Raw genomic sequence first — 56,332 nt, forward strand, 5'->3', positions numbered from 1 at the left:
GTTTTGTGGGTCGACATGGCTGCTATCGTGGATCATCCCGAGATTGGAGCATCGTGTTCGACGACGACCAGGCCGCACGAGTGCCGGTGCCCCCGCTCGTGTCGACGGACGAGCGTGAACGCCAGGTCGGCGAGCAGGTCCGTCGCCTGAGGCTCGACAGGGGACTCGACCAGCTCGAACTCGCCCGACGGGCCGACCTGTCCCCCAGCACGGTGCAGTCCCTCGAGGCCGGCCGCGGCAGCACGTTGCGCACGCTCGTCCGCGTCCTGCGGGCCCTCGGTGCCGACGACGTCCTCGGGGGCATCGCCCCGGCGAGCGCCGTCAGCCCGCTCGACGTGCTGCGGTCGGCGGGCGACGAGCCGCGACGTCGGGTGTATCGCCCGCGGGGCGGACGATCGCCGGGCGGCGACTCGTGAGCTGGGTCCCGGTCCGGGCGGTCGAGGTGACGGCGTGGGGTCTCCGGGTGGGGGCCGTGGCGCTCGACCCGGGGATCGGGGCGTACGTCTTCGAGTACTACCCGGACTGGGTGGCGCGCGGCATCGAGTTGGCACCACTGACGATGCCGGTGCGTACGCGGCGGCACGTCTTCCCGCAGTTGCCCGAGGCGACGTTCCATCGCCTGCCCGCCGTGCTGGCGGACGCGATGCCGGACGACTTCGGCAATGCGGTGATCGACGCCTGGTTGGTGCGCCAGGGGGTGTCACGGCAGCAGGTGAGCCCGCTCGACCGGTTGGCGTACATGGCGGACCGGGCCATGGGGGCGTTGGAGTTCCGGCCGGCGCGGGGACCGCGTCAGCGGACGACGAGCGCGGTCGAACTGAGTGCGCTCGTCGAGGGGGCACGCAGCGTGCTGGACGCCAGCTTCGGCGACGACCGCGAGGCGGAGTCGGCGATCAGGTCGTTGATCCAGGTGGGGACGTCGGCGGGTGGGGCGCGGGCGAAGGCGGTGGTCGCGTGGAACCGTGGCACGGGCGAGATCCGGTCGGGCCAGGTGGCGGCGCCGGACGGGTTCGAGCACTGGTTGATCAAGCTGGACGGGGTGGGCCCGGACTCCGAGCTGGGGTCGGGAGGTCTCGCCGGACGGGTCGAGTACGCGTATTCGCTGATGGCGGGGGCGGCGGGGATCGACATGGCCGAGTGCCGGTTGCTCGACGAGAACGGGCGGTCGCACTTCATGACGCGTCGATTCGACCGCCGGGCCGAGGGCAAGGCCCACGTCCTCACGCTGTGCGGGGCGGCCCATCTCGACTTCCGGCAGCGACAGGCCCACGACTACGGGCAGCTGTTCGACGCCGTCCGTCGGATGGGGTCGGGCGACGAGGCGATGGCGCAGGCGTTCCGCCGGATGGTCTTCAACGTGCTGGCGGCCAACAACGACGACCACACGAAGAACTCGTCGTTCCTGTTGGCGGGGCCCGAGGCGTCGTGGGGGCTGTCGCCCGCGTACGACGTGACGTTCGCGCACAACCCGACCGGGCGGTGGACGTACCAGCACCTCATGGGGGTGGACGGCGTCTTCCGCGATGTCTCGAGGGCCGACGTGATGCGCCTGGCGGACCGTTTCCTGGTGCGGGACGCGTCGGGCATCGTCGACGAGGTGCGTGACGCGGTGGGGCGGTGGCGGTCGTTCGCCGACGAGGCCGGTCTGCCCCGCGAGGCGGTCGTCCACGTCGAGGAGGCGCTGCCCGGCTGGTGAGGACGCCGGCGCCTCGGCGCCCGGGCCTCGGCCCCGCACCGGGGGTGGCCGATGTCGGTGGGGGTTCGTAGACTCCGTTCGAACACACATTCGAACGAGAGGTCGGCAGATGAGGGTGGACGAGAAGGTCCCGGTCGAGACGACCGCCGACGGGGCGCCCCTGCGCTTCGAGTGGCGGGGGGTCGTGTACGGCGTCGTCAGTTCGCCCGAACTCTGGGTCACTCGGACCGACTGGTGGCGATCGGCGACCCGGGCACCACGCGGGGCGAGCGCGCACCTGCTCGAGATGACGGTCTGGCGGGTCGACGCCGTGCCGCTCACGGACGGTGCCCACCGGGTCGACGGCACCTTCGACCTGGCGCTCGACGGCCGAGGCGACTCGTGGTTGCTGCTCGGGGTGTTCGACGACCGGGTCGAGCAGCAGCTGTTCGCCTGAACCCGGGGCGTCCGTCGGACGACGGTGGCCGGTGAGCCGTGCGACGTCGGGAATTCCCCCCGTGCCACACTCGTTGACGCACCAGGCGCCCTGCGCCCCGGGGACGCCGTGGTCCCGCACCACCCGCCTCCCCGACCGAAGAGAGCCTCCCGATGAATCCGTTGCTGTGGTTGTTCGACGCGCAGGTGCACATCGGCGACCAGACGATCCTCTGGCGCGAGGTGGTGGGCAACGTCTTCGGCCTGCTCAGCGCCCTCGGCGGCATGAGGCGCAAGGTCTGGGCCTGGCCGATCGGCATCGTGGGCAACGCGCTGCTGTTCACCGTCTTCCTCGGCGCGGTGTTCGACACCCCCAACCCGGTGAACCTGCTCGGGCAGGCCGCACGCCAGGTGATGTTCATCGTGGTGTCGATCTACGGCTGGTACCGCTGGAAGCACGCCGACGACGCCGGCGGCGCGGCCGTCGAGCCCCGCTGGGCGGGGTGGAAGAACCGGGTGCTGATCGTCGTCGTCCTCGTCGGCGGCACCGCCGCGTTGACCCCCTTGTTCCGCCTGCTGGGGTCGTACGAACCCGTGTGGGCCGACGCCTGGATCTTCACCGGGTCGCTCCTCGCCACCTACGGCATGGCCAAGGGCTGGGTCGAGTTCTGGTTGATCTGGGTCGCGGTCGACCTCGTCGGCACTCCCCTGTTGTTCAGCGCCGGCTACTACGCGTCGGCGTTCATGTACGTCTTCTACGGCGCCTTCACGCTCGCGGGGTTCGTCGTCTGGGCTCGCACCCGGCGGCAGAAGCCCAAGGTCGAGACGCTCTGGCCCGATCCGACGCTGCAACGCTGATCCCGGCCCCGGCGCGCGCTGGTTTGATGAGCGCATGCCCCTGCCCATCGAGAACTACGCACTGATCGGCGACCTGCACACCGGAGGCCTCGTCGGCTCCGACGGCAGCATCGACTGGCTCTGCCTCCCCCGCTTCGACTCCGCGTCGACCTTCGGTGCCCTGCTCGGCGACCACGACGCCGGACGCTGGCTCGTGGCCCCCTCCGACGCCGCCGCCACCTCGACCCGGCGATACGTCGACGACACCTTCGTGCTCGTCACCCGCTGGACGACGCCCACCGGAGTGGTCGAGGTCACCGACCTCATGCCCTACGGCGACCGGCGGGCCGACGTCGTCCGCCGGGTGACCGGGGTCTCGGGCACCGTCTCGATGCACGTGGACCTCGCGATCCGGTTCGGCTACGGGACGGCCCTCCCCTGGGTGCGGCAGATCCCCGAGGGCGACGAGACGGCCCTCGTCGCCACGGCCGGGCCCGACGCCGTCGTGGTCCGCGGCCCGCGGCTGACGGCCACCGACCACACGCACGAGGCGACGTTCGACGTCTCCCCCGGCGAGACGGTCGACCTCAGCCTCACCTGGTACCCGTCCCATCGCGAACCGCCGGCGCCCCTCGACGTGCCGGCCGGCATCGACGAGACCGTCGCCTGGTGGCAGGCATGGGCCTCACGCTGCTCGGCCCCCGAGGCCTACGCCCCCGAGGTGCACCGGTCGCTCCTGATCCTCCGAGCCCTCACCAACGAGGACACCGGAGGCATCGTCGCCGCGGCGACCACTAGCCTGCCCGAACGGTTCGGCGGCTCGCGCAACTGGGACTACCGCTACGTCTGGCTGCGTGACGCGTCGATGACGCTGCAGGCCCTCATCCTGCACGGATACGCCGAGGAGGCCGACCGGTGGCGCGGCTGGCTGCTGCGTGCCATCGCCGGGGACCCCGCCGACGTGCAGATCATGTACGGCCTGGCCGGCGAGCGGTACCTGCACGAGAGCGAACTCGGGCATCTGCCCGGCTACGACGGGGCCTCACCGGTGCGCATCGGGAACGCCGCGTACGAGCAGTACCAGGGCGACATCTTCGGCGAGGTGATGGTGGCCCTGCACGAAGCCCGCCTGCTCGGCGTCGAGGAGAGCGAGTACTCGTGGCCCCTGCAGCGTGCCCTCATGCAGTACGTCGAGGACAACTGGACCCGGCCCGACAACGGCATCTGGGAGATCCGCGGCGAGTTGCAGCACTTCACCCACTCGAGGGTGATGATCTGGGCCGCTCTGGACCGGGCCATCAAGGGCATCGAGCAGTTCGGCCTCGACGGCCCGGTCGACCGGTGGCGCCGGCTGCGTGACGAGGTGCGCACCGAGATCGAGACCCGCGGCTGGAACGCCGACCGCGCCTCCTTCACCCAGCACTACGGCACGACCGAGGTCGACGCGTCCCTGCTGCAGCTGCCGCAGGTCGGCTTCGTCGCCGCCGACGACCCCCGGATGCTCGGCACCGTCGCCGCCATCGAGCACGATCTGCTGCAGGACGGCCTGCTCCTGCGTTACCGCACCGAGAGCGGCATCGACGGCCTGGACGGGGCGGAGAACCCGTTCTTGACCTGCTCGTTCTGGCTGGCCGAGCAGTACGCCGCCTCGGGGCGCGTCGACGACGCCGTCGCCCTGATGGACCGGCTGGTCGGCTACTGCAACGACGTCGGGATGCTCTCGGAGGAGATCGAGGTCGCGACGGGGCGCCACGTCGGCAACACCCCGCAGGCGTTGTCGCACCTGGCGCTGGTGCGCGCGGCCGACGCGATCGGGAAGGCGCACGACCGCGGGTGACCCGACCCGCGCCTCCTCGGCTGCCGGACGCGACGACGGCCGCCCTGCTCGGGAGAGCGGGGCGGCCGTCGAGGTCTGCCGGTCAGGAGTGCGCGACCAGGATCAGGCGGGCCAGTCCGACGGACCGGTCGACCCGGCGGCGTAGGTGTCGAGGGGCACCTGGTCGGCCTTCCAGGCCTCGATCACGGGAGCGACGATCGCCCAGCAGCGCTCGGCCACGTCGCCGCGGATCGAGAGCGTCGGGTCGTCGTGGAAGATGCCGCTGAGCACCTCGCCGTAGGGCGTGAGCTCGGGCTTGCCCAGGGTGACCGACATCGTCGACTTCTCGAGGTCGAAGGGGTTGCCCGAGCCGTTCGTGGTGACGCCGAGCTCCATCGTCTCGGGGCTGATCTCGATGCGGAGCGTGTCGGGCGTCGACGAGCCGTTGAGGCCCTCGGGAAGCGCGGGGACCGGCTTGAAGGTGATGAGCACCTCTTTGCGGATCTTGGTCATGCCCTTGCCCGAACGCAGGATGAACGGCACGCCCGCCCAGCGACGGGTCTTGACCTCGAACTCGACCTCGGCGAGGGTCTCGGTCTGGCGCTCGTTGTCGACGCCGTCCTCGTCGGCGTAGGCGGGGACGTCCTTGCCGTCGATCGTGCCGGCCGCGTACTGGGCGCGACGGCTCGAGGCGACCGGGTCGGCGTCCTTGACCCAGGTGGCGCGCAGGACGCGGGCGATCTCGCTGCGCAGCTCGACCGAGTCGATGCTCGACGGGGCGTCCATCGCGATGACGGCGAGCACCTGCAGCAGGTGGCTCTGGATCATGTCGATCAGTGCGCCGGCCTTGTCGTAGTACTGGGCGCGACCCTCGAGGCCGAGGACCTCGTCGTAGAAGATCTCGACCTTCTCGATGTTCTCGCTGTTCCAGACCGGCTCGAAGAGGCGGTTGGCGAAGCGCAGGCCGATCATGTTGAGGACCGTCGCGCGACCGAGGAAGTGGTCGGTGCGGTGGATGCGCTCCTCGGGGACGATCTTGAGGAGTTCGGCGTTGAGCTCGCGAGCGCTCTCTTCGTCCGAGCCGAACGGCTTCTCGAGGGCGAGGCGCAGGCCGTCGGGCAGGTCGATCTCGGCGAGCGCCTGGATCACCTTGGTGCTGATGGCGGGCGGCAGGGCGAAGTACATGACCGGCGTGCCCTCGCTGGCCTCGAACAGGGCCTTCAGGTGCTCGACCGTGGTCGGGTCGCCCTGGATGTACCGGCTCGACGCCAGCGTCTTCTTGGCGAGGTCGCTGCCGGCGTCGCCGTTGAAGGCGGTCTTCACGACGTCGTCCCACTCTTCGGGGCTGCGCTCGCTGCGGCCGGTGCCGATGAGCTGGACGTCGACGCCGCGGTCGCTCTTGAGCAGGCTCGCGAGGCCGGGGAGCAGCAGACGCTCGGTGAGGTCTCCGCTGGCTCCGAGGATGATGAGGGTGGTGGTGTCTGTCACAGTGCAGCTTTCGTGGGAGGGCGACGATCGTGTCGTCGCTGGTCGATCAGGCGGCGGGGGTTCTCGGGGCCACGGGTGTCAACGCACAGGGGGGACGGACATTCCCGTCGACCGCCCCGGCCGCGGAGGGCACGGGTCGCGTCTCGGCGCCGGTGCCCGGTCAACCGTACTGCTCCCGGAGGGTGAGCGCCGTATCGGGGTCAGCGACCGGCGTCGGCCTCGCCGTCCTGCACGGTGTCGTGCGGGGCGGTGTCGCGGGGTGCGCTGTCGTCGTCGACCGGCCCCGTGCTGTCGGTGCCGCCCACCCGGCCGCCGGTGTCGTCGTCGTCGGCCGCGCGCCCCTCCTCGGCGGCGTCGTCCTCGGGGCGGGGCGCGGTGGTGTCGTCGGGGTCGAGCGCGGCGATGATGCGTCCGAGCGAGACGGCGATCGAGACGCCGCCGCTCGTGTCCGTGGTCGGGCGGTCCCGGTGGCGGTCGACGGCGTCCCAGAGGTCCGCGACGCGTCGCCGGGCGTCGGTGAACGCGTCGACGTCGTCGGCCCCGTGGCGTCGGATGACGGTGGCGACGCCGTGCACGGCGTGGGCGACGTCGGGCGCGAGGTCGTCGGGCATGCCGATCTGCCGGCCGATCCGGCGACCGAGGATGCCCGAGACCTCGGCGACGTCCTGCAGGTGGAACGAGACGCGCTCGTACGTGGCGAGATCCGCGTACTCCTGGCCGAGGTCGCGGCGGCGGAGCAACCACCGCGGGTTCATGCGACGGGACTCGTCCGCGTACGCGACGGTCTCGCGGACGCGGCGGAGGGTGCTCGGCAGGACGCCCACGCGACGCTCCCATTCGTCGTCCTCGAGGGGCCAGGGGGTCTCGAACACGCCGGCGACCTCGTCGGCCCGGTCGGCCAGCGAGTCCTTCACCCGGAGGAGGCGATCCTCGGCGCGCGAGGCGTAGAGCGGCGGCACGAGCACCAGGTTGACGATGACGCCGACGACGACGCCGACCCCGATCTGCACGATGTAGCCCAGCGAGTAGGCCTCGGCGTTCGCGCCGCCGAGCAGCAGCACGAACAGCCCGGCCGTGAGCACCCAGTCGCGACCGGCGCCGAGCCAGCGGATGCCGGCCACGAGCACGCCGACCCCGACGACGAGCGCCACCGCCAACACGCCGGGCTGACCGTCCTGCAGCGAGAAGACCGCCGTGGCGAGGGCGATGCCGACGACCACGCCGACCAGCACCTGGAACCCCTGTCGCAGCGAGCTCTTGATGGTCGGGTACATCGCGATCACGGCGCCGAGCGGCGCGTAGTACGGGTAGTCGGCGGCGACGCCGGGCACCTGCGGCGCGATCCAGTAGGCGAGGGCGGCGGCGAGCGCCGTCTTCACGGCGAGCAGGAGGCGCGGTTGGGCCAGCAGGACGCGGGTCCAGTGGGTCGCGGTGCGGGCGTCGCGACGCAGGGCGGACCGTCGATCGGGCGAGGTGGAGCCTCGATCGGTCGGGGTGGGGCGTCGATCGGACATGCCCCGATGATGGCAGGCCGTGGGACCCGAGGGACGGGCCACGGGGTGCGACGGCCGATCGGAGCGACGTACACTGGTCGAACACCTGTTCGAACGACCCGGCCGGGGGTTCAGCAGCCCGAGGTACCGACCATGAGCTTCACCCACCTGCGCGTCGCGTCGGCGTTCAGCGCCCACCACGGCACGGCGCACCCGAAGGCGCTCGTCGACGCCGCCGTCGCGGCGGGTGCCGACGCGGCGGCGATCACCGACCGGGACGGGCTGTACGGGGCGATCCGGCACGTCGGGGCCTGCCGGACGGCGGGCGTCGACCCGATCGTCGGAGTCGAGCTGGGGTGCCGGGACGACCGCGAGGGGTTCGTGGACGGTGGTGCCGACGGCGGCGGGGCCGTCGGCGGGGTCGACCGCATCGTGGTGCTGGCGCACGGGGCGCGGGGCGGCGGGCCGGCGAAGGCGGGGTGGGCGGCGCTGTGCCGGCTGATCAGCGCGTCCCACGGTCGGGCCACCCGCCGCGCCAGCGGCAGCGCCAACAGCGTGGCGACCATCGCCCGGTCCCGGGTGAGGGGCTTCGTCCAGGGCGAGACCGAGCCGGCGGCGACCGTGCTGCTGGGGCCCGACTCCGACGTGGGCCGACTGGTCCAGGCGGGGCGTCACAGCGAGGCCGCGGCGTCGCTCGCCGACTGGGCGGCGACGCTGCCGGGCGGCGTGGTGGTCGAGGTGGTCTGCCACCTGACCGAGCCGGGCGAGAGCCGCAGCATCCGGCACGCCGCCCGCATGCTCGAGTTGGCCGACCACGTCGGGGTGCCGGCCGTGCTCACGAACGCCGTGCGGTACCTCGATCCCGACGAGGCCGTCACGGCCGACGTGCTCGACTCGGCGGGGCACCTGGCCGCCCTCGGCTCGTTCCGGCCCCAACCGAACGCCCAGGCCTACCTCAAACGCCCCGCCGACATGCGCCGACTGGCCCGTCTGGTGAGCGACGCCTCGTCGTTGCCCCGCAGCGTCGGCGACGAGATGCTCGCAGCCACCGAACGCCTGGCCGACCGGTGCCGACTCGACCCCGTCGCCGACCTCGGCTGGGGCCGCCCGAAGGTGCCGGAGCTCAGCGCGATCGGCGTCGACGGCGACCCCGACCAGGCGCTGTTCCGGCAGGCCCAGGCCGGCGTCACCGAACGCTTCGGCGACGCCGACCGTGCCCTGCGCGACAAGGTCGAGGACCGCATGCGCTACGAACTCGGCATCATCACCGGGTTCGGCTTCGCCGGGTACTTCCTCACCGTGGCCGACGTCTCCGCACTGATGCGCGACCTGCGGGTGCGCAACGCGGCGCGGGGATCGGGGGCGGGCAGCCTCGTCACCTACCTGCTGCGCATCTCGAACGTCGACCCGATCGAGCACGACCTGCTGTTCGAACGGTTCCTCGGCAACAAGCGCGAGACCCTGCCCGACATCGACATCGACGTCGAGGCGGCGCGGCGGCACGAGGTCTACCGGGCGATCTTCGACCGGTACGGCAGCAACCGGGTCACGCTCATGTCGATGCAGTCCACCTACCGCGGACGCGGGGCGGTGCGCGACGCCGGTCTCGCGCTGGGCCTCGACGACGAGCAGATCGACCTCGTGGCCAAGAACGTCTGGCGGTCGAACGCCCGAGACCTGCGCACGGCGATGGCCGAGAAACCCGAGCTGCGCGAGATCGCCGAACTCGCCCGGAGCAACGACCAGATCGACCTGCTCGTCGACCTCAGCGAACGGCTCGACCGTCTGCCCCGGCACATCTCGATGCACCCGTGCGGGGTCATCCTCGGCGACTCCGACCTGCTCAGCACGACCCCCGTCCAGCCCAGCGGCATCGGCCTGCCGATGAGCCAGTTCGACAAGTACGACATGAACGACGCCGGCCTGCTCAAGCTGGACGTCCTCGGCGTCCGCATGCAGAGCTCGCTCGCTTACGCCCTCGACGAGATCGAACGCGTCAACGGCCCCCGTGCCGCCCTCGCCGGAGCCCTGCCCGTCGACGTGCCCTACGTGAACCGCCAGGGTCGGATCGAGCTCGACGAGATCCCGCACGACGACGAGCCCACCTTCGAGGCGATCCGCACCACCCACACGCTCGGCATGTTCCAGATCGAGAGCCCCGGTCAGCGCGAGCTGATCGGCAAGATGCAGCCCGACCGCTACGAAGACCTCATCGCCGACATCTCGCTGTTCCGGCCCGGCCCGATGAAGGGCAACATGATCGCGCCGTTCCTCGACACCAAGCACGGATTCCAACAGCCCGACTACCTGCACCCGAGCTTCGCGTCGTTCCTCGACGACAGCTACGGGGTGGTCATCTACCACGAGCACGTGCTGCGCATCCTCGAGGCGACCATGCAGGTGTCGCTCGCCGAGGCCGACGAGATCCGACGGCACATGGGCAAGGGCGACGACGACGCGCTCGAGGCCACCTTCCGCAAGCGCACCCGCGGCAACCTCGACCCCGCGACCGGGAGGCGACGCTTCGACGACGCCGCGGTCGACCGGATCTGGGCCGCGCTCAAGGGGTTCGGGTCGTTCGGCTTCTGCAAGGCCCACGGGGCCGCGTTCGCCCTGCCGACCTACCAGAGCGCGTGGTTGAAGACCCACTACCCGGCCGAGTTCCTGGCGGGCGTCCTCACCCACGACCCGGGCATGTACCCGAAGCGGTTGCTGCTGACCGAGGCGCGACGCATGGGCGTCCCCGTGCTGCCGCTCGACGTCAACGCCTCGACCGACGTCTACCGGGTCGAGCGCCTCCGGCCGCCCGCGACCCCGATCGCGCCGACCCGGGTCGGCGACCTCGGTCTGCGGCTGTCGCTGGCCGACGTGCACGGCATCAGCGACGCCGAGTTGGCCCGGGTGGTCGTGAACCGTCCCTACGACTCGATCACCGACTTCTGGCAGCGGGCGACGCCGTCTCGATCCCTCTTCGAGCGCCTGGCGCAGGTCGGGGCGCTCGACTCGGTCGCCGGGCCCGGCCGCACCCGCGGCGACGTCCTGGCGCGGGTGCGGGCGCTCACCGGCCGGTCGTCGCGCCCGAAGGCCACCGACGTCGAGAACCAGCTCGACTTCTCGATCGACGACTCCGACACGGTGCCGACCGGCACGCCCGACGTCGACGCCCGGCAGCGGGTCGCCGACGAGCTCGACATCCTCTCGATGGAGGTCAGCGAACACGTGATCGAGAGCTACCGGCCCATGCTCGACGACCTGGGCGTGGTGCGCGCCGCCGACCTGCGCGACCACTGGAACGGCACGACCGTGCTCGTGGCGGGCATCCGCATCGCGACCCAGACCCCGCCGATGCGCAGCGGCAAACGCGTGGTCTTCATCAGCCTCGACGACGGCAGCGGCTGCTCCGACTCCACGTTCTTCGAGGAGGCCCAGGCCCGCGCCGGCTCGCTGCTGTTCGGCACACAGCTGATGGTGATCCAGGGACGCACGCGTCGCACCGGCGAGCGCGGCATCTCGCTCGAGGCCGAGAACGCGTGGGACCTCAAGGCGATGTGGCGCGACTGGAACGCGGCCCGCGCCTCCTCGTCCCTGGCCGTCGGCAACTCCTGACCCGTGTCGCCACCACGGCGGCCGGGGCCGCCGCTCGTCCCTGCACGTCGCAGCAGCCAGGAATTGCCGACACCCCGTGCGTAGGGTGGCGACATGAGCGATCAGCAGGTCAAGGGCAGCTACGTCGAACCGGGTCAGGAGTACACCCGCGACACCAACTACATCGAGGACCGCATCACGCGCGATGCCGTCGACGGGTGGCCGGTCGAGGCCGGTCGCTACCGCCTGGTCGCCGCCCGGGCCTGCCCCTGGGCGAACCGCAGCGTCATCTCGCGACGCCTGCTCGGGCTGGAGGACGCGATCTCGCTCGGCTTGCCCGGCCCCACGCACGACGCCCGCAGCTGGACCTTCGACCTCGACCCCGACGGTCGTGACCCCGTCCTCGGCATCGAACGCCTCCAAGAGGCGTTCTTCGCCCGCACGCCCGACTACCCGCGCGGCATCACCGTGCCGGCGATCGTCGACGTGCCGAGCGGCAAGGTCGTCACGAACGACTTCCCCCAGATCACCCTCGACTTCGCGACCGAGTGGACCGCCCACCACCGTGAGGGCGCCCCCGACCTCTACCCCGAGGCCCTCCGCGGCGAGATCGACGAGGTGAACGCCGTGGTCTTCCACGACGTCAACAACGGGGTCTACCGCGCCGGTTTCGCCGGGTCGCAGAAGAGCTACGAGCGGGCCTACCGCACCCTCTTCGAGCGGCTCGACTGGTTGTCCGAGCGACTGGCCGGTCAGCGCTACCTCGTGGGCGACACCATCACCGAGGCCGACATCCGGCTGTTCACCACGCTCGCCCGGTTCGACGCCGTCTACCACGGGCACTTCAAGTGCAACCGGAACAAGCTCAGCGAGATGCCGGTGCTCTGGGCCTACGCCCGCGACCTGTTCCAGACCCCCGGGTTCGGCGACACGATCGACTTCGACCAGATCAAGGCGCACTACTACGTCGTGCACTCCGACATCAACCCCACGGGCATCGTCCCGGTCGGTCCGGACGCCTCGGGATGGCTCACCGACCACGGGCGCGAGCAGCTCGGTGGCCGCCCCTTCGGCGACGGCACTCCCCCGGCACCGCCCCGCGCCGGCGAAGAGGTGCCGACGCTCGTCGGGGCCTGAGGCACCGCCTCGTGCTCGATCCCTCGGACCGGTTGCGCACCACACGCGACGAGGCCCTGGCGCTGGCCGCGCGACTGCTCGGGGACATGGAGGCGGTGGCCGCGGCCCGCGAGGGAGCCAACGTCGACGACGAGCACGACCCCGAGGGGTCCACGATCGCCTACGAACGGTCGCAGCTCGACGCCGTCCGGCGATCGGCCCTCGAACGCGCCGCCGACGCCGAGGCCGCCCTGGCCCGGCTCGCCGACGGCACCTTCGGGCGCTGCGAGCGATGTGCGGCCCGGATCGGCGACGCTCGGCTCGAGGCGCGACCCACCGCCCGACTCTGCATCGACTGCGCGAGCTGACCCGCGCCTCCTGCAGGCGCCTCGTCCCGCGCCCACAGCGGGGGCGTCAGCGGGGCGTCAGCCCCAGATGCGAGCGATCTGCTCGTCGAGGAACGACTCGAACCAGGCGTCGCGGTCGGTGACGACGTCGGTGAGGTGACCGAAGAGCTCGAAGCTGAGATGCCCGTAGAGGGCCGTCCAGGCGGTGATGCCCGCGGCCAGCACACCGGGGGCGACCGACGCCCCGAGGCCCTGGGCGAGCTGCGTGAACTCGTCGGCCAGGCCGGCTCGCACGGGCATCGCCCGCAACGTGGCTCCGCTCGCCGCCGCGTCGTCGACCGCCCCGAGCAGGAGCAGCCCCACCGCAATCGCCGGTTCGACGGTGTCGACGGGGGCCGCGTACCCGGGGACCGGTGAGCCGTAGAGCAGGGCGTAGCGGTGCGGGTCGGCGATCGCCCAGCGACGGGTCGCACGGGCCGTCTCGCGGAAGCGCTCCTGGTGGTCGGCCCGGTCGACGGCCTGCTCGGCCCGACGGGCGGCCTCGGCGAGGTCGACGTAGGCGTCGGTGATCAGGCAGGTCAGCAGGGCGTCGCGGCTCGGGAAGTACCGGTAGATCGCCGACGACGCCATGCCCAGGTCGCGCGCGACGGCGCGCACCGACAGGGCGGCCGCTCCCACCTCGGCCAGTTGCCGGTGGGCCGAGGCGAGGGCGCGCTCGACGATCTCGGTCCGTGCGCGCTCGCGGACGCCCCCCACGGCCCGGTCGCGTCCGTCGTCCCCTGCGTTCGTGGTCATGCCCCGATCCTGTCGTCCGAGAGCACGCGACACAAACGAGAGCACCGCTCTTGCGTGTCGGGCCGCCCTACCCTAGGGTCAGATCCGAGAGCACCGCTCTCGCTCATTGCCCCAGGAGGACCCCATGCCCACCCATCTCGTCGTCGGAGCCGGAGCCATCGGCACCCCCCTCGTCCGCCGCCTCGCCGAGCGGGGCGACACCGTGCGCGTCGCCACCCGCCGCGGCACCGCGATCACCGGGGCCGCCCCGTTCACGCTCGACGCCAAGGACGCCGCCGCCCTGACGAACGCGGCCCACGGCGTCGACACGATCGTGGTCTGTTCGAACCCGCCCTACCCCGCCTGGGGCGTCGAGTGGCCGGCCATCACCACGGCCCTGATCGAGACGGCCTCCACCACGGGGGCGGGCATCGTGCTGATGGGCAACCTCTACGGCCACGGGCCGGTGTCCGAGCCGATGACCGAGCACACGCCCCTCGCCTCCGCCGGGGGAAGGGCAGGGTGCGTGCCGACAGCTGGCAGCGGCTCCTGGCCGCGGCCGACCGGGGCGTCCGGGCCGTCGAGGTGCGCGCGAGCGACTACTTCGGGCCCGGTGCCGGGCGCAACGCCCACCTCGGCAGCGACTTCTTCGGGCCGCTCGTCGCGGGCCGCACCGCCCACGCGGTCGGCGACGTGACCCAGCCGCACGCCTGGGCGTACCTGCCCGACGTCGTCTCGACCCTCGTGGCCGCCATCGACCGCGACGAGTGGGGACGCGCCTGGCTGACGCCGCACGCCACCCACGCCTCACGGGTCGCGATCGCCGAGGAGGCGCGGCGCCGCTACGGCCTGACCGGTCGCGTCCGCCCGTGGAACCCGCTGCTGTGGGCCGGCCTGACCCGCACGGTGCCGTTCCTCCGCGAGGTGAGGGCGATGCAGTACCAGTTCGACTCGCCCTTCGTCGTGGACTCGTCCGAGAGCGAACTCCTGCTCGACATCGGACCGACCCCGTGGCCCGAGGCGCTGGACGCGACGATCGCGGCCGCCCGCGACGCCGTGCGTCGGTGACTCCTGACTCCTGTCGCCCGCGCACGACGACGGCCCCTGCCCCCGGGGACGTCCCGCGACGGCGCGACGGGAAGCAGGAGTTGCCGACGGGACCGACGGTTCCCCGAGGTCACAGCAGACCCCCACGCGCCGCCCTTCCCCGACGGCCGCACGCCACCGTACGCTGACAGCACCCCGGCGACGACGCCGCACGACGGCCGACTCGCCCCGATCGACGACGATTGGTGCTCCATGACGCTGACCGCGAGCCGTCCGCCCCGCGACGTCGGGCCGCAGCGCCGGGTGGTGCGCGACTCGTGGGACCGCGCCTCCCGGCACCGGCTCGATCCCGACGGCCTGCCCCGACTCGAGCTGCCCGAGGACGACCTCGACGTCTGGCGTCGGGACCACCCGTTGGCGCTCGCGCTGCCCGTGGTGCGTCGTCTGCTCACGGACGACGTCTCGGGCTCGGGACTGCTCGTCGCGCTGGGCGACGAGCACGGACGCCTGCTCTGGGTCGAGGGCGACCACGCGGCCCGCCGCCGCGCCGAGGACATGCTGTTCGTCGCCGGTGCGGGCTGGTCGGAGTCGCGGGTCGGCACCTCGGCCCCGGGCACCGCCCTCGTGCTCGACCGGGGCGTGCAGATCCGCGGCGACGAGCACTGGAACCACCGCGTGCGGGCCTGGAGCTGCACGGCCGTCCCGGTCCACGATCCCGTCGACGGGCACGTCATCGGAGTCGTCGACATCACGGGAGACGAGCGGGCGGCCGGCTCGTTGACGCTGCCCCTGGTCACGGCGACCGTCGCGGCCGTGGAGGCGCACCTCGCGCTCCTGGGATTCGCTGCGGTCGATCGCGTCCCGACCCGCACCCCCGGCGGCCGGTCCGATCCGGTCCGGACTCCCCCGCCGGCCTGACGACCCTGGGCCGTGACGAAGCCGTCCTCACGGTCGGGGACGGCCGCATCGCGCTGGGTGCCCGGCACTCCGAGATCATGACCCTGCTCGCCCACCGGACCGCCGGCTACACCGCTCACGAATTGGCCGACGCGGTCTACGGCGACGTCGACGCGGTGTCCACCCTGCGCCCCGAGATGGTGCGCCTGCGGCACGTCGTCGAGGCCCTCGACCCCACGCTGGTCCCCCTGTCGCGCCCGTACCGCCTGCCCCGCCCGGTGGCCCTCGACCTCGACGCGCTCGTCGGACTCGTCGACCGCGGTGCCCACCGCGCCGCCGTGCGAGCCGACACCGGCCCGGCGCTGCCCTCGTCCACGGCACCCGGCGTCGTGGCGCTGCGGGTCGAGGTCGCGGCGACCGTCCGGGACGCGCTGCTCACCGGCGGGTCGATCGAGAGCCTGGTGTCCTACTCCGAGTCGGACGCGGGTCGCGACGACGTGCGCGTGCTGCTCGAGCTGCTGCGTCGGCTTCCGCCGGGATCGCCCCGGCGGACGCACCTGGTCGCGCACCTCGAGGCGCTCGGTGGCCGGGACTGACGCGCAACCGGATGCAACCCCGCCCGACGTAGCCTGCCGCCAGCGGCGGGCGACCCCCGCCACCGACCCGACACCGTCGTCGAAAGGGACCGTCATGACCGTCACCACTCCCCCGAACACCTACGCCGCGCCGGGACGGCCCGACGCGAAGGTGGCCTTCAAGCCCCGCTACGACCACTTCATCGGCGGCGAGTACGTCGCCCCGGCGAGCGGGCAGTACTTCGAGAACCCGAGCCCGGTGAACGGCAAGGTCTTCACGGAGGTCGCCCGGGGCAACGCCGCGGACGTCGACAAGGCGGTCGAGGCCGCCTGGCGCGCGTTCGACTCGTGGAAGAAGACGACGATCGCCCAACGCGCGCTGATCCTCAACAGGATCGCCGACGTCATGGAGGCGAACCTCGAGATGCTCGCCGTCGCCGAGACCTGGGACAACGGCAAGCCCATCCGTGAGGCCCTCGCCGCCGACGTCCCGCTCGCGATCGACCACTTCCGCTACTTCGCCGGGGCGATCCGGGCGCAGGAGGGTTCGACCGGCGAGATCGACGCCGACACCGTCGCCTACCACTTCCACGAACCGCTCGGCGTGGTCGGCCAGATCATCCCCTGGAACTTCCCGCTGCTGATGGCCGTGTGGAAGCTCGCCCCCGCCCTCGCCGCCGGCAACTGCGTCGTCCTCAAGCCGGCCGAGCAGACCCCCGCGTCGATCCACGTCTTCATGGACCTCGTCAAGGACCTCCTGCCCGCCGGGGTGCTCAACATCGTCAACGGCTTCGGCGTCGAGGCCGGCGCCCCCCTGGCGAGCCACCCGAACATCCGCAAGATCGCGTTCACCGGCGAGACCACCACCGGGCGCCTGATCATGCAGATGGCGAGCGAGAACCTCATCCCGGTGACGCTCGAGCTCGGCGGCAAGAGCCCGAACGTCTTCTTCGCCGACGTCGCCGACGAACGGGACGACTTCTACGACAAGGCCCTCGAGGGCTTCTCGTTCTTCAACCTGAACTCGGGCGAGGTGTGCACCTGCCCGAGCCGGGCGCTCGTGCAGCAGTCGATCTACGACCAGTTCACCGCCGACGGCGTCGAGCGGGTGAAGAAGGTGAAGCAGGGCGACCCGCTCTCGATGGACACCATGATCGGCGCCCAGGCGTCCAACGACCAGCTCGAGAAGATCCTGAGCTACATGGACATCGGCAAGCAGGAAGGCGCGACGCTGTTGCTCGGCGGCGACCGGGCCGACCTGGGCGGCGACCTGACCGGCGGCTACTACGTCAACCCGACGATCTTCGAGGGCCGCAACTCGATGCGGATCTTCCAGGAGGAGATCTTCGGCCCCGTCCTGTCCCTGACGAGCTTCAGCGACTACGACGACGCCATCAAGATCGCCAACGACACCCTCTACGGTCTCGGTGCCGGCGTCTGGAGCCGCAACGGTGCCCAGCTCTACCGGGCCGGCCGCGACATCCAGGCCGGTCGCGTCTGGTCGAACACGTACCACCAGTACCCCGCCGGGGCGGCGTTCGGCGGCTACAAACAGTCCGGCATCGGTCGCGAGAACCACAAGATGATGCTCGACCACTACCAGCAGACCAAGAACCTGCTGGTCAGCTACGCGGACGGTCCGATGGGCTTCTTCTGATGACGCCCGAGCAGACGGCCGCCGTCGCGCCGGCAGCGGCAGCAGCCGAGGAGGCGCGGGTCGGCGCGGTCACGCCGGCCCCCGCCTCCGGGATGGTCGCCGCCACCCCCTCCCGGGTCGACGTCTCCCCCGAGGCGGCGGCGTTCCTCGTGTCCCTGACGGCGCAGCACGGCCCGCTGATGTTCCACCAGTCGGGTGGCTGCTGCGACGGTTCGTCGCCGATGTGCTACCCCGTCGGGTTCTTCCGGGTGGGAGCCGTCGACGTCCATCTGGGCGACCTGCACGTCGACGGGATCGACCCGATCGAGGTCTACATGTCCCGGAGCCAGTTCGAGTACTGGAAGTACACGCACCTCACGATCGACGTCGTGCCGGGCCGCGGGGCCGGGTTCTCGATCGAGAGCCCGGAAGGCCGGCGGTTCCTGATCAGGTCACGACTGCTGGACGACGACGAGCTGCGGGCGTTCGGACTCGACGACGCGGTGGGCGACACCCCGGTCTGATCGGCCGACGCCGCCCGGGGACTCAGTCGGTCGGCGGGTGGGGCAGGGCGTAGACGCCGTGCCCCACCCGGTCGACCACTCCCTGTCGGGCGAGGACGCTCAGCGTCGAGAGCACGCTGCTCCGGCGGTAGTCGGGCAGGGCGGCGACGATCTCGGTGGTGCGCCGGGCCCCGTTCCGCAGCACCTCGGGCACGCGGTCGGCCAGGGAGTCGCCGACGGGCGCGGTCGCCGGGGCGACGTCCGTCGGGTCGCCGGCCCGCGCCTCCTGGTCGTACTCGGCCCGGGCCTGGTCGAGTCCCTCGGCCGAGACCCGGGTGGTCGCACCGTCGGCACCGGAGGCGTGCGCGTAGGGCGCGAGGGTGAGCGACCGGCCGACGCGCGCGTACACGGCCGAGGCGCTGGTGCCCTGGTGCTCGGCGATCTCGGGGTACGACGCGCCGCCGAGCAGCAGCACCGCCTCGCCCTCGAGGCCGAGCCACTGGCCGAGGCTCGCGATCTCCCAGCCGGCGGTCGTCACGGCCGAACCCCAGACCTCGATGTCGTCCGCGTGGTCGGTGGTGAGCGTCTCGAGGTCGTCCAGCAGGTCGAGGAGTCGCCGGCGGGCGTCGTCGACGATCTCGGCCGTGAACTGCGGCGGGCGGCGAAGTTTGATCGGTCGTGACATTTGTGAAAGACTATCCAAGTTGCCTTCGTGGCACCACGACGTCGTCCGGCAGTCCGGGCGTCACATCCCCCACTTTTTTGGAGTTCCCATGGCTTTCGCAATCGTGCGCGCCGGTGGCCGTCAGGAGAAGGTCGAGGTCGGCACGATCCTGACCGTCGACCGCCTCAAGGCCGCGACCGCCGACACCGTCTCGTTCGTCCCCGTCCTGCACGTCGACGGCGACACCATCCTGTCGGGCGACGACCTGGCCAAGGTCACCGTCGAGGGCGAGGTCCTGAACGACCTGCGCGGCCCGAAGATCGTCATCCAGAACTACAAGAACAAGACCGGTTACAAGCGTCGCATGGGCTTCCGTGCCGACCTGACCCGCGTCAAGATCACCTCGATCACCACCAACTAAGGGGCTGACACCACATGGCACACAAAAAGGGCGCATCGTCCACCCGCAACGGTCGTGACTCGAACGCACAGCGCCTCGGCGTGAAGCGCTTCGGCGGCCAGGTCGTCCTCGCCGGCGAGATCATCGTCCGCCAGCGCGGCACCCACTTCCACCCCGGCGTCAACGTCGGCCGCGGCGGAGACGACACCCTCTTCGCCCTCGCCCCCGGCTCGGTCGAGTTCGGCAACAAGGGCGGCCGCAAGGTCGTCAACATCGTCGCCTCCGCGACGGCCGTCGCCTAGGCGACAGCACACGCGTCATCCGCCTCGGGGCGGTCGGGCCCAGGCCCGGCCGCCCCGAGGCTTTTCCGTGCCCGCTGTACCCCTCGTCCAGGCGGCACGGGGCGAGGACGCGTAGACGGGAAGGATGAAGGCACTCACGTACCAGTCCGTCACCAACGTCTCCGTCGAGGACGTCCCCGATCCCACGATCATCGACCCGAGCGACGCGGTCATCAAGGTCACGTCGGCCGCGATCTGCGGAAGCGACCTGCACCTGTACGACGCCCTGGGCGCGTTCCTCGACAAGGGCGACGTGCTCGGCCACGAGACCATGGGCATCGTCACCAAGGTCGGTTCCGAGGTCAGCCGCATCAAGGTCGGCGACCGTGTCGTCGTCCCCTTCGTCATCGCGTGCGGCCACTGCTTCATGTGCGACCGCGGACTCTTCTCGCAGTGCGAGACCACCCAGGTCACCGAGTACGACTCGGGCGCCACCCTCTACGGCTTCAGCAAGCTCTACGGCCAGGTGCCCGGTGGCCAGGCCGAGCAGCTGCGGATCGCGCGTGCCGACGCCAACCTCGTGAAGGTCGGCGCCGACCTGCCCGACGAGCGCTACCTCTTCCTCAGCGACATCCTGCCGACCGCCTGGCAGGGCGTCGAGTACGCCCAGGTGCCCGAGGGCGGCACCCTGGTCGTCCTGGGCCTCGGCCCGGTCGGCCAGTTCGCGTCGCGCATCGGCAAGTACCGCGGCTACCGCGTCATCGGCATCGATCCGGTGCCCGAGCGTCGCGCCATGGCCGAGCGCCACGGCGTCGAGGTCCTCGACCTGACGAAGGACGTCGCCGACGTCGTCAAGGGCATGACCGACGACCGCGGACCCGACTCCGTCGTCGACGCCGTCGGCATGGAGGCACACGAGCACGCCGGCATCGGCCTCGTGCAGAAGCTCGCCGCCGCCCTGCCCGACGCGATCGGCCAGGCCGTCATGCAGAAGGCCGGCATCGACAGCCTCGGCGCCATGCACCTCGCCTTCGAGATCGTGCGCCGTGGCGGCACCGTCTCGCTCAGCGGGGTCTACGGCGGCACGGCCGACCCCACGCCCTTCCTCACGCTCTTCGACAAGCAGATCACCATCAAGATGGGCCAGTGCAACGTCCAGAAGTGGATGGACACCCTGATGCCCCTCGTCGAGGACCCGACCGACCCGCTCGGCACCGAGGACCTCGTCACCCACCCGGTGCCGCTCTCCGAGGCCGCCGCCATGTACGACGTCTTCAAGAACAAGGAGGACGGCTGCATCAAGGTCGTCCTCAAGCCCTGACGCCTCGACACGTCAGAGACCTCGACGACGCGACCCCCGCCTCCTGGGGGTCGCGTCGTCCCGTGGGGCGGGCTAGCGTCGTCGCTCGGGAATGCGGCCTGTTCGACGACCGTTCACCGAAACGCGCGCGCACGTTCACCCCACTCATGGCAATCGGGTGATGGACTGGTGACGAATCAACAACGAGGGTCTCGTCCCGAGCCCACGTCGGCGACATCGATTGAGAGAACCATGGATCTCCGGACGGCCGAACACCCCAGGCCGAACCACTTCATCCTGCACCTCAGCGACACGCACCTCGTCGGCGGGGACCGCGACCTCTACGGCGCCGTCGACAGCGAGGCCCGGCTCCGTCAGATCATGGACGAGATCGAGGCGTCCGACGGGCGGCCCGAGGCCATCGTCTTCACGGGCGACCTCGCCGACAAGGGCGAGCCGGAGGCCTACCGCAAGCTCCGCGCCCTGATCGAGCCCGTCGCCGAGCGACTCGGAGCCCAGGTCATCTGGGCCATGGGCAACCACGACGACCGCAGCGCGTTCCGGTCCGAGCTCTTCGGGCAGCTGCCGTCGCAGCGACCCGTCGATCTCGTCTACGACGTCAACGGCCTGCGCGTCATCACCCTCGACACGACCGTGCCCGGCCACCACTTCGGCCGGCTCTCGGGTGACCAGCTCGACTGGCTCGCCGAGGAGCTCTCGACCGATGCCCCCGACGGCACCATCATCGCCATGCACCACCCGCCGGTCCCGAGCGTGCAGGACCTGACGGCCCTCGTCGAGCTGCGTGACCAGGCGGCCCTCGCCGAGGTGATCGAGGGCAGCGACGTCCGCTCCATCATCGCCGGGCACCTGCACTACTCGACCAACGCCACCTTCGCGGGCGTCCCCGTCTCGGTCGCGTCGGCCACCTGCTACACGCAGGACCTCAACGTCGCCGGCGGCGGAACCCGCGGCCGCGACGGTGCCCAGGCGTTCAACCTGGTGCACGTCTACGAGGGCACCGTCGTGCACTCGGTCGTGCCGATCGGCACCTACGAGACCGTGGGCGAGTACGTGCCGGCCGACGTGGTGGCCGAGCGGCTCGCCGTCGCTGGCGTGCGCATCGCCCCCGCCGCCCCCCGCCACCGCGCGACGGACACGGCACCGGTGCCCGTGGTGCCGCGTGACCTCGCGCTGACGGGGCCGATCGACACGCTCTGACCGGGCGGGCGGGCCCTCGCACCACCGCAGCCGGTCTCGTGCACCGTCGGCAACTCCTGGCTCATGCTGCGCGCTACGGCCGGTGCCCCCTTCCCTGGCCCGTCGTGCAGCACGGAGCAGGAGTTGCCGACCCACTCGGTGCCGTCGACGCCGCCCGTCCCGACGCAGCCACGCCGAGGACGACCGACCGCCCCGAACACGGCCCGCGCGAGTCGGCAATTCCTGCTTCACGTCGCTCGAACGACGCCGACACGCCCCCGCCTGCGATCGCCGTGACGCGAGTCAGGATTTGCCGACGAGGGACGAGGACGCCGTGACAGGAAGCCAGACGTGCCGACCCGGGCGCCGGCGACGGCGGACCGGGTCAGCCGTGGGCGGGGGTGCGGGCCTCGGCGGCCATGGCCGCACGCAGCCTACGCAGGTACCCGTCGCGGAGGACGTGACGGAGGCGCGGTGGCAGATGTGGGACGACCGCAGCCGTGACGAGCATCACCCGGTCGTAGCGGCGTTGGACGGCCGGCGACCAGGGCAGGCCGAAGTCGTCACGGACTCGATCCGGCAACGACCCCGCGGTGACGAGCCGGGCGAGCGGCATCACCGCTCTCAACCACCACGGCCCCGTCGTCGGGTGCAACAACTCGTGGGCGACCCGACGCGTGACGTCGTCCACCACGAGGTGCGCGACGGCGTCGTCCCAGTAGCGCCGGAACGCCGCTGCATCGGCCGGCCACAACTCTCGCGGCATCTGCAGCGACGTGCCGACGAGGGCGTAGTCCTGGTAGACGGTCTCGGCGTGGGCCGGGTCGATCGGCCCGTGCACCCGCTCGAACAGCTGCACGGCCGAGTCGTAGAGCGTGGCAGCGACCCAAAGCTGCAGATCGGGGTCGAACGCGTCGTACCGCACCGACGAGGACCCGCCGTCGTGCACCGGACGGTGCGCCCGCCCGACGACCCGGCGGACGTGGGCCACCTCGGACGGGGTGCCGAAGACGATGGCGTAGAGGTACGTCATGGTGCCGTGCAGCCGCGACAGCGGGCGCTCGACGAAGTCGCTGTGCTCGGCGACGCCGTGCCCCACCCCGGGGTTCGCGAGTTGCAGCAGGATCGCCCTGCCCCCACCGGCCAGGAGCAGCGACTCGCCCGCCATGTCGGAGATGCGCCGCACGTCCGAGCCGTGAAGGGTCCAGGGCAGTCGCATGCGGTCAGCCTACGGCGGGCCGTCGGTAGGGTGCTGACATGGCCACCCCCGACTTCGTCCTGTCCCTGCGCGAGAAGATCGGCACGGCACCGCTGTGGCTCGCCGGCGTCACCGCGGTCGTGGTGCGCGGTGACGAGACGCTGATGGTGCGCCGAGCCGACACCGGCGCCTGGACGCCGGTGACGGGCATCGTCGACCCGGGCGAGCACCCCGCCGACGCCGCCGTCCGCGAGACCCTCGAGGAAGCCGACCTGCACGTCGTCCCCGAACGGCTGGCCTCGATCGGAGTGACCGACGAGGTCGTCTACCCGAACGGCGACCGCGCGCAGTACCTCGACCACACCTTCGTGATGCGCTACGTCTCGGGCGAGCCCTCCCCTGCGGACGGCGAGAACACCGAGGCCCGGTGGTTCCGGCTGGACGCCCTGCCGCCCATGGGCCCGGACATGCTCTCTCGTCTCGACGCCGCACTCTCGGGCGAACAAGCCGCCCGCTTCGGCACCTCGCCGAGCTGAGCGGCCGTCCGGACGACGGTGACGGCCACCGCGCCGGTGACCGGCGTCGGCACTCGGCGCCAGTGACCGGCACTCGGCGCCAGTGACCGGCACCCGGGGCCGGTGACCGGCGACCGGCGGCCGGTGATGCCCGTCACACTCGCGACGCGGGTACGACCGGCGTCAGTCCGACCCGTCGAGCCCCCGCTGGGACGACGATCCGGTCGCCTCGCCCGACTGCGCCGCCTTGGCTCCGAGTGCCCGCCTGTCCTGCTCGGCGTTCTCGAGGGCGACGCGCTGCATCTCGTCCTTCTCCCACGGTGCGGGGAACGGGTAGTACCGCTCGAGGAAGTCCGTGACCGTCGCGGTCCGCTCGTCGTCGGTGACCTCGGGGAAGCTGCCGTCGTTGAGGCAGAAGAAGTCGAACGCGCGTTTCTTCAGCACCTCGGACAACGACGCCAGGCCCGACACCATCGTGGTGTCGATGTAGCTGACCTTCGCGTTCTCCTGCACGATCGCCCGACCCGTCATCAGCGAGTAGTAGTGGTAGAGCGAGTTCGTGACCGAGATGTTCTCCTTCGCACGGAAGGGGCTGCCGGCGGTGGCGGCGAACTCGTCGGCGAACTCGTGCTCCATCTCGAACAGGACGCTGCGGCGCAGCGGCGCGGCCGTGTGCTCGAGGTGGCGGGTGAGGACGCGGCCGAAGCGCTGCTGCAGCAGGCGGCGGTTGACCCGCGCGGCGTTCTCGAACCCGCTGCGGTCGATGTTGTTGTGCCCGAGCCCGATGCGGGTGTCGGCCTCGATGAACTTGGTGACGGAGCCCGGAGAGAAGAACATGCTCGGCGCGACGGGTCGCCCGAAGAACATGTCGTCGTTCGAGTACAGGAAGTGCTCGCTGAGACCCTCGATGTGGTGCAGCTGGGACTCGACGGCCTGCGAGTTGTGCGTCGGGAGCATCGAGAGGTCGCTGAAGAACTCCTCGCTGCGCACGACGCGGACGCGGGGGTGCTCGCCCAACCACTCGGGCACGGGCGAGTCGGTCGCGATGTAGATGTTCCGGACCCACGGGGCGAACATGTAGACCGACCGCAGGGCGTACTTGAGCTCGTCGATCTGACGGAACCGGGCCGCCGAGTCGTCGCCCTCGCCGACCACGTGACGTTTTGCCTGGGCGGCCCGGGCACGTTGGTACTCGATGGAGTTGCCGTCGACCCACGAGAAGACGATGTCGATGTCGAAGGTGATGTCGGTGGCGTGGTCGTCGAACATGTGCTCGAGGGTGGGCCACTCGATGCCGTACCGCTCGACGGTCTGTTCGACGGCCTCGGCACGGGGCAGTTCGGTGCGCATGAGTGCGTTCTCGGTCGGGGCGAGGATCTCGTCGTCGGTGATGATCCAGAACTCGACCTGCACGGCCGTGCCCGCGCCGTAGCGGAGGCGGCCGATGGGTTCGACGCGGGGCCGGTAGACACGGAAGACCCGCTCCGTCTCGAGCTCGAGCCCGCCCTCGACGACGAGGGACGCCTGACCCTTGCGGGGCTTGGCGTAGAAGGGCTCGGTGGCCGAGGCCGCGACCATGGCGGCGGTAAAGCGGTCACGGTGGACGGTGTCGACGGCGATCACCGGGCGGACGTCGTTTCCGCGCACGAGCAGGAAGGGCACCTGGGCGGCGTCGAGCACCCGCCGGATGTAGAGCAGGTCCTCGATCATCGACTGTTGGGGCGTGAGGTGACCGTTGAGGAGCGTGAACTGGCCCTTGCGGACGACGACGTCCTCTCGGTCGAGACCACCGGCTCGGTGACGAGGGGTCAGGAGAGGGCTCTCGGACGTGCCGACCATCTCTGACGTACCGGGGATCTCCGTGGCCATGCAGACTCAACCTTCCGTGCGGGCCTCGGGCGGGCGGACGCACCCTCGGCATTTTACGGGGTCGGAGGCACCTCGGCGGATCCGCTGCCCACGACGGTCAGCGGCGGCCTCGGACCGGGGCCGCCCCCGTGGTCGTCGCGGCGGCGGTCGGCACCTTCACGAGCACCCCGACGGCGATCATGAGCGCCGCGGCGACGAACTGCAACCCTTGCCAGAGGTCGGGCTGGACGGGCACCACGAACACCGGGTTCCAGAGGACGGCCACGGCGGCGAGCAGGGGCAGCGCCCACCAGGCACGCCCCCGGTAGGCGAAGACGAGGACGATCAGGGCGAAGATCGACACCACGTACCGGAACACGGTGAAGACGTCCGAGCCGAGCAACGCGGTGCCGGCCAACAGGGCGATGGCCGCGATCAGGCCGGGCGCCAGGGCCGGACGCGTGAACGCGGGGGCGGTGGGGGTGGGCACCGCCTACTCGATGTCGTAGGCGACGTCGAGGACGCTGATCGGACGGCTCATCGGCGGCTCGTCACGCAGGCGCTCGAGGGCCGGCTGCAGTTCGCTCAACCAGGCCTGGTATCCGGCGTCGCTGAGGTGGACGTGGTCGGCGGCGAACTCGGGTCGCAGCGCGTCACCGGATTCGTCGGCGAGGGCGGGCCAGAGGTCGAGCCACTGCGCCCGGACCGTCGAGGAGAACTGACGGAGGTGGCGGTTGGCGTCCTTGAGGCGGGGTGCGAACTCCGCCCCCCGCGGCGCGATCGACTGCAACAGCAGACGCGTGCCGGGCAGTTCACGACGCATCGCCACCATGAGGTTCTCGATGCCGCGCACCACCTGTTCGACCGAGCGTCGCGCGGTGAAGTCGTTGGTGCCGATCATGAGCACGACGGAGTCGGGGTTCGCGGCCACGACGTCGTGGAGCCGTTCGGTCAGGCCGGCGACCGTGTCGCCCCCGACGCCCAGGTTGACGACCTGCTCGTCGGGCAACCACGCCGCCCAGTCGCCGTTCTCGGTCAAGCTGTCGCCGACGAAGGCGACGGTCTCTCGGTGTGTCATCACGACCTCCTGGTGGTCTGCTGAAGTGCCCCCATCGTGCCATCACCCGCTGGGAGCCGCGAACCGGCGCGCGCGTGCGCACCGCCCCGACCTCATTGACGGAAGCGCCGCGGCCTCTTCGACCAGACGCGGTCGAGCGCGTGGCGGACGCGCGGCAAGAGCACCACGAACGACGACACGACGACGAGCACCCCCAACAGCACCCCGAGCCACAACGGCACGGGCGACATGGCCTCGTCGCCCGCCGGGTACAGCGGCACCGGCGACGACGCCAGGACGAGGAGGCGCGGGTCGGTCACGCCACGGCCGTCGCGTCGGTCGTGGCCCCGCCCGCGGCACCGGCCGCCCGCTCGCCGGTCGCCCGGGCGGCCGCCTCCCGCTCGGCCGTCGCCGTGATGCGCCGCAGCATGCCCGAGAAGATCACGCCGTGGAACGGCAGGATCGCGAACCAGTAGAGGCGCCCGCCGAGTCCCTGCGGAAAAAACACCGCGCGTTGGCGGTAGTGCGAGCCGCCGTCGCGACGCGGCTCGACCGTGAGTTCCAGCCACGCGCCTCCGGGGACCTTCATCTCGGCCCGGAGCCGCAGCAGGCGGCCGCGATCGAGCTTCTCGACCCGCCACCAGTCGAGGGCGTCCCCGACGCGCAGGGTGGTCGCACTGCGGCGGCCGCGACGGAGGCCCACTCCCCCGACCAGTCGGTCCATCCAGCCGCGGGCCGACCACGCCAGCGGGAACGAGTACCACCCGTTCTCGCCGCCGATGCTCTCGAGCACCTTCCAGAGCTCGGCGGCCGGAGCGGAGGTGTCGGTCTGCCGGTCGTCGGTGTAGACGATGTGCCCGGACCAGTCGGGGTCGCTCGGCAGCAGGTCGCTCGGCGCGCCGGCGACCGACGAGTCCTGCCAGCTGGTCTCGACGTCGCCGTCCTGTTCACGCTGCAGGGCGAGGCGGACGGCGCGACGGTAGGGCAGCAGCCCCTCGGCGGGCGGGGGCACGACGGCGTCGATGTCGTGCTCGCGGACGACGCAGTCGTACTGCAGCGACGCGATGATCGGCACGGCGAGGGCGCGGGGCACGGGGGTGACGAGGTTGACCCACTGCGAGGCGAGCCACGGGGTGAAGACGGGGAGGGACGCGATCGGCCGCTGCTTGAGGCCGGCCTCGAGGGCGTACCCGTTCATCATCTGCCCGTACCGGAGTACGTCGGGACCACCGATGTCGAAGGTGCGGTTGACGTCGTCGGGCACGTCGGCCGCCCCGAGCAGGTAGTGCAGCACGTCGCGCACGGCGATCGGCTGGATGAAGTTGCGGACCCACTTCGGTGCCGGCATGTAGGGCAGCACGTCCGTCAGGTGGCGCACCATCTCGAACGAGGCGCTGCCCGACCCGATGACGACGCCGGCCTGCAGGGCGACGGTCGGGACCCCGCTCGCCAGCAGGACGTCCCCGACGTCCTTGCGCGACTGCAGGTGCTTCGACAGGTCGCCCTCGGGGTGCAGTCCGCCGAGGTAGACGATCCGGCGGACACCCGCGTCGCGCGCCGCGTCGGCGACGGTGTGCGCCGCGTCGGCCTCGGCGCGCTCGAAGTCGCCCTTGCCACCCATCGCGTGGGCGAGGTAGTAGACGACGTCGACGCCCTCCATGGCCGGACGCACCGTCTCGGGGTCGGTCAGGTCGCCCTGGACCACCTCGACGTCGCCGGACCAGGGCACGTCGCGCAGCTTCTCGGGCGATCGCACGAGCACCCGCACGTCCGCCCCGGCGGCCACGAGCCGCGGCGTCAACCGCCCGCCGATGTACCCGGTCGCCCCGGTCACGAGCACCCGGCGGGAGGCCACGGCGTGGTCGGTGTCGCTCGTGACGGGGGCGCTCGACGGCTCGGCGTCGGGAGTGTTCGCTGACATGGGCCCAAGCTACGCTGGACCCCATCATGACTACCCAGCAGCTCCCCACCGTCTCCGCCGTCGCCGGCATGATCGACCACGCGATCCTCAAGCCCGAGCTCACCCGCGCCGAGGTCGACGCGGCCCTCGACGACGCCGCCGCGAACCACGTCTTCAGCGTCTGCGTCCGGCCCTCCGACATCGCGCACGCCGTCGAGCGCCTCGAGGGCACCGGCGTGCTCGTCGGCACCGTCATCGGCTTCCCCCACGGCACGACCTCGACGGCCGCCAAGGCCGCCGAGTCGCGCCAGGCGATCGCCGACGGCGCCGCCGAACTCGACATGGTCGTCAACATCGGCTGGCTGCGCAGCGGCATGACCGACGAGGTCGAGGCCGACGTGCGCGGCGTGGTCGAGGCGGCGGGCGACACGCTCGTCAAGGTCATCCTCGAGACGGCCTACCTCGACGACGACCAGATCGTCGCCGGTTCGACGGCCGCCGAGCGCGCCGGAGCCGCCTTCGTCAAGACGTCCACGGGCTTCGCCGGTGGCGGGGCGACGCTCCCGCACCTGCGCCTCATGCGCGAGGCCGTCTCCGACTCGGTGCAGGTCAAGCCCTCGGGCGGCGTGCGCGGCCTCGACACCGTGCTCGAGATGCTCGAGCTCGGCGTCACGCGCTTCGGCACGAGCGCCAGCGGCACGATCCTCGCCGACCTGGCGCACCGCCTCGAGACGGGCCGCGCCTCGGGCGCGGGCGACGACACGACGTCGTACTGACGAGCCGAGGAGGCGCGGGTGACGTCGACGACGTGACCCGCGCCTCCTCGAGGCGGTCGGGCCGCACCGCCGCACGGTTCGGCGTCCTGCCGTCGACGTGCGCCGGACGATCGACTCCCAGCGCTCGACGCGTGACGCGTGACGCCTCAGGCGGTCGGCAGCCCCAGGATCTCGCGCGTGCGGACGACGTCGGCCCGGATGTGCGCGATCAGGGCGTCGAGCCCCTCGAAGCGCACGTTGCCGCGCACCCAGTCGACGAAGTGGACGGTGACCTCGAGCCCGTAGAGGTCGAGCGAGACGTCGAGCAGGTGCGCCTCGACCTGCTTGGCCGGCACCCCCTCGAACGTCGGGTTGTTGCCGACCGACACGGCCGCCGGGTAGAGCGTGTCGCCGACCGAGACCCGGGCGGCGTAGACGCCGTCGGCCGGGACGAACCCCTCGCTGTCGCGGGCCAGGTTGGCCGTCGGGAACCCCAGCTCGCGGCCCCGCTGTTCTCCGTGGACGACGATGCCGCGCACCGACGGCTCGCGACCGAGCAGGACGCCGGCCTCACGGACGTCACCCGCGTCCATCAGCTCGCGGATCCAGGTGGACGAGGCTCGGCGGCCGCCACTCGGCCTCACGTCGTCGATCGACACGACCCGGAACCCGCGCGAGGCACCGAGTCCGCGCAGGGTGTCGACGGTGCCGCTGCCGCGCACGCCGAACCGGAAGTCGTCACCCACGAACACGACGCGGGCGTGCAGGGCCCCGACGAGGATGCGGTCGACGAACTCGTCGGGCGTCAGCGCCCGCAGCTCGGCGTCGAAGGTGAGCATGAGGGTCGCGGCGACCCCGGCCTCGTCGAGCAGTTCGCGCTTCTGACGGTTGCTGACGAGAGCCGTCGGCACGTCGTCGGGTCGCAGGACCGCCAACGGGTGCCGGTCGAACGTGACCACGGTGGACACGAGACCCTCGTCGCGCGCCACCCCCTCGAGCATGTCGATCACGGCGCGGTGCCCGACGTGGACCCCGTCGAACTTGCCGATGGTGACGGCGCTCGGCCCGAAGTCGGGCGGCACGTCGCCGACCAGGTCGTAGAACTGCACGCGCGCTACCTCGTCGTGCCCGGGTCGCGAGGGACCCCACCGGCCCCCACGCCGTCGGCACCCGCCCCGTCGACCCCCGAGGCGTCGACGGCCCGGGCCACGCGGCCCTGCCGGCGCAGCCACAGGATGCCGAGCACGGGCAGGACGAGCGGCACGAAGCCGTACCCGCGACCGAAGAACGACCACACGGTGTCGTGCGGGAAGAGTTCGGGGTCGAGCACGGTCACGAGACCGATGATCAGGACGCCGGCGAGCTCGAAGCTGATGGTCGCCCAGGCGACGGCGTACCACCCCTGGCCACGGCCGATGAGCGCCACGGTGGCGACGATGTAGACGACGGCCGACAACGCGCTCAGGGTGTAGGCCAGCGGAGCCTCGGAGAACTGGGTCGCGATCTGGAAGACCGACCGACCGGTGGCGGCGAGGGCGAGGAGGGCGTACACGGCGATGAGGACCCGGCCGAGGCCGACCGCGCGCGTTGACTTCTGAGTGACCATCTCGTCAAGGATAGGACTCCGACGCCTCCACCGCCGACCGGGTGGGTCAGAGGCCCTGGACGGTCCAGATCTGGAACATCCGGTAGACCATCACCGCGATCGCGAACGACGAGGTCGCCAGCACGAGGTTGCTCCAGCGCGTCCGGTCGACGAGCGCCCAGACCGTCGCGAGGGGCGGCAGGAGGATGGCCGAGACCAGGTAGATGTAGAACTCCACGAGGTTGCCCGTCGGTGCGTTGCCGACGAAGGGAGCGACGATCGCGACGACCAGCTGCACCAGCAGGAGCAGCAGCACGACGGCACCCGTGCCGACGGTGATGTCGTCGGGCTGACGTCTGGCGAAGCAGGCGACCACGCAGACGATGCCGGCCACCACGGCCACCACGACCTGCACCCAGGTGAACCACTCGATCATGCCTGCACCTCGTCGGTCGGGAAGTTCACGATGGGCTTGGCGGCCCCGCCCCGCACCGAGACCAGGCCGGCGAGGGCGCCCGTCGGGGTGACCGCGGCGACGGGCCCCGGGGTGTCGGCCAGCTCGACGGCCACGCGCTTGCCGTGCCCGAGGTCGACGGCCTCGGCAGCGGTCATCGACCACTCGGGGAAGAGGGTACGGGCGACGTCGACGGGAGGGAGCAGCGCCGGGGCGACGTCGATGCCCTCGAGGACGGAGGCGCGGGTCACGTCGAACGGCCCGACCCGCGTCCGACGCAGTGCGGTCAGGTGTCCCCCGACGCCGAGGTCGGCTCCGAGGTCGCGGGCGAGGGCCCGGACGTAGGTGCCGGACGAACACGAGACCCGCACGTCGAGGTCGCGCACGGGCACACCGTCGACGACGGTGTCGCGTCGCTCGAGCACGGTGAACTCGGAGATCGTCACGTCGCGGGCCGTCAACTCGACCTCGACCCCGGCACGGGCGAGGTCGTAGGCGCGACGGCCGTCGACCTTGATCGCGCTGACCGTGGTGGGCACCTGGCTGATCGGCCCGGTCAGTCGCGCGATGCCGGCGTCGACGGCGTCGTCGGTGACGTCTCCGGCCGCGGTCGTCGAGACGACCTCGCCGTCGCTGTCGTCGCTGGTGGTGGAGACGCCGAGGCGGATGGTGGCGTCGTAGCCCTTGTCGAGGCCGACCAGGAAGGTCAGGAGGCGCGTCGACGAGTTCAGGCCCAAGACCAGCAACCCCGTGGCCAGCGGGTCGAGCGTGCCGGCGTGGCCGACCTTGCGCGTGCCCGCGGCCTTCCGCACACGGGAGACCACGTCGTGGCTGGTGATGCCCTGCGGCTTGTCGACGAGGAGGAGACCGCTGTTCACCCGACGACGTTAGCGCAGCAGGACCGCGACGAAGCCGGGGACGCGCTCAGCACGCGTCGTCGAAACGTCGACGGGGGTGCTCGCGGTCGGAGTTGTCGACGACGGCCGAGGCCCTGGCCCGGGCGTCGAGTCGCGAGTCGTCGGCGGTGACCCACACCCGGTAGTGCCACAGCCCGGCGAGGCCGGGGCGGGCGAGGTCGGTGCCGTCGACGAGCAGCACCGCGTCGGCGGGGCCGGTGACCCACGCGGACTCGACCGCACGGTCGGCGTCGGCGTCCCAGGCCCGGTCGACCCAGCCCGTGCTGCCGCCCATCCGGAACGGCTCGACGAGCACCCGCCGGAAGAGGCTCTCGTCGAGGACCGGAGCGGAGTCCCGAGACGCCCCTGCGGGCCGTTTCTCGAAGCCGGCGAGCGAGGCGCGGAAGGCCGCGTGGCCCTGCTCGCGGAAGGCCTCGAGGAGGTCGTCGGCGAGACCGGCCGCACCCGCGCCTCCATCGCTGTCGATCGCGACGAGCACGCGTCCGCGCCCGTAGTTGTGCACGATCTCGGTGGCGAGTTCGCGCAGCGTGTCCTTCTTGGCAGGGGCCCATCGGGTGGTCATGAGGCCACCGTACGCCCGACGGCCGGGACCTCGCCGGGCACGCCCTCGACGAGCCGTAGGCTCGTACGGTGAGCATCTCCCCCGCCGTGGCCGCCTGGTTCCGCGAGAACGGTCGCGACCTCCCGTGGCGGCGTCCCGGCTTCACGGCCTGGGGCACGCTGGTCAGCGAGATCATGCTCCAGCAGACCCCCGTGGCCCGCGTCGTGCCACGACTCGAGCAGTGGCTCGACCGCTGGCCCACACCACGCGACCTGGCGGCGTCACCGGCCTCCGAGGCCGTGCGCGCCTGGGAACGCCTCGGCTACCCGCGTCGGGCCCTGGCCCTCCACGCCGCCGCCGTCGCCATCACCGAGCGACACCACGGGGTCGTGCCGGAGGACGTCCCCTCGCTCCTGGCCCTGCCCGGGATCGGCGACTACACCGCACGGGCCGTCGCGGTCTTCGCCTACGGCCACCGGCACCCCGTCGTCGACACGAACGTCCGCCGGGTCCTGGCCCGTGCGGTCGAGGGACTCGCCGAACCGTGGGCGCCGAAGGCCTCGCGGGACCTCCCCCTGATGGAGTCGCAGCTGCCCGACGACCTCGAGGAGGCGCGGGTCACGAACGCGGGCGTCATGGAGTTGGGTGCCCTGGTCTGCACGGCGCGGTCACCGAAGTGCGACGTCTGCCCGCTGGTCGATCGGTGCGCGTGGGTGCTGGCGGGTCGTCCTGCGCACACCGGGCCGCGCCTCCGGACCCAGGCCCGCTTCGAGGGATCGGACCGCCAGGTGCGCGGATTGATCCTGGCCGAGCTGCGGGCCAGCGACGTCCCCGTCACGGCGGCCGAGATCGCGACCGTCTGGCCGGACGACGTGCAACGCGCGAGAGCCCTCGCCGGGCTGCTCCGTGACGGTCTGGCCACGGGGTCGCCCGACGAGGGCTATCGCCTGCCCGACTGAGGCGGGGGCGTCCTGACGGGTGCTCTGGCTAGCGGGTCGAGCCGTCGGGCTCGGTCGATTCGCCTGCGGCGGGTGCCTCGAGCTCGTCGTCCATCGCCAGGTCGTCGTCGAGATCGTCGTCCGCGTCGAGGTCGTCGTCCGCGTCCAGGTCGTCGTCCGCGTCCAGGTCGCGGGGCTTGACGTACGGGTCGGCGTCGCCGGCGTACTCGGCCGACGAGGCCATGGTCTGGCTCTCGTGGTCGCGCTGGCGAGCTTCTTGCAGCAGACGATCGATCGAGGCCGCGTTCTCGGGGAGTGCGTCGAGGATGAACTCGAGGCTCGGGGTGAGCCGCGCGGTGATGTTCTTGCCCACCTCGCTGCGCAACATGCCGGTCGCCGACTTGAGGGCGGCACCCGTGTCGCGCCGTTCGTCGTCGGTGCCGTAGACCGTGTAGAAGACCGAGGCGTGCTGCAGGTCTCCCGTCACCTTGACGTCGGTGATCGTCACGAACCCGAGTCGAGGGTCCTTGATGCCGCGTTCGAGACGCCGCGCGATGATCTCGTGGATGCGGTCGGCCATCTTGCGGGCGCGTTGCGCGTCAACCATTGTTCACTCCTGTTCGTGCTGCTCGCCGCCGTGGCGAGAGGGGTGAGGCCCCGCCCCGACCGTAGTCGGAGCGGGGCCTCGTGTACTGCGACGACGCCGGGTCAGCCCCGGGGCTTCTCGACCATCTCGATGGTCTCGATCTCGTCGCCGATCTGGATGTCGTTGAACTTGCCGAGACCGATGCCGGCCTCGAAGTCCGTCCGCACCTCGGTGACGTCGTCCTTGAAGCGACGCAGCGAGTCGATCGCCAGGTTGTCGCCGACGACGACGCCCTCGCGGATCACGCGGGCACGAGCGTTGCGGGTGATCGTTCCCGAGCGCACGATGACACCGGCGATGTTGCCGACCTTCGACGAGCGGAAGATCTCGCGGATCTCGGCGACACCGGACTGCTTCTCCTCGAACTCGGGCTTGAGCATGCCCTTGAGCGAGTTCTCGATGTCCTCGAGGGCCGCGTAGATGACCGAGTAGAACCGGACGTCGACACCCTCGCGAGCAGCACGCTCACGAGCCTTCGTGTCGGGACGGACGTTGAACCCGATGATGACCGCGTTGTCGACCGTGGCGAGGTTGACGTCACTCTCGGTGACGGCACCCACACCGCGGTGGATGATGCGCAGCTGCACGCTGTCGTCCACCTCGATCTTGAGCAACGATTCTTCCAGCGCCTCGACGGCACCGGACACGTCACCCTTGATGATGATGTTGAGGGCTTCGACCTTGCCCTCTTCGAGAGCACGGGTGAAGTCCTCGAGCGAGATGCGCTTGCGGGCCTTGGCCAGCGAGGCGTTGCGTTCGACGGCTTCGCGCTTCTCGGCGATCTGACGGGCGGTGCGGTCCTCCTCGGTGACGAGGAAGGTGTCACCGGCCCGGGGAACGCTCGACAGACCCTGGACCAGCACGGGCCGGCTCGGGTAGGCCTCGTCGACCGAGTCGCCGTTCTCGTCGACCATGGCGCGGACGCGGCCGTAGGCCGTACCGGCGACGATGGCGTCACCGACGCGCAGCGTGCCCGACTGGATCAGGACCGTCGCGACGGCACCGCGACCCTTGTCGAGACGGGCCTCGATGGCGACGCCACGGGCGTCCTTGTCGGGGTTGGCGCGCAGGTCGAGACCGGCGTCGGCCGTGAGCAGGACGGCCTCGAGGAGGGCGTCGATGTTCTTGTTGTCACGGGCCGACACGTCGACGAACATGACGTCTCCGCCGTACTCCTCGGCGACGAGGCCGTATTCGGTGAGCTGCTGACGCACCTTCGCCGGGTTCGCGCCCTCTTTGTCGATCTTGTTGACCGCGACGACGATCGGCACGCCGGCCGCCTGGGCGTGGTTCAACGCCTCGACGGTCTGCGGCATGATGCCGTCGTCCGCCGCGACCACGAGGATCGCGATGTCGGTCACCTGGGCACCACGGGCACGCATGGCGGTGAACGCCTCGTGACCGGGGGTGTCGATGAAGGTGATGGCGCGCTCGACGCCCTCGTGCGGAGCCCACACCTGGTAGGCGCCGATGTGCTGCGTGATGCCACCGGCCTCGCCGGCGACCACGTTGGCGTTGCGGATCGCGTCGAGCAGACGCGTCTTTCCGTGGTCGACGTGGCCCATGACCGTGACGACCGGGGGGCGGATCTGCAGGACGGACTCGTCCTCGTCCTCGAGCTCTTGCTCGAGGTCGATGTCGAAGCCCTCGAGCAGCTCTTTGTCTTCGTCCTCGGGCGAGACGACCTGGATGTTGTAGCCCAGCTCTTCGCCGAGCACCTGGAAGGTGGCCTCGTCGAGCGACTCGGTCGCCGTCGCCATCTCACCGAGGTGGAACAGGACGGTCACCAGGTTGCCGGGGCTCGCGTCGATCTTGTCGGCGAAGTCGCTGATGGACGCACCACGACGCAGACGGACGATCGTGTTGCCGTCGCCGCGGGGGACGCTGACGCCACCCAGCGACGGGGCCGACCGCATCTCGAACTCGGCCCTCTTCGTCCGCTTCGACTTGCGTGCCTTGCTCTTGCCGCCACCACGACCGAACGCACCGGCGGTTCCGCCACCGGGGCCGCGGCCTCGACCGCCACCACCGGAGGGACGGGGTCCGCTGAAGCCGGGACGGAAGCCGCCGGCCGCGCCGGGGGCACCGGCGCCGGGACGCTGGAAGCCACCGCCGGCACCGCCGGGACGACCCGCGCCGCCACCGGCGGGACGCTGACCGAAGCCGTTGGGACGGGGGCCGGCACCGACGCCGGGACGCGGAGCGCCCGGACGAGGAGCACCGGGACGGGGTGCCTGCGGGCGCGGGCCCGCGGCGCCGCCGGGACGGGGCATGCTGCTGGCCGCACCGGAGCCGCCGGGACGAGGAGCACTGGGGCGCCCCATGCCCTGGTTGCTGGCGAAGGGGTTGTTGCCGGGACGAGGGGCACCGGGGCGCGGGCCGCCGGGCTTGGGACCCGCGGCGCCGGGCTTGGCGGCGTCGTCGGCCGGAGCTGCCGCGTCGTCCTTGGCTGCGGCGGCTGCTGCGGCACGCTGTGCCTCGGCCTGGGCCTGGCGCTCGGCGACCGTCAGCGGGGCGACGGGTGCGGGTGCCGCGTCGACGTCGGGCTCGGCAGCCGCCACGGGGGCGGGCGTCGGCTCGGCGACGGGAGGCTTGGGGGCTGCCGGACGGGGACCGCCGGGCTTGGGGGCCGAGCTCGCGGGCTGCGCGGCGGCACCGGCCGAGGGGGCCTTGGCGGCGGGGGTCGCGGGCTTCGCAGCACCGGCGAAGGCCTGGCGCAGCTTGCGGGCGACGGGAGGCTCGACGCTGGAGGACGGTCCCTTGACGAACTCGCCCATCTCTTTGAGCTTCTCTAGTGCGGTCTTGCTGTCGATCCCCAGCTCGCTGGCGATCTCGTGTACGCGTGGTTTAGCCACAGTTCTCCTGTCTCGGGCCCTTCCCGAGACGGGAAGAGCCTTAGTTCTGGACGGGTCTCATTTCGAGCCGCTCATTAGTGGTTGCTCATTAGTTGTCCATGTGCCGTTCAGCCTGTTCTGTCGTGGCGATGGGTCGTGAAGTGGTGATCCGCGTGAGGTGGGCGCGGAGCTCGTCGACGTCGGGTTCGGAGTCGAGGCGGAGTGCACGGCGGAAGGCCTTGCGCTTCACTGCCGACTCGAACGCGTCGATCGACGGCGTCAACCACGCACCCCGCCCGGGAAGGGTCGCGGTCGGATCGACCACGAGACGTCCGTTTCGGGCGACGACCCGCACGAGTGCGGATCGTGGAGCGCGCGCTCGAGTACCGATGCACGTTCTGACGGGTTCCACCTTACCCCCTCGGGTCGTCGGACGGGAGACGCCGAGGGCGAACGGCGTGGTGCGCCGGTCGCCCTCGGCCACCCGGGTTCTCGTCGGGGCGATCAGTCGCCTTCGAGGATGCTGTCGGGCTTGATGGGTCATTCCCGTGACCGGGCCGCCGACGCTGGCGCGTCGTCGACCCGGCGCGCGGATCGACATCCACTCAGTCGTCTTCGAGGATGCTGTCGGGCTGGATGTCGATCCGCGCGCCCGTGAGCTTCGCGGCGAGGCGGGCGTTCTGGCCCTCCTTGCCGATGGCGAGCGACAGCTGGTAGTCGGGGACGAGGGCCCGGACGGCCTTGGTGGACGCGTCGATCACGAAGGCCGACGACACCTTGGCCGGCGACAGGGCGCTGGCGACGAAGGTGGGGAGGTCGCTCGAGTAGTCGACGATGTCGATCTTCTCGTCGTTGAGCTCGGTGGTGACGGCGCGGACTCGCTGCCCCATCTCGCCGATGCAGGCACCCTTGGCGTTGACGCCGGGCTCGGTCGCACGGACGGCCATCTTGGTGCGGTGGCCGGCCTCGCGGGCCAGGGAGACGATCTCGACGACGCCGCTGGCGATCTCGGGCACCTCGAGGGCGAAGAGCTTGCGCACGAGCGACGGGTGGGTGCGCGAGACCGTGATCTGCGGCCCCTTGGTGCCCTTGCTGACACCCGTGACGTACACGCGGATGCGCGAGCCGTGGGCGTACTTCTCACCCGGCACCTGCTCTTCGGGCGGCAGGATCGCCTCGACGGTGCCGAGGTCGACGTGGATCATGCGGGGGTTGGGCCCCTGCTGGATCACGCCCGCGACGATGTCGCCCTCGCGGCCCTTGAACTGGCCGAGCACCTTGTCGTCGCCGATGTCGCGCAGGCGCTGGTTGATGACCTGCTTGGCCGCGAAGGCCGCGATGCGGCCGAAGTCGCTGGGGCTGTCGACGGACTCGCCCACGACCTCGCCCTCGTCGTCGCGTTCGATGGCGAAGACCGAGACGTGCCCGGTCTTGCGGTCGAGTTCGACGCGAGCGACCGGGATGCGGCTCTCGGGCTGGTTCGTGTGCTTGAGGTAGGCCGTGAGGATGGCCTGCTCGATGATGCGCACGAGTTCGTCGAAGGGGATTTCACGCTCGCGCTCCATGAGACGCAGCACGCTCAGGTCGATGTCCACTGAGGGCCTCCACTATTCAGATCTGCAGGCTGCACGCACGATGGCGCGCGCAGCATCCCCCTACGGTACCCGAGAGCGGGGTGGACGGCGGACCGTCCGCGAGCCCGGCACCGCGCCTCCTCGGGGTCGTCACGACCGGGACGAGGAGGCGCGGTGCCGGCGCTCAGGACGCTCGCGGAGCCGTGAGGGTCGCGACGGCCTCGGCCACGGGGACCGGCGTGCGCTCGCCCGTGCGGCGGTCCCAGAGCTCGACGACGCCCTCGCCGGCCGAACGGCCGACGACGACGATCTGCGGCACGCCGAGGAGTTCGGCGTCGCCGAACTTGACGCCGGGCGAGACCTTGGGTCGGTCGTCGTAGAGGACGTCGAGACGGTGGGCCTCGAGGTCGGCGGTGAGTTTCTCGGCGACCTCGTAGACCACGGGGTCCTTGCCCGTGGCCACGACGTGGACGTCGAAGGGGGCGACGTTGGCCGGCCAGATCAGACCCTTGGCGTCGTTGTTCGCCTCGGCGATCACCGCGAGGATGCGCGTGACGCCGATGCCGTACGAGCCCATCGTGACCGTGACCTGCTTGCCGTTCTCGTCGAGCACCTTGAGGCCGAGCGCCTCGGCGTACTTGCGGCCGAGCTGGAAGACGTGACCGATCTCCATGCCGCGGGCGGTCTCGATGGGGCCGGAACCGTCGGGCGCGGGGTCGCCCTCGCGGACCTGCGCGGCCTCGATGGTGCCGTCCGCGGTGAAGTCGCGGCCCATGACGAGGTCGGCGACGTGCACGCCCTTCTCGTTCGCCCCGGTGACCCAGGCCGAACCCTCGACCACGCGCGGGTCGACGAAGTAGCGGATGCCCGAGTCGGACTCGCCACCGAGCACCTGGGGGCCGAGGTAGCCACGGACCAGCACGGGGTTCTTCGCGAAGTCGGCGTCGCCGGCGGCCTCGACCTCGGCCGGGGCGAAGGCGACCTCGAGCCGCTTCGTGTCGACCTCGCGGTCACCCGGCAGGCCGACCACGACGAGCTCACGGCGTCCGTCGAGGTGGCTGAGGGCGACGACGACGTTCTTGAGCGTGTCGGCAGCCGTCCAGGGCCCGGAGTCGCGGGACTCGTCGGCGTTGAGCTGGGCGACCAGCGAGTCGATGGTCGGCGTGTCGGCCGGTGCCAGGCGACGGGAGGGGGCGAGGCCCTCGAGCGGGACCGTGTCGGGGACGATCGTCGTGAAGGCCTCGACGTTGGCGGTGTAGCCGCCCGCCGAGCGGACGAAGGTGTCCTCGCCGATGGCGGTGGGGTGCAGGAACTCCTCGCTGCGCGAACCGCCCATGGCCCCGGCATCCGCCTTGACGATGACGTACTCGAGGCCGAGCCGCGTGAAGATGCGCTCGTAGGCGTCGCGCTGCTTCTGGTAGCTGTCGTCCAGGCCGGCGTCGGACGCGTCGAACGAGTAGGCGTCCTTCATGGTGAACTCGCGGCCGCGCAGCAGGCCGGCCCGGGGTCGAGCCTCGTCGCGGTACTTGTCCTGGATCTGGAACAGGGTCAGCGGGAGGTCCTTGTAGGACGAGTAGAGGTCCTTCACCAACAGGGTGAAGGCTTCCTCGTGCGTGGGGGCCAGGAGGTAGTCGGCGTCCTTCCTGTCCTTCAGCCGGAACATGCCGTCGCCGTACTCGGTCCACCGCCCGGTGGCCTCGTAGGGCTCGCGAGGCAGCAAGGCGGGGAAGTGCACCTCTTGGGCGCCGGCGGCCTGCATCTCGTCACGGATGACCGCCTCGATCTTCGCCTTGACGCGCAGGCCGAGCGGCAGCCAGGCGAAGACCCCCGGTGCCTGACGGCGGATGTACCCGGCACGGACGAGCAGCCGGTGGCTGGTCACCTCGGCGTCGGAGGGGTCTTCTCGGAGGGTGCGGACGAAGAGCTGGGAGAGACGTGTGGACACCCGTCCAGCTTAGGGGCGTGCCCGGGTCACCACGGCTTGCCGTCGTAGTCACCCGGGTTCTGCTCGTAGTAGCGGTCGCGATCGGTGTCCTGCTGTTGCTGCTGCTGGCTCTGCTCGCCCTGCTGCTGCAGCTGGTCGAGCGGGTCGTCGGACTCGGCCTGCCCCTCGCCCCCGCCGGGCTCGTCTCCCCCGGCACCGGGATCGCTGCCGTCGTCCCCTTCGGGCTGCTGCTCGTCGCCCTCGCCCCCCTGGGCCTGCTGCCCCTTCTCGTCGAGGCGCTGCTGGGCGTCGTCGAGGGGTTGGGAGGTGTCGGGCTGCCGGGGGTCCTCCGGCGGCTGGAAGCAGCCCTCGGGAGCCTCGTCGACGGTCTTCGCCCCGAGTTCGTACAGCGCCTCGGCGTCGGCGTAGCGCAGTTCGAGCAGGGCGGCATCGCCCTGGGCCTCGATCGTGAGCACCAGGTTGACCCGGATGACGCACGAGATCGTGGCGTCGTCGGGGGCGAGGTCGAGTGCCGTGACGAACTCCTGACGCGCGACGTCGAGCACGCCGATCTGGGCGTAGGCGGTCCCCCGGTCGAAGTGGTGCACCCAGGGCTCGACCACGTTGGCGACGCCGAGGGGCTCGGACCAGGAGGCGCTGCGCTCGAACTCCCTGTCGCCGTACGACCACTGCGTCAGGGCGGCGAAGGCGGGCAGGCTGAGCAGCTTCAGGGCCACGAGCAGCACGACGAGCACGACCGGGGCCGACCAGAGCAGCAGCCGACGTCGGAGGCGTCTCCGGTACTGCTCGACGTCGGGTCCGGCCTCGGCCTCGTGGGCGCGGCGGATCTCGTCGACGGGCGGAGGGACGAGGGTGTCGGTCACGGGCGGACTCCCCTCTCGGGTCGCGAGGCGTCGAGTCCCGACGGCGCACCGCGTCCTCGACCGCGTCCGGCGCGGACGGGCCGTGGTGGACGGACCTCGCCCAGTGCCCTCGCCACGAGTGCGACGTCGAGGAGCAGCAAGAGGAACAAGGGGATCGCGGCGATCCAGTAGAGGTCGATCAGGCTGTCGGCCCGCCCCTCGTCGGAGGCGACGGCACCGTCGCGAGCGTCCGCGACCGCAGCGTCGACGGATGTGTCGGCCGTGCGGTGCACGTACGGCACGCCGAGCTGATCGGCGATGCGCCGCAGGGCGTCCTCGTCGATCGTCGAGACGGCATCGGGATCGCCGGGCTGTGTGCGGTCCTGGATGTACTCCTTCGACGAGTACTCGTCGCCGTAGCCGTCGAAGACGCGCATCTTGCCTCCCCGCTCGGTGCCGTAGCCGAAGACGGCACCGCCGTCGACGTCGCCGGCGGATGCCGCGAAGCTCTCGGGCTCGGTGCCGCTGGTCTGCTCGCCGTCGCCGAGGTAGTAGACGACGTTGGCCCGTTCGGGCGCACTCTGCCGGGCCTCGGACAGCCGCTCGGCCAGCAGGTCGTTCGCCTCGCTGACGGAACTGCCGCTCGAGTAGTAGGTGACCTCTTGGTTCATGGCGTCGGCGGCGGCGACCACGGCGGAGGCGTCGTCGGTCAGTGGCGTCCGCAGGACGGCGGTGCTGTCGAAGGACAGCAGCGAGAACCGGGCTCCCGCCAGCTGCGAGGTGACCTCGGCGATGTCGGCCCGCACCCCGTCGAGTCGACGCCGACCGTCGCCCCAGTCCTCCGCCGCGATGCTCGACGTCGTGTCGACCACGAAGAAGACGTTGAGCTGGGCGACCGACGCCTGCGCCGACCCGCCCGGCAGGCTCGGCCGCACGGCGACGACGAGGAGCAGGGCGACGATGACCAGACGTCGCACCCAGGTGAGAAGGGCCCGTCGTCGGCCCCGCTCGGCCACCACGCGCCAGCCCGTGAACCCGAGCAGGGCGACGGCGGCCACGGCGAGGAGCCACCAGGGCAGGACGGGCTGGAACACCAGCGCCCGGGCGATCACAGGCGCACCCGCCAGAGCAAGACGAGCCCGCCCATCGCGACGAGCAGGGCGGCTATCGCCAGGGCCTGCGGGTGGTCGGTCACCACGAGCCGTCGGGCACCGGTGAAGAGCCCCGCCTCGCGGGCGTCGATCTCGTCGACGATCTGCGGCACGGTCGTCGAGTCGTCGAGGGCGTAGTAGCCACCGTCGGTCGACTCGGCCGCGGTGCGCAGTTCGGCGGCGACCTGGTCGGCCACGGCGTCCGTGGCGTGGTCGGCGGGGTTCACCGCGTACACGCGGACGTCGCGCTCGGTCGCCACGTCGGCCGCCTCGGCGAGCGTGAGCAGGGCCTTGCCGTTGACGTAGTTGTCGGTGGCGAGCACGACCGACTTGGGCCGCGTGCTGTCGTCGTCGCCGAACCCGAGGACGCACGACGCCAGACCGTCGCCGATCAGCGACGCACCGTCACCGAGGTCGGTGCCCGTCCAGTAGCGGGTGCCGTTCTCGCCCATGGTGTCGAACGAGTCGCGGTACTGCTCGAGTTGCGTGCGCACGAAGTCGTAGTCGTCGGTGAGCGGGAACGCCTGCACGGCCGAGCTGTCGAAGAGGTACAGCCCGATGCGTTCGCCGTCGAGCCCCTGCGAGAGGGTCGAGAACGTGTCGACGATCTGCGAGTCGACCTCGGTCATCGAACCCGACACGTCGAGGCAGAGCATGATGTCGCGCTTGTACGACTGGGGTTCGACGACGTCGGTGCTCGAGACGCGGGCCGCGAGCAGGACGCTCATGCCGGTCAGCGCCACCATGGCGACGAGCACGACCGCGAGGGCGGCACGGTAGCGCCGGACGACGCGCTGGTACGCGGGCAGCGCGGTCAGCCGTTCGCCGTGCGCGACCGGGACGCCGAGGCGACGGAGGCGCGCTCTGTCGCGGCGCCTCCACCGCACGTAGAGCCATGCCGCGACCGCCACGACCGCCAGTGCGACCAACGGGACCCACCAGAAGATCAGCCCCATGACGACACCAGGTCCCTCGCGGTGGCGACGGCACGGGCCGGGTCGCCGGGCGCTTCGAGCCGGAAGGCCGGCGGGTAGTACTGCTCGACCGCACCGACGAGCCGGGGCAGGTTCGACTCGCGGAGGTCGGCGAGGGTCATCACGTGGGTGTCGACCCCGTTCGTCTCGTGCGCGAAGAACCGCAGGAGCAGGCTGAGCCGGGAGTGCACGCCACGGTCGTTCAGCCGCCCCGAGGACGCGGCCGTCTCGACCTCGTCGATCAGGGCGAGGTACTTCGCCTTGGTGTCGGCGAGGGCCACCGGTCGGGAGGCCGCGCGGGCCGCCCGCTGGGCCGGAGGGAGGCGGCGAGCCGAGAAACGGATCACGAAGACGTACCAGGCGGCCACGAGCGCCAGCCCGACCAGGCCGAGCACCAGCCAGAGCACCCAGAGCGGGTACTGGTAGGGCCCGAAGAAGTCGTCAGCGCCCGACACGACGGTGCTTCTCGATCAGGGTGAACAGCCCGGGAACGACCTCGGCCTGGCTGCCGAGCCGTTGGCTGCTGATGCCGAGGGCCAGGAGCTCGCGCTCGGTGTCGCCGACGCGCCGCAGGGAGGAGTCGTCGAACTCTCGACGGAGCTGCGCGTTCTCGCGCAGGTACGCCGGCAGTCCGGCCATCTCGCGGACGTCGAAGACCTCGCCCGCCCGACCCGCGCGCGTCATCAGGTCGGCGTCGCCGATCGTCAGCCAGACGACCTCGTGCTGCGCGCGCAGACGCCGGAGCAACCGGGTGATGCGATCGTCGATCGCCAAGTCGTCGGTGATCACGAGCAGCATGGAGCGCCGCCGGATGCCCCGCGCGACCCACTCGAGCACGGCCGCGAGGTCGCTCGTCGGGGCGTCGAGATCGACGCGTCGGTCGACCTGCCGCAGGAGGGTCTCGAGGTGGGCTTCGGTCGCGCCCGCCGGGTGCGCGCGTGTGCCCGACGAATCACCCGCCACCAGTGACACGACGTCCCCGTGCTTGGCGGCGATGTAGGCGAGGGCGCCGGCCGCCATCAGGGCGATGTCTTTCTTGCTTTCGCCACTCGTGGCCGTCGCGGCCATGTTGCGACCGGTGTCCATCACGAGGACGAGGTTCTGCCGGCGGCTCGCGATGTACCGCTTGACCAGGGGCTCGCCGTGACGGGCCGTGGCCTTCCAGTCGATGTCTTTCACCTCGTCGCCCGGGACGTAGGCCCGGAGGTCGTCGAAGTCGTGGCTGCGCCCGTGGTGCACCGAGGCGTAGCCGCCCTCGAGCAGGTCGATCGTGCGTCGGTGGGCGAACAGCCCCATCTTCGTCCGGACGCGCAGCAACAGGCTGGCCACCGGCGTCAGGGGGTCTGGACGGCGCCGAACACGGCGTCGATGATCGTCTCGGGCGCGACCTCGTCGGCCGTGGCCTCGTAGTTGAGGATCATGCGGTGTCGCAGCACGGAGTGCCGCAGGTGCTTGACGTCTTCGGGGATGACGTAGTCGCGCCCGTGCAGCAGGGCGAGGGCACGGGCCGCCTGCATGAAGGCGATGCTGGCCCGGGGGCTGGCCCCGAACTCGACGTAGTCGGCGAGGGTCGCCGGGATGTACTGCTGCGGATGCCGCGTGACGTAGATGAGCTGCACGATGTAGTTGACGATCGACGCGTCGACGTAGACGCGCTTGGCCAGGTCTTGCAGGTAGACGACGTCGGCCAGGCCGACGCCCGTGGACGGTGCGGCGGCCTCGTCGTAGACGCCGCTCTCGATGCGCCGGATGATCTCGGCCTCTTCGGCGGGGCTCGGGTAGTCGAGGATCTCTTTCAACAGGAAGCGGTCGAGCTGCGCCTCGGGCAGTTGGTAGGTGCCCTCTTGCTCGATCGGGTTCTGGGTGGCCAGGACGAGGAAGGGCGACGGCAGTCGGTAGACCGTCCCCCCGATGGTCGTCTGGCGCTCTTGCATCGCCTCGAGCATGGCGCTCTGGGTCTTGGCGCTCGAGCGGTTGATCTCGTCGAGCAGGACGAAGTTCGAGTGGACCGGCCCGAGCTGGGTGACGAAGGTCGATTTCTGGGCGTCGTAGATCTGGGTGCCCGTGATGTCGCTCGGCAGGAGGTCGGGCGTGCACTGGATGCGACGGAAGCTCGCGTCGATCGACTGCGCGATGGTCTGGGCCGCGGTCGTCTTGGCCAACCCCGGGACGCTCTCGAGCAGGACGTGCCCGCCGGTGATGAGGGCGACGAGCAGGGTGTCGCGGAGTGCGGTCTGACCCACGACCTTGCGACCGAACGCCTGCGACACCGCCCCGACGATCTGCCGAGCCCGCTCGAGCTCGGCGGGCGTCACGGGGGCCGGAGCCGGCGGCGGGGTCTGGCTGGCGGTGGCGGTGTCGGTCACGCGCCCCACTGTAAACCAGTCCCCCGACAGCTCCCGTGCCCCCGGACACCACATCTCATCGCCGCAGCGCGCGCCTCGCCAGCCAGTTGCCCAGGAACTGGACGAGCTGCACCAGCACGATGATCAGCAGCACCGCGGCCCAGGTCACGACCGGGTCGAACTGCCGGTAGCCGTAGAGCAGGGCGAAGTTGCCGAGCCCGCCGCCGCCGATGTAGCCGGCCACCGCCGACATGTCGACCAGCGCGACGAAGATGAACGTGTAGCCGAGGACGAGCGGTCCGAGCGCCTCCGGCAGCAGCACCGTCCCGATGATGCGGGCCGGGCCGGCCCCCGCCGCCCGTGCGGCCTCGATGACGCCCGGCTGCACGGTGAGCAGGTTCTGTTCCACGATGCGCGAGATGGCGAACGACGCGGCGAGCGACAGGGTGAAGATGATGGCCGGGTTGCCGCTGCCCGACCCGATGACGAACCTCGCCAACGGCTGGGCCGCGGCCAGGAAGATGATGAACGGGATCGGTCGGAACACGTTGACGACCACGTTCAGCACGCCGTAGACGACGCGGTTCGCGAAGAGGGCTCCGCCCCGCGTCAGGTACAGCGCCAGGCCGAGCAGGAGTCCGCCGATGCCGCCGAAGAGGAGGGTCAGGGCGACGATGTAGACGGTCTCGACGGCCGCCTGCCACAGCATCGGCTGCAGTTCGATCAGGGAGTCCATCAGCGTCCTTCCGTGGGTCGGACCGACGTCGTCGGCGAGGTGGGCAGTTCGGTCGCGTCGTCGCCCAGGTCGGAGACGGCCGCTCGGACGGCCGCGTCGTCGCCGGTCACGGCGAGGGTCAGGGTGCCGAACGTGCGTCCCTGGATGTCGTTCACGCCGCCGAAGACGATCTCGAACGACAGGCCGTGCCGCGCGAGCAGCGCGAAGACGTCGCGCTGGTCGACGCCACCCTCGGCGATGCGCACCGACACCAGGACGCCGGGGTGGCGGGCCCGCAGCGCATCGAGTTCGTCACCGTGCGGCGTGCCCGCGATGACCGTCGAGACGAACCGTTTGGTCGACGCCTGCTTCGGGTCGGAGAACACCTCGAAGGTGGGGCCGGTCTCGACGACGCGACCGGAGTCCATCACGGCCACCCGGTCGGCGATCGACTTGATGACGTCCATCTCGTGGGTGATCACGACGATGGTGATGCCGAGCTCGGCGTTGACGCGTTTGAGCAGGGCGAGCACCTCGCTGGTCGTCTCGGGGTCGAGGGCGCTCGTCGCCTCGTCGGCGAGCAGGATGCGGGGATTCGTCGCGAGCGCGCGGGCGATGCCGACGCGCTGCTTCTGACCACCCGAGAGCTGGTCCGGCCGCGCGTGGGCCTTGTCACCGAGGCCGACGAAGTGCAGCAGGTCGCTGATCCGCCGCTGGTGCTCGTCCTTGGGTACCCCCGCCGCCTTGAGCGGGAACTCGACGTTGCCCCAGACCGTCTTCGACGAGAACAGGTTGAACTGCTGGAAGATCATGCCGATGCCGGCCCGGACCGAGCGCAGTTCGCGCTCACGGAGGCCGGTGATCTCGCGGCCGTCGACGCGGATGCTCCCGCTCGTCGTGGGCTCGAGGGCGTTGACGAGGCGGACGAGGGTGCTCTTCCCCGCGCCCGAGTAGCCGATGATGCCGAAGATCTCGCCCTCGGCGATCTCGAGGCTGACGCCGTCGACCGCGGTCAGCGGTGCGGCGCCCTTCTCACGGGGCGGGTACGTCTTGACGACGTCGGTCAGGGTGATGGCGGGCACACGTTCTCCTCGGCACGGGCGGAGGCCCGGACCGCGAGCGGATGCTGCGCGCAGTCCGGGCCGGGGTGGCGACCTGGTGGGTCAGCCGTTCTGTTCGACGAGCTTCTCGGTCTCGGTCAGCGACTTCTCGAGGTCGCTCGCGGGGATCTTCGTGATGATCGCCGCGCCACCCGAGTTGTCGACGACGCCGTCGGTGACGGCCTTGGTGTCCTGGTAGATCTGGACGAGCTTCTGGTAGGTGGCATCGTCCTTGTCTTCCGCACGGGCGGCGAAGACGTTGGCGTAGGGCACCGACGAGGGGTCGTTGGGGTCGTCCTGGGCGATGACGTCGTCGGTCGACAGACCGGCCTTCGTCGCGAAGTCGTTGTTGATGATCGCACCGGCGTAGTCGGGCAGTGACGTGGCGGCGAGGTCGGCGCTCACCGTCGCGACCTTCACCTTCGACTTCGACTCGTCGACGTCGTTGACGCCCGAGAAGATCGTCCCGCCGTCCTTCAGCGAGACCAGCCCGTTCGACTGCAGGACGAGCAGGGCGCGGGCCAGGTTGCTCGAGTCGTCGGGGATCGCGATGGTGTCACCCTCCTGGAAGTCGCTCAGCTCGGTGTACTTCGACGAGTACAGGGGCAGGGGGTAGATCGCCGTCGAACCGATCGGCACGATGTCGTTGCCGGATGCCACGTCGTACTGCGCGAGGTAGACGATGTGCTGGAACTGGTTCAGGTCGATCTCGCCGTCGGCGAGGGCGGGGTTGGGCTGCTCGTAGTCCGAGTAGTCCACGAGGTCGACCGTGATGCCCTCGTCGGCCGCGGCCTGCACGAAGTCGGCCCAGTACGGGTCGCTCGCGCCCACGACGCCGATGCGGACGGTCTCGTCGTCGCCACCGCCACGGGTGACTCCGATCGCGATGCCGACGGCGGCGAGCACGACGACGACCGCGACGATGACGGCGATCAGACGACCGGGGCCCTTCTTGGGGGCGTCGATCAGGGGGGCGCTGCTGGTCATGGGTTCCTCTCGGGGCGCTGCGGGAGCACCGCTCGGGGGTGGGCCGGGGCCGTCACGGTGCGTCGTCCATGCTGGCGGACGCCCCGGGGCGCGTCACATCGGGGCGTCACACGACGACACACGGCCCCGTCGGCCCGGCCGCGGACGCGACCACACGAAGGAGGCGCGGTGCGAGAGATCTCGCACCGCGCCTCCTGACGGGGTCGCGTCGCCCCCGGGGTGGACCCGATCAGACGGTGACGACCTCGGGCGAGCCCAGCTCGCCGGGGGGCATCTCGGCGGCGAGACGGTTCGCCTCGTCGATGAGGGTCTGGACGATCTCGGACTCGGGAACGGTCTTGATGACCTCGCCCTTGACGAAGATCTGACCCTTGCCGTTGCCCGAGGCGACGCCGAGGTCGGCCTCGCGGGCCTCGCCAGGACCGTTGACGACACAACCCATGACGGCGACGCGCAGCGGGACGGTCATGCCCTCGAGCCCGTCGGTGACGTCGTTGGCCAGCTTGTAGACGTCGACCTGGGCGCGACCGCAGCTCGGGCAGCTGACGATCTCGAGCTTGCGCTCGCGCAGGTTGAGCGACTGCAGGATCTGCAGGCCGACCTTGACCTCTTGGGCGGGCGGGGCACTGAGGCTGACGCGGATGGTGTCGCCGATGCCCTCGCTCAGCAGGATGCCGAAGGCCGTGGCCGACTTGATCGTGCCCTGGAACTCGGGCCCGGCCTCGGTCACGCCGAGGTGCAGGGGCCAGTCGCCGCGTTCGGCGAGCTGGCGGTACGCCTTGACCATGACGATCGGGTCGTTGTGCTTGACCGAGATCTTGAAGTCGTGGAAGTCGTGCTCCTCGAAGAGCGAGGCCTCCCACACGGCGGACTCGACGAGCGCCTCGGGGGTGGCCTTGCCGTACTTCTGCAGGATGCTGGGCTCGAGCGAGCCGGCGTTGACGCCGATGCGGATCGAGACGCCGGCGGCCTTCGCCGCGGCGGCGATCTTGCCGACCTGGTCGTCGAACTTGCGGATGTTGCCGGGGTTGACCCGGACCGCCGCGCACCCGGCGTCGATCGCCTGGTAGACGTAGTTGGGCTGGAAGTGGATGTCGGCGATGACCGGGATCTGGCTCTTCTTCGCGATGATCGGAAGGGCCTCGGCGTCGTCACGGCTCGGCACGGCGACGCGCACGATGTCGCAGCCGCTGGCCGTGAGCTCGGCGATCTGCTGCAGGGTGGCGTTGATGTTGGGGGTCGGAGTCGTGGTCATCGACTGCACGCTGACGGGGGCGTCGCCACCCACGAGCACCTTGCCGACCTTGATCTGCCGCGTCTTGCGGCGCGGGGCGAGGACTTCGGGGACCTTCGGCATTCCGAGATTGACTGCTGGCACGGAGTCATCGTAAACCTCGGCGCTGGACGCCGAGTGACGGACGCGTGACCGGTGCGTCACGGGTCGCTCGCGACCGGACGTCAGCCGAAGATGTCGATCGGGTTCACGATGTCGGCGTAGGTGAGCAGGACGGTCATGCCGCCGAGGAGGATCACGATGGCGAAGGTCACGGGGATGGCCTTGGCCGTGTCGACCGGGCCCGGGTCGGGCCGGCGGAGGAGCTTGGCGAAGCCGCGGCGGATCGCCTCGATCAGGGCCCCGGCCACGTGACCGCCGTCGAGCGGCATCAGCGGCACCAGGTTGAACACGAAGAGGGCGACGTTGAGGCTCGCGAGCAGCCCGACGAGGGTGCTGATGCGGTCGACCACCGGGATCGTGTCGAGGCTGGCGATCTCGCCCGCCATGCGACCGACGCCGACGACGCTGACCGGTCCGTTCGGGTCGCGCTCGGCCCCGCCGAAGGCGGCCTGGGCCACCCCGACCAGACGCTGCGGCAGGGTGACGATGACACCGACGACGTGCGAGATGTTGTCGCCGACCGCCGGCAGCACGGCCGTCACGGGCTCGCGCACCTTCTCGTAGGCGAACCCGATGCCGACGAAACCGACCTCCTGCGTCTGGGAGCTGCCGTCGGGGTTCGTCGCCACGGCCCCGCTCGACGTCGTCACGTAGCGCTCGGACAGGGCCGGAGTCACCTGGAGCGTGCGCTCGGTGCCGTCGCGATCGACCACGACGTCGAGGGTGTCGCCGGGAGAACGCTGCAGGATGCCCGTGATCTGGTCGCCGTCGGTCACGGTCGTCCCGTCGATCGACACGATGCGGTCGCCGTTCAGCATGCCCGCGGCGTAGGCCGGGGCCTCGGGCGCGTCCGAGGGGCAGCTCGTCTCGGTGGAGCCGGCGGGCAGGACGCAGGTGCTGACGCTGCCGACCGTCGTGCTCGCCTGCTGGACGCCGAAGCCGCAGAGCAGCACCGCGAACAGGGCGATCGCGATGAGCAGGTTCATGAACGGGCCGCCGAGCATGATGATGACGCGCTTGTACACGGGCAGGCGGTAGAAGGTGCGCGACTCGTCGCCCTCGTCGACGGTCTCGGCGCTGGCCGTCCGTGCGTCCTGCACGAGGGTGTTGAAGAAGCCGGTGCTCGACTGGCGCGCGCCTCCCCCGGTCCTTCCCGGGGGGAACATGCCCGACATCGAGATGTAGCCGCCGAGCGGCAGGGCCTTGACGCCGTACTCGGTCTCGCCCTTCTTGCGCGAGAAGACGGTCGGCCCGAAGCCGATCATGTACTGGCCGACCTTCACGCCGAACTTCTTCGCCGGCACGAGGTGGCCCACCTCGTGCAGGGCGATCGACACGGCCAACCCGACGACCATGACCAGGACGCCGAGCACGAAGAGGAGGATCGTCTGCACCGGGCAAGGGTAGCCGCCCGTGCCCGGACGTCCACCGCGCCGGGGCCATGACGACGCTGGGAGCCCCGAACTGGGGCGGCGGGCTCAGCGGATCGGCATCGCGGGCGCTCAACGGGCCGGCAGCGCGGCGGGCTCAGCCGGCCAGGAGCGCGGCGGGCTCAGCGGGCCAGCAGTGCGTCCGCCTCGGCACGGGCCCAGCGTTCGGCCTCGAGCACGCCCTCGAGGCTGCTCTCGCCCGCGGTGTGCCGGTCGACGACGGCCTCGACCACGTCGAGGATGTCGAGGTACCCGACGCGTCCCGCGTGGAACGCCAGGACGGCCTGCTCGTTGGCCGCGTTGAAGACGGCCGGGTACGTCCCCCCCGCGCGCCCGACCTGCTTGGCGAGTCGCACGGCCGGGAAGGCCTGTTCGTCGAGGGGCTCGAACGTCCAGGTGGAGGCGCGGGTCCAGTCGAGCGGGACCCCCACGCCCTCGACGCGGTCCGGCCAGGCGAGCCCGAGCGAGATCGGGAGACGCATGTCGGGAGGCGAGGCCTGGGCGATGGTCGAGCCGTCGACGAACTCGACCATCGAGTGGACGATCGACTGCGGGTGCACCGTGACGTCGATGTGGTCGTAGTCGACGTCGAAGAGCAGGTGCGCCTCGATCACCTCGAGCCCCTTGTTGACGAGGGTCGACGAGTTCGTCGTCACCACCAGGCCCATGTCCCAGGTGGGGTGCGCGAGCGCTTCGCGCGGGGTGACGTCGGCCAGCGATTCCCGTGTCCGACCGCGGAACGGCCCGCCCGACGCCGTCAGGACGAGCCGACGCACCTCGCGGTCGGAGCCCGACCGCAGCGCCTGCGCGATCGCCGAGTGCTCGGAGTCGACCGGCACGATCTGGCCGGGGGCGGCGCGCTTCGTCACGAGGTCGCCTCCGACGATCAGGCTCTCTTTGTTGGCCAGGGCGAGCGACGCCCCCGAGTCGAGGGCGGCGAGGGTCGGCGCGAGGCCGACCGAGCCCGTGATGCCGTTCAGGACGACGTCCGCCCGGACGTCGCGGACGAGCTGCACCGACTCGTCGGTGCCGAGCGCCGTGTGCTCGACCCCGAACTCGGCGGCCTGCGCGGCCACGCCCTCACGGTCGGAACCGGCGGAGAGGCCGACGACCTCGAAGAGGTCGGGATGGGCCCGGACGACGTCGAGGGCCTGGACCCCGATCGAACCGGTGGAGCCGAGGATCGTGATGCGACGCATGGGATCAGCCTAGGGCGAGCGTCGTCGGGGCCGCCCACCGCCGCGAGGCGAGCCCTGGTCGGGCGGACCGGGGGCTAGGCGACGGAGAGGATGTCGATGACGAAGACGAGCGTGTCGGTGCCCCCGATGCCGGCCGACGGTTGACCGGCCTCGCCGTAGCCCTCGGCGGGCGGGATGATCACCACGACCTGCGAGCCGACCGTCTGACCGATCATGGCCTTGGCGAACCCGGGCACGACCTGGTCGGTCGAGAACGGTGTCGGCGTGCCCTTGCCCCAACTCTGGTCGAAGACCTCGCCAGTGGTCCAGTTCACGCCCTGGTACTGGACGGTGACGTTCGCGGGGTCGGGGACGACGGGGCCGTCGCCCTTCTTCAGGACCTCGATCTGCAGGTCGGACGGCGGTTCGGTGCCGGGCGGGATCGTCACGGTGGGCCGACCGTCGTCGGCGAGCTCGACCGTCGGGAAACCGTCCTTCGGGGGCTGGGCCTCACCCGTCGCCTTGGTCGGCACGATCGAGACGACGTCCGCGACGATGACCACGGGCGTGGGTGCGGCCGCCTGCTCCCCCGCGGTCGCGGTCGTCATGTCGGCCGCCGAGGCGACGGTCACTGTGCGGCTGCCCGAGGGCACGCAGGCGATGGCGTCGACGATGCCCGGCACGTAGTAGTCGGTGCTCACCGTGAGCTGCGTGGGCTGCTGACCCTCGTCGAAACCGGCCGAGGTGACCTCGGCCCCGGTGGTCGCGTCGTAGACCGCGATGCGGACGTTGGCCACCGCGCCCTGCCCGGCGACCTCGCCGCTGCCCTCGACCAGGGTGGTGCGCTGGGTCGACGAGACCTCGAGCGGGGTGTCGAAGACGACCTCGGGCTTGCTCTCGACCTCGCCCGTGACGTCGACGCCGTCGGACAGCGCCCCCGACGTCGGCGCCTTGCAGTCGCCCGCCGCGCCGCTCGCCGTCGGCGCCGGTGAGGTGGAACCCCCCGTGCATCCGCTCAGCACGAGGACGACGAGCGGAACGGCCGCCACGGCGGCGAACCGTCCTCGGCGGACACGGGCGGACGGACGAGGAGGCGCGGTGCGGATCATCGGGGAATCGTGTCGGGGGTCGGCGGCGACGGTCGACTAGGAGACGGCGAGGATGTCGATGACGAAGACGAGCGTGTCGGTGCCCGAGATGCCGGCCTGCGGGGCGCCGGCCTCGCCGTAACCGTCGGCCGGCGGGATGACGACGACGGTCTGCGATCCGACGGTCTGCCCGACCATGCCGTCCGCGAAGCCGGTGATGACCTGGTCGGTCGAGAAGGTGGCCGGTGCACCGCGCGACCAGCTCTCGTCGAAGATCTCGCCCGTGTTCCAGATGACGCCCTGGTACTGGACGGTGACGGTGTCACCGGCCTGGACCGTGGCTCCGTCGCCCTTGATCAGGGTCTCGACACCGAGTTCGGTCGGAGCGCCCGCGTCGGGGACGGTCACCGTCGGGCGGCCGTCGGCGTCGAGCTCGACCGTCGGGAACCCGTCCTGCGGGGCCTGGGGCTCGCCGGAGGCGCGCAGCGGGACGTCGGCGGTCGCCTGCGACGAACTGCTCGGCGTCGCCGCATCGGAGGACCCGCCGGCGTCACCGGCACAGGCCGCGAGCGACAGGAGGAGGGCGGGGACGGCCAGGAGGGCGAGGGAACGGCGCATGGGGATCTCTCGGTCGGGGTGACGGGGGTCGTGCCGTGGGGCTCGGCGCGGCGGAGGTGCCGTGCCATTCTGCCTCACGCCGGGTCGGCTTCTCTGGACACCGCCACGACGGTGGGCTCGTGACCGACCGGAAAGGCGACCGACGCGGCGATGAAGCACTTGCGGCTCGCCTCGGCGTGCAGCTCGAGGGCGCGCTCGACCATGTCGTCGTCGGCGACGGTCACCCGGGGCCGCAGGGTCACCGAGGTGAAGCGACCACCGCCGTCGTGCGTCTGGGTCATGCGTCCCACGGCGGCGTCCTCGTACGCGACCACGACCACCCCGGCGGCCGCGGCGACGTGCAGGTAGCTGAGCAGGTGGCACTGCGCCAGTGCGGCGAGCAGCAGCTCCTCGGGGTTCCAGCGGTCCGCGTCACCGTGGAAGGTGCGGTCGGCCGACGCCAGGACGTCGTGCTGCTTGCCGGTGGCGACGATCGTGGCGTCGCGGCCGTACGAACGGTACGAGGTCGTGCCCTCGCCCCGGTCGCCCGTCCAACGGACGTCGACGGCGTAGTCGTGGTCGAGCATGCTGCCTCCCTCTCGGGCCCCTCGTCGGTGCGACGTGGTCGCGTGGCGGGCCTCGGTACACTCCCCATCATGACCGACCCCCGCCCCGCCGCGCCCTCCCGTCACCCCCTGACCGCCTCGGCCAGCGTCGAGCTGGCCGTGCTCGAGCGCTCGGGTTGGGACGAGAGCCGTCACCTCGGAGCCGGTGTCGTCGTGGACGCCGACGGACGCGAACTGCGTCGGATCGGGGACGCCGACGCGACCATCTACCCGCGCTCGTGCCTCAAGCCGTTGCAAGCGCTCACGGTGCTGCGGTCGGGGGTCTCCCTCGACGGCCCCCAGGCCGTGCTGGCCACGGCGAGCCACGCGGGCACGCCCGCCCACCTCGAGGTGGTCGAGGCGTTGCTCGGCCGGTCGGGCAGCACCGAGGACGACCTCCTCTGCCCGCCGGACTGGCCCGGTGACCGGGCCAGCGCCCGCGAGGCCACCGCGCCGCGCCGGCTCGCGATGAACTGTTCGGGCAAGCACGCCGCGTTCCTCCTCGCCTGTGCCGAGAACGACTGGGACCCGTCCCGCTACGTCGCCACCGACCACCCCCTGCAGGCCGCGGTGCGCGAGACGGTCGCCGAGTTCACCGGCGAGGCCGCTGACCACTCCGGCGTCGACGGCTGCGGTGCCCCGGTGATCGCGACCACCGTGGTCGGCCTGGCCCGGGCGATCGCGCGCATCACCGGGTCGGTCGGCGCGACCGGGCCGGGACGCGACGGCCACGCCGCGCATCTCGTCGAGGCCGTCCTGGGCGACGCCTGGGCGATCGACGGCCCCGGTCGAGCCAACACGGTGACGATCGACGAGCTGGGCGTGCTGGCCAAGCTCGGCGCCGAGGGCGTCATGGTGATGGGCACGACCGACGGCGTCGCGGTGGCCGTGAAGGTGCTCGACGGGAACGTGAGGGCCGGCACCCTGGTCGCGCTGCGCCTCCTGGTCGACGAGGGGGCCGTCGACGCCGCCGCCGCCGCTCGCGTCGTCGAGCGCACGCTCGAGAAGGTCACCGGCGGTGACGGCCTGGTGGGCCGCATCCGCCTGGGCAGCGGGGTCGACCGCTAGGCGCACCGCGCGACGTCGTCGAGCACCGACACGAAGGCGACCCGCAGGCTCTGTCGGCACGGCCGGCCGTCCTTGAGGGT

General features: G+C 71.3%; 58 protein-coding genes (1 of these 58 only partly in view). 22 read left to right on the plus strand and 36 right to left on the minus strand.

Annotated features, from left to right (window positions below; translation table 11 throughout):
* Positions 1-53: 53 nt before the first annotated feature.
* From OVA02_RS12600 to OVA02_RS12620, 5 genes are all read left to right on the plus strand, one after another.
* Positions 54-416, plus strand: coding sequence for a helix-turn-helix domain-containing protein (locus tag OVA02_RS12600; RefSeq protein WP_056045735.1), 363 nt, complete (start codon positions 54-56; stop codon positions 414-416).
* Positions 413-1,696, plus strand: a complete 1,284-nt coding sequence (locus OVA02_RS12605) for a type II toxin-antitoxin system HipA family toxin (protein WP_173150961.1) — start codon at positions 413-415, stop codon at positions 1,694-1,696. The genes OVA02_RS12600 and OVA02_RS12605 overlap by 4 nt, the downstream gene beginning before the upstream one ends.
* A gap of 109 nt (positions 1,697-1,805) precedes the next feature.
* Positions 1,806-2,132 (plus strand): DUF6504 family protein, encoded by a 327-nt coding sequence (locus tag OVA02_RS12610; RefSeq protein ID WP_055972315.1) that lies wholly within the window; start codon positions 1,806-1,808, stop codon positions 2,130-2,132.
* Between the two features lie 152 nt (positions 2,133-2,284).
* Positions 2,285-2,968, plus strand: coding sequence for a nicotinamide riboside transporter PnuC (gene pnuC / locus OVA02_RS12615; protein ID WP_159824818.1), 684 nt, complete (start codon positions 2,285-2,287; stop codon positions 2,966-2,968).
* Positions 2,949-4,784 carry a glycoside hydrolase family 15 protein gene (locus OVA02_RS12620; RefSeq protein ID WP_267659704.1) on the plus strand — a complete coding sequence of 612 codons (1,836 nt, stop codon included), beginning with the start codon at positions 2,949-2,951 and terminating at the stop codon, positions 4,782-4,784. Before pnuC ends, OVA02_RS12620 begins: the two co-directional genes overlap by 20 nt.
* 102 nt (positions 4,785-4,886) lie before the next feature.
* Here the strand turns inward: OVA02_RS12620 and OVA02_RS12625 are convergent, their stop codons facing one another.
* Both OVA02_RS12625 and OVA02_RS12630 read right to left on the minus strand, forming a co-directional pair.
* The gene (locus tag OVA02_RS12625) at positions 4,887-6,251 is read right to left on the minus strand and encodes a glucose-6-phosphate dehydrogenase (RefSeq protein ID WP_056045748.1); all 1,365 of its coding nucleotides are present in this window, start codon (positions 6,249-6,251) and stop codon (positions 4,887-4,889) included.
* 200 nt (positions 6,252-6,451) lie between these two features.
* The gene (locus OVA02_RS12630; RefSeq protein ID WP_267658613.1) at positions 6,452-7,765 is read right to left on the minus strand and encodes an FUSC family protein; all 1,314 of its coding nucleotides are present in this window, start codon (positions 7,763-7,765) and stop codon (positions 6,452-6,454) included.
* 132 nt (positions 7,766-7,897) lie between these two features.
* Here OVA02_RS12630 and OVA02_RS12635 point away from each other — a divergent pair, with 132 nt between their 5' ends.
* From OVA02_RS12635 to OVA02_RS12645, 3 genes are all read left to right on the plus strand, one after another.
* Positions 7,898-11,350 (plus strand): DNA polymerase III subunit alpha, encoded by a 3,453-nt coding sequence (locus tag OVA02_RS12635; protein ID WP_267658614.1) that lies wholly within the window; start codon positions 7,898-7,900, stop codon positions 11,348-11,350.
* A 93-nt stretch (positions 11,351-11,443) separates the two neighbouring features.
* Complete coding sequence (locus OVA02_RS12640; RefSeq protein WP_123570205.1) at positions 11,444-12,466, plus strand: glutathione S-transferase family protein; 1,023 nt, start codon at positions 11,444-11,446, stop codon at positions 12,464-12,466.
* Between the two features lie 11 nt (positions 12,467-12,477).
* Entirely contained in the window at positions 12,478-12,813 is a 336-nt protein-coding gene (locus OVA02_RS12645) for a TraR/DksA family transcriptional regulator (RefSeq protein WP_235452497.1), read from the plus strand.
* Between the two features lie 57 nt (positions 12,814-12,870).
* Here the strand turns inward: OVA02_RS12645 and OVA02_RS12650 are convergent, their stop codons facing one another.
* Positions 12,871-13,587 (minus strand): TetR/AcrR family transcriptional regulator, encoded by a 717-nt coding sequence (locus OVA02_RS12650; RefSeq protein ID WP_267658615.1) that lies wholly within the window; start codon positions 13,585-13,587, stop codon positions 12,871-12,873.
* A gap of 124 nt (positions 13,588-13,711) precedes the next feature.
* Between OVA02_RS12650 and OVA02_RS12655 the strand changes: the two genes are divergently transcribed.
* The 6 genes from OVA02_RS12655 to OVA02_RS12680 all read left to right on the plus strand — a co-directional run bounded on the left by OVA02_RS12655 (position 13,712) and on the right by OVA02_RS12680 (position 18,245).
* Positions 13,712-14,263, plus strand: coding sequence for an NAD-dependent epimerase/dehydratase family protein (locus OVA02_RS12655; protein ID WP_267658616.1), 552 nt, complete (start codon positions 13,712-13,714; stop codon positions 14,261-14,263).
* Positions 14,260-14,634: a hypothetical protein gene (locus OVA02_RS12660; RefSeq protein WP_267658617.1), complete on the plus strand. Its 375-nt coding sequence runs from the start codon at positions 14,260-14,262 to the stop codon at positions 14,632-14,634. Before OVA02_RS12655 ends, OVA02_RS12660 begins: the two co-directional genes overlap by 4 nt.
* Positions 14,635-14,865: 231 nt before the next feature.
* Positions 14,866-15,531 carry a GAF domain-containing protein gene (locus OVA02_RS12665; protein ID WP_267658618.1) on the plus strand — a complete coding sequence of 222 codons (666 nt, stop codon included), beginning with the start codon at positions 14,866-14,868 and terminating at the stop codon, positions 15,529-15,531.
* A gap of 77 nt (positions 15,532-15,608) precedes the next feature.
* Positions 15,609-16,106 (plus strand): hypothetical protein, encoded by a 498-nt coding sequence (locus tag OVA02_RS12670; RefSeq protein ID WP_267658619.1) that lies wholly within the window; start codon positions 15,609-15,611, stop codon positions 16,104-16,106.
* Between the two features lie 94 nt (positions 16,107-16,200).
* Positions 16,201-17,742, plus strand: coding sequence for an aldehyde dehydrogenase family protein (locus OVA02_RS12675; RefSeq protein ID WP_056045771.1), 1,542 nt, complete (start codon positions 16,201-16,203; stop codon positions 17,740-17,742).
* 92 nt (positions 17,743-17,834) lie between these two features.
* Positions 17,835-18,245: a DUF779 domain-containing protein gene (locus OVA02_RS12680; RefSeq protein WP_267659705.1), complete on the plus strand. Its 411-nt coding sequence runs from the start codon at positions 17,835-17,837 to the stop codon at positions 18,243-18,245.
* Positions 18,246-18,267: 22 nt separating this feature from the next.
* Here the strand turns inward: OVA02_RS12680 and OVA02_RS12685 are convergent, their stop codons facing one another.
* Complete coding sequence (locus OVA02_RS12685; RefSeq protein ID WP_159826417.1) at positions 18,268-18,909, minus strand: hypothetical protein; 642 nt, start codon at positions 18,907-18,909, stop codon at positions 18,268-18,270.
* A gap of 88 nt (positions 18,910-18,997) precedes the next feature.
* Here OVA02_RS12685 and rplU point away from each other — a divergent pair, with 88 nt between their 5' ends.
* The 4 genes from rplU (at position 18,998) to OVA02_RS12705 (ending at position 22,090) form a co-directional block, all read left to right on the plus strand.
* Positions 18,998-19,309, plus strand: coding sequence for a 50S ribosomal protein L21 (gene rplU / locus OVA02_RS12690; protein WP_054144935.1), 312 nt, complete (start codon positions 18,998-19,000; stop codon positions 19,307-19,309).
* Between the two features lie 14 nt (positions 19,310-19,323).
* Positions 19,324-19,590 (plus strand): 50S ribosomal protein L27, encoded by a 267-nt coding sequence (gene rpmA / locus OVA02_RS12695; protein ID WP_043596143.1) that lies wholly within the window; start codon positions 19,324-19,326, stop codon positions 19,588-19,590.
* A 124-nt stretch (positions 19,591-19,714) separates the two neighbouring features.
* On the plus strand, positions 19,715-20,890 hold the full coding sequence (locus tag OVA02_RS12700) for an alcohol dehydrogenase catalytic domain-containing protein (RefSeq protein WP_267658620.1): 1,176 nt from the start codon (positions 19,715-19,717) through the stop codon (positions 20,888-20,890).
* Positions 20,891-21,121: 231 nt separating this feature from the next.
* On the plus strand, positions 21,122-22,090 hold the full coding sequence (locus tag OVA02_RS12705) for a phosphodiesterase (RefSeq protein WP_159826413.1): 969 nt from the start codon (positions 21,122-21,124) through the stop codon (positions 22,088-22,090).
* Between the two features lie 364 nt (positions 22,091-22,454).
* On the opposite strand, the gene OVA02_RS12710 is transcribed toward OVA02_RS12705, so the two are convergent.
* Entirely contained in the window at positions 22,455-23,288 is an 834-nt protein-coding gene (locus tag OVA02_RS12710) for an oxygenase MpaB family protein (protein ID WP_056045784.1), read from the minus strand.
* Positions 23,289-23,326: 38 nt separating this feature from the next.
* Between OVA02_RS12710 and OVA02_RS12715 the strand changes: the two genes are divergently transcribed.
* A complete protein-coding gene (locus OVA02_RS12715) occupies positions 23,327-23,803 on the plus strand; it encodes an NUDIX hydrolase (RefSeq protein ID WP_267658621.1) in 477 nt (158 codons plus the stop codon).
* Positions 23,804-23,965: 162 nt separating this feature from the next.
* On the opposite strand, the gene OVA02_RS12720 is transcribed toward OVA02_RS12715, so the two are convergent.
* From OVA02_RS12720 to OVA02_RS12740, 5 genes are all read right to left on the minus strand, one after another.
* Positions 23,966-25,621: a stealth family protein gene (locus tag OVA02_RS12720; protein WP_267659706.1), complete on the minus strand. Its 1,656-nt coding sequence runs from the start codon at positions 25,619-25,621 to the stop codon at positions 23,966-23,968.
* 127 nt (positions 25,622-25,748) lie between these two features.
* Positions 25,749-26,120: a DUF6804 family protein gene (locus OVA02_RS12725; protein WP_056045790.1), complete on the minus strand. Its 372-nt coding sequence runs from the start codon at positions 26,118-26,120 to the stop codon at positions 25,749-25,751.
* A 3-nt stretch (positions 26,121-26,123) separates the two neighbouring features.
* Entirely contained in the window at positions 26,124-26,708 is a 585-nt protein-coding gene (locus tag OVA02_RS12730) for a GDSL-type esterase/lipase family protein (protein WP_123570213.1), read from the minus strand.
* A 92-nt stretch (positions 26,709-26,800) separates the two neighbouring features.
* The gene (locus tag OVA02_RS12735; protein WP_267658622.1) at positions 26,801-27,007 is read right to left on the minus strand and encodes a hypothetical protein; all 207 of its coding nucleotides are present in this window, start codon (positions 27,005-27,007) and stop codon (positions 26,801-26,803) included.
* The gene (locus OVA02_RS12740) at positions 27,004-28,608 is read right to left on the minus strand and encodes an SDR family oxidoreductase (protein WP_267658623.1); all 1,605 of its coding nucleotides are present in this window, start codon (positions 28,606-28,608) and stop codon (positions 27,004-27,006) included. Before OVA02_RS12740 ends, OVA02_RS12735 begins: the two co-directional genes overlap by 4 nt.
* Before the next feature lie 26 nt (positions 28,609-28,634).
* Here OVA02_RS12740 and deoC point away from each other — a divergent pair, with 26 nt between their 5' ends.
* Positions 28,635-29,363 (plus strand): deoxyribose-phosphate aldolase, encoded by a 729-nt coding sequence (deoC, locus tag OVA02_RS12745; protein ID WP_267658624.1) that lies wholly within the window; start codon positions 28,635-28,637, stop codon positions 29,361-29,363.
* 146 nt (positions 29,364-29,509) lie between these two features.
* Here the strand turns inward: deoC and OVA02_RS12750 are convergent, their stop codons facing one another.
* The 5 genes from OVA02_RS12750 to OVA02_RS12770 are packed head-to-tail and all read right to left on the minus strand — an operon-like array spanning position 29,510 to position 32,860.
* Complete coding sequence (locus OVA02_RS12750) at positions 29,510-30,451, minus strand: bifunctional riboflavin kinase/FAD synthetase (RefSeq protein ID WP_056045804.1); 942 nt, start codon at positions 30,449-30,451, stop codon at positions 29,510-29,512.
* A gap of 5 nt (positions 30,452-30,456) precedes the next feature.
* Entirely contained in the window at positions 30,457-30,948 is a 492-nt protein-coding gene (locus OVA02_RS12755; protein ID WP_082460257.1) for a hypothetical protein, read from the minus strand.
* Between the two features lie 46 nt (positions 30,949-30,994).
* Complete coding sequence (locus tag OVA02_RS12760) at positions 30,995-31,363, minus strand: hypothetical protein (RefSeq protein ID WP_267658625.1); 369 nt, start codon at positions 31,361-31,363, stop codon at positions 30,995-30,997.
* The gene (truB, locus tag OVA02_RS12765) at positions 31,360-32,259 is read right to left on the minus strand and encodes a tRNA pseudouridine(55) synthase TruB (RefSeq protein ID WP_267658626.1); all 900 of its coding nucleotides are present in this window, start codon (positions 32,257-32,259) and stop codon (positions 31,360-31,362) included. The genes OVA02_RS12760 and truB overlap by 4 nt, the downstream gene beginning before the upstream one ends.
* Positions 32,260-32,305: 46 nt before the next feature.
* On the minus strand, positions 32,306-32,860 hold the full coding sequence (locus OVA02_RS12770; RefSeq protein WP_159826397.1) for a hypothetical protein: 555 nt from the start codon (positions 32,858-32,860) through the stop codon (positions 32,306-32,308).
* A gap of 68 nt (positions 32,861-32,928) precedes the next feature.
* Between OVA02_RS12770 and OVA02_RS12775 the strand changes: the two genes are divergently transcribed.
* Positions 32,929-33,798, plus strand: coding sequence for an A/G-specific adenine glycosylase (locus OVA02_RS12775; RefSeq protein ID WP_056045814.1), 870 nt, complete (start codon positions 32,929-32,931; stop codon positions 33,796-33,798).
* A gap of 28 nt (positions 33,799-33,826) precedes the next feature.
* On the opposite strand, the gene rbfA is transcribed toward OVA02_RS12775, so the two are convergent.
* The 20 genes from rbfA to OVA02_RS12875 form a co-directional block, all read right to left on the minus strand.
* Positions 33,827-34,384 carry a 30S ribosome-binding factor RbfA gene (rbfA, locus tag OVA02_RS12780; protein ID WP_267658627.1) on the minus strand — a complete coding sequence of 186 codons (558 nt, stop codon included), beginning with the start codon at positions 34,382-34,384 and terminating at the stop codon, positions 33,827-33,829.
* 101 nt (positions 34,385-34,485) lie between these two features.
* Positions 34,486-37,278 carry a translation initiation factor IF-2 gene (infB, locus tag OVA02_RS12785; RefSeq protein WP_056045821.1) on the minus strand — a complete coding sequence of 931 codons (2,793 nt, stop codon included), beginning with the start codon at positions 37,276-37,278 and terminating at the stop codon, positions 34,486-34,488.
* Positions 37,279-37,366: 88 nt separating this feature from the next.
* Positions 37,367-37,858, minus strand: coding sequence for a YlxR family protein (locus OVA02_RS12790; RefSeq protein WP_324289744.1), 492 nt, complete (start codon positions 37,856-37,858; stop codon positions 37,367-37,369).
* A gap of 4 nt (positions 37,859-37,862) precedes the next feature.
* Positions 37,863-38,852, minus strand: coding sequence for a transcription termination factor NusA (gene nusA, locus OVA02_RS12795; protein ID WP_056045823.1), 990 nt, complete (start codon positions 38,850-38,852; stop codon positions 37,863-37,865).
* Positions 38,853-39,015: 163 nt separating this feature from the next.
* On the minus strand, positions 39,016-40,776 hold the full coding sequence (locus OVA02_RS12800) for a proline--tRNA ligase (protein WP_267658629.1): 1,761 nt from the start codon (positions 40,774-40,776) through the stop codon (positions 39,016-39,018).
* A 26-nt stretch (positions 40,777-40,802) separates the two neighbouring features.
* Positions 40,803-41,639: a hypothetical protein gene (locus OVA02_RS12805; protein ID WP_267658630.1), complete on the minus strand. Its 837-nt coding sequence runs from the start codon at positions 41,637-41,639 to the stop codon at positions 40,803-40,805.
* Positions 41,636-42,730, minus strand: coding sequence for a VWA domain-containing protein (locus tag OVA02_RS12810; RefSeq protein WP_267658631.1), 1,095 nt, complete (start codon positions 42,728-42,730; stop codon positions 41,636-41,638). Before OVA02_RS12810 ends, OVA02_RS12805 begins: the two co-directional genes overlap by 4 nt.
* Positions 42,727-43,725, minus strand: a complete 999-nt coding sequence (locus OVA02_RS12815) for a vWA domain-containing protein (protein ID WP_267658632.1) — start codon at positions 43,723-43,725, stop codon at positions 42,727-42,729. Before OVA02_RS12815 ends, OVA02_RS12810 begins: the two co-directional genes overlap by 4 nt.
* Positions 43,716-44,198, minus strand: a complete 483-nt coding sequence (locus OVA02_RS12820; RefSeq protein ID WP_123570222.1) for a hypothetical protein — start codon at positions 44,196-44,198, stop codon at positions 43,716-43,718. Before OVA02_RS12820 ends, OVA02_RS12815 begins: the two co-directional genes overlap by 10 nt.
* Entirely contained in the window at positions 44,185-45,072 is an 888-nt protein-coding gene (locus OVA02_RS12825; protein ID WP_173150983.1) for a DUF58 domain-containing protein, read from the minus strand. The genes OVA02_RS12820 and OVA02_RS12825 overlap by 14 nt, the downstream gene beginning before the upstream one ends.
* Before the next feature lie 5 nt (positions 45,073-45,077).
* Positions 45,078-46,109, minus strand: a complete 1,032-nt coding sequence (locus OVA02_RS12830) for an AAA family ATPase (protein ID WP_267658633.1) — start codon at positions 46,107-46,109, stop codon at positions 45,078-45,080.
* A 55-nt stretch (positions 46,110-46,164) separates the two neighbouring features.
* Positions 46,165-46,824: a methionine ABC transporter permease gene (locus OVA02_RS12835; protein ID WP_056045843.1), complete on the minus strand. Its 660-nt coding sequence runs from the start codon at positions 46,822-46,824 to the stop codon at positions 46,165-46,167.
* Positions 46,824-47,885, minus strand: a complete 1,062-nt coding sequence (locus tag OVA02_RS12840) for a methionine ABC transporter ATP-binding protein (RefSeq protein WP_200412581.1) — start codon at positions 47,883-47,885, stop codon at positions 46,824-46,826. The genes OVA02_RS12835 and OVA02_RS12840 overlap by 1 nt, the downstream gene beginning before the upstream one ends.
* A gap of 81 nt (positions 47,886-47,966) precedes the next feature.
* Positions 47,967-48,890 (minus strand): MetQ/NlpA family ABC transporter substrate-binding protein, encoded by a 924-nt coding sequence (locus OVA02_RS12845; protein ID WP_267658634.1) that lies wholly within the window; start codon positions 48,888-48,890, stop codon positions 47,967-47,969.
* 229 nt (positions 48,891-49,119) lie between these two features.
* A complete protein-coding gene (gene ispG, locus OVA02_RS12850; RefSeq protein ID WP_171007237.1) occupies positions 49,120-50,268 on the minus strand; it encodes a flavodoxin-dependent (E)-4-hydroxy-3-methylbut-2-enyl-diphosphate synthase in 1,149 nt (382 codons plus the stop codon).
* Positions 50,269-50,348: 80 nt separating this feature from the next.
* Positions 50,349-51,680 (minus strand): M50 family metallopeptidase, encoded by a 1,332-nt coding sequence (locus OVA02_RS12855; RefSeq protein WP_199736192.1) that lies wholly within the window; start codon positions 51,678-51,680, stop codon positions 50,349-50,351.
* A 158-nt stretch (positions 51,681-51,838) separates the two neighbouring features.
* Positions 51,839-52,915, minus strand: a complete 1,077-nt coding sequence (dxr, locus tag OVA02_RS12860; protein ID WP_056045850.1) for a 1-deoxy-D-xylulose-5-phosphate reductoisomerase — start codon at positions 52,913-52,915, stop codon at positions 51,839-51,841.
* A 74-nt stretch (positions 52,916-52,989) separates the two neighbouring features.
* Positions 52,990-54,003 carry an FKBP-type peptidyl-prolyl cis-trans isomerase gene (locus tag OVA02_RS12865; RefSeq protein ID WP_267658635.1) on the minus strand — a complete coding sequence of 338 codons (1,014 nt, stop codon included), beginning with the start codon at positions 54,001-54,003 and terminating at the stop codon, positions 52,990-52,992.
* 36 nt (positions 54,004-54,039) lie between these two features.
* The gene (locus OVA02_RS12870; protein ID WP_267658636.1) at positions 54,040-54,600 is read right to left on the minus strand and encodes an FKBP-type peptidyl-prolyl cis-trans isomerase; all 561 of its coding nucleotides are present in this window, start codon (positions 54,598-54,600) and stop codon (positions 54,040-54,042) included.
* 74 nt (positions 54,601-54,674) lie between these two features.
* Positions 54,675-55,166: an OsmC family protein gene (locus tag OVA02_RS12875; protein ID WP_056045857.1), complete on the minus strand. Its 492-nt coding sequence runs from the start codon at positions 55,164-55,166 to the stop codon at positions 54,675-54,677.
* 69 nt (positions 55,167-55,235) lie between these two features.
* Between OVA02_RS12875 and OVA02_RS12880 the strand changes: the two genes are divergently transcribed.
* Positions 55,236-56,252: an asparaginase gene (locus tag OVA02_RS12880; RefSeq protein ID WP_267658637.1), complete on the plus strand. Its 1,017-nt coding sequence runs from the start codon at positions 55,236-55,238 to the stop codon at positions 56,250-56,252.
* Here the strand turns inward: OVA02_RS12880 and OVA02_RS12885 are convergent.
* Positions 56,249-56,332 carry the end of a hypothetical protein gene (locus tag OVA02_RS12885; RefSeq protein ID WP_267658638.1) on the minus strand. Its footprint extends 777 nt past the window's final position, so 84 of the gene's 861 nt are visible here — the last part of the coding sequence; its start codon lies beyond the right edge, outside the window; it ends in the stop codon at positions 56,249-56,251. The two genes, OVA02_RS12880 and OVA02_RS12885, sit on opposite strands and share 4 nt — an antisense overlap.

The organism is Frigoribacterium sp. SL97 (genome assembly GCF_026625765.1).
Lineage (GTDB): Bacteria > Actinomycetota > Actinomycetes > Actinomycetales > Microbacteriaceae > Frigoribacterium.

Bases quoted from the DNA above. Each gene is read 5' to 3' on its own strand.
- OVA02_RS12680 (WP_267659705.1), top strand. From the start codon at position 17,835: ATGGTCGCCGCCACCCCCTCCCGGGTCGACGTCTCCCCCGAGGCGGCG.
- OVA02_RS12700 (WP_267658620.1), top strand. From the start codon at position 19,715: ATGAAGGCACTCACGTACCAGTCCGTCACCAACGTCTCCGTCGAGGAC.
- OVA02_RS12740 (WP_267658623.1), bottom strand. From the start codon at position 28,608: ATGTCAGCGAACACTCCCGACGCCGAGCCGTCGAGCGCCCCCGTCACG.
- OVA02_RS12610 (WP_055972315.1), top strand. From the start codon at position 1,806: ATGAGGGTGGACGAGAAGGTCCCGGTCGAGACGACCGCCGACGGGGCG.
- OVA02_RS12880 (WP_267658637.1), top strand. From the start codon at position 55,236: ATGACCGACCCCCGCCCCGCCGCGCCCTCCCGTCACCCCCTGACCGCC.
- OVA02_RS12770 (WP_159826397.1), bottom strand. From the start codon at position 32,860: ATGACCACCCGATGGGCCCCTGCCAAGAAGGACACGCTGCGCGAACTC.
- OVA02_RS12670 (WP_267658619.1), top strand. From the start codon at position 15,609: ATGACCCTGCTCGCCCACCGGACCGCCGGCTACACCGCTCACGAATTG.
- OVA02_RS12835 (WP_056045843.1), bottom strand. From the start codon at position 46,824: ATGGACTCCCTGATCGAACTGCAGCCGATGCTGTGGCAGGCGGCCGTC.
- rbfA (WP_267658627.1), bottom strand. From the start codon at position 34,384: ATGGTTGACGCGCAACGCGCCCGCAAGATGGCCGACCGCATCCACGAG.
- dxr (WP_056045850.1), bottom strand. From the start codon at position 52,915: ATGCGTCGCATCACGATCCTCGGCTCCACCGGTTCGATCGGGGTCCAG.
- OVA02_RS12815 (WP_267658632.1), bottom strand. From the start codon at position 43,725: ATGGGGCTGATCTTCTGGTGGGTCCCGTTGGTCGCACTGGCGGTCGTG.
- OVA02_RS12685 (WP_159826417.1), bottom strand. From the start codon at position 18,909: ATGTCACGACCGATCAAACTTCGCCGCCCGCCGCAGTTCACGGCCGAG.
- rplU (WP_054144935.1), top strand. From the start codon at position 18,998: ATGGCTTTCGCAATCGTGCGCGCCGGTGGCCGTCAGGAGAAGGTCGAG.
- OVA02_RS12755 (WP_082460257.1), bottom strand. From the start codon at position 30,948: ATGGTCACTCAGAAGTCAACGCGCGCGGTCGGCCTCGGCCGGGTCCTC.
- OVA02_RS12710 (WP_056045784.1), bottom strand. From the start codon at position 23,288: ATGCGACTGCCCTGGACCCTTCACGGCTCGGACGTGCGGCGCATCTCC.
- OVA02_RS12790 (WP_324289744.1), bottom strand. From the start codon at position 37,858: ATGTCGATCCGCGCGCCGGGTCGACGACGCGCCAGCGTCGGCGGCCCG.
- OVA02_RS12675 (WP_056045771.1), top strand. From the start codon at position 16,201: ATGACCGTCACCACTCCCCCGAACACCTACGCCGCGCCGGGACGGCCC.
- rpmA (WP_043596143.1), top strand. From the start codon at position 19,324: ATGGCACACAAAAAGGGCGCATCGTCCACCCGCAACGGTCGTGACTCG.
- OVA02_RS12705 (WP_159826413.1), top strand. From the start codon at position 21,122: ATGGATCTCCGGACGGCCGAACACCCCAGGCCGAACCACTTCATCCTG.
- OVA02_RS12635 (WP_267658614.1), top strand. From the start codon at position 7,898: ATGAGCTTCACCCACCTGCGCGTCGCGTCGGCGTTCAGCGCCCACCAC.
- pnuC (WP_159824818.1), top strand. From the start codon at position 2,285: ATGAATCCGTTGCTGTGGTTGTTCGACGCGCAGGTGCACATCGGCGAC.
- OVA02_RS12655 (WP_267658616.1), top strand. From the start codon at position 13,712: ATGCCCACCCATCTCGTCGTCGGAGCCGGAGCCATCGGCACCCCCCTC.
- OVA02_RS12845 (WP_267658634.1), bottom strand. From the start codon at position 48,890: ATGACCAGCAGCGCCCCCCTGATCGACGCCCCCAAGAAGGGCCCCGGT.
- OVA02_RS12720 (WP_267659706.1), bottom strand. From the start codon at position 25,621: ATGGTCGGCACGTCCGAGAGCCCTCTCCTGACCCCTCGTCACCGAGCC.
- OVA02_RS12760 (WP_267658625.1), bottom strand. From the start codon at position 31,363: ATGATCGAGTGGTTCACCTGGGTGCAGGTCGTGGTGGCCGTGGTGGCC.
- OVA02_RS12640 (WP_123570205.1), top strand. From the start codon at position 11,444: ATGAGCGATCAGCAGGTCAAGGGCAGCTACGTCGAACCGGGTCAGGAG.
- OVA02_RS12865 (WP_267658635.1), bottom strand. From the start codon at position 54,003: ATGATCCGCACCGCGCCTCCTCGTCCGTCCGCCCGTGTCCGCCGAGGA.
- OVA02_RS12630 (WP_267658613.1), bottom strand. From the start codon at position 7,765: ATGTCCGATCGACGCCCCACCCCGACCGATCGAGGCTCCACCTCGCCC.
- OVA02_RS12730 (WP_123570213.1), bottom strand. From the start codon at position 26,708: ATGACACACCGAGAGACCGTCGCCTTCGTCGGCGACAGCTTGACCGAG.
- OVA02_RS12665 (WP_267658618.1), top strand. From the start codon at position 14,866: ATGACGCTGACCGCGAGCCGTCCGCCCCGCGACGTCGGGCCGCAGCGC.
- OVA02_RS12870 (WP_267658636.1), bottom strand. From the start codon at position 54,600: ATGCGCCGTTCCCTCGCCCTCCTGGCCGTCCCCGCCCTCCTCCTGTCG.
- deoC (WP_267658624.1), top strand. From the start codon at position 28,635: ATGACTACCCAGCAGCTCCCCACCGTCTCCGCCGTCGCCGGCATGATC.
- OVA02_RS12875 (WP_056045857.1), bottom strand. From the start codon at position 55,166: ATGCTCGACCACGACTACGCCGTCGACGTCCGTTGGACGGGCGACCGG.
- OVA02_RS12650 (WP_267658615.1), bottom strand. From the start codon at position 13,587: ATGACCACGAACGCAGGGGACGACGGACGCGACCGGGCCGTGGGGGGC.
- OVA02_RS12715 (WP_267658621.1), top strand. From the start codon at position 23,327: ATGGCCACCCCCGACTTCGTCCTGTCCCTGCGCGAGAAGATCGGCACG.